The organism is Gordonia sp. UBA7860, assembly GCF_002500165.1.
Taxonomy (GTDB): Bacteria; Actinomycetota; Actinomycetes; order Mycobacteriales; family Mycobacteriaceae; genus Gordonia; species Gordonia sputi.
On the sequence record NZ_DLSO01000025.1, the window covers coordinates 1 to 48,790 of the forward strand.

At 64.6% G+C, this 48,790-nt stretch carries 43 protein-coding genes and 1 tRNA gene; 23 read left to right on the forward strand and 21 right to left on the reverse strand.

Annotated elements, in window-relative coordinates; all coding sequences use genetic code 11:
- From B3T59_RS03420 to B3T59_RS03430, 3 genes are all read left to right on the forward strand, one after another.
- Nucleotides 1–228, forward strand: a 228-nt coding sequence (locus B3T59_RS03420; protein WP_287001482.1) for a DUF1844 domain-containing protein, incomplete at its 5' end; no start/stop codon positions are given.
- Nucleotides 229–386: 158 nt separating this feature from the next.
- Entirely contained in the window at nucleotides 387–686 is a 300-nt protein-coding gene (locus B3T59_RS03425; protein WP_064863471.1) for a DUF1540 domain-containing protein, read from the forward strand.
- A 107-nt stretch (nucleotides 687–793) separates the two neighbouring features.
- Complete coding sequence (locus B3T59_RS03430) at nucleotides 794–1,195, forward strand: hypothetical protein (RefSeq protein ID WP_064863472.1); 402 nt, start codon at nucleotides 794–796, stop codon at nucleotides 1,193–1,195.
- 6 nt (nucleotides 1,196–1,201) lie between these two features.
- On the opposite strand, the gene uvrA is transcribed toward B3T59_RS03430, so the two are convergent.
- The gene (gene uvrA, locus B3T59_RS03435) at nucleotides 1,202–4,084 is read right to left on the reverse strand and encodes an excinuclease ABC subunit UvrA (protein ID WP_064863473.1); all 2,883 of its coding nucleotides are present in this window, start codon (nucleotides 4,082–4,084) and stop codon (nucleotides 1,202–1,204) included.
- Nucleotides 4,085–4,410: 326 nt separating this feature from the next.
- Here uvrA and B3T59_RS03440 point away from each other — a divergent pair, with 326 nt between their 5' ends.
- From B3T59_RS03440 to B3T59_RS03455, 4 genes are all read left to right on the forward strand, one after another.
- Nucleotides 4,411–5,097, forward strand: coding sequence for an MBL fold metallo-hydrolase (locus B3T59_RS03440; RefSeq protein WP_251723668.1), 687 nt, complete (start codon nucleotides 4,411–4,413; stop codon nucleotides 5,095–5,097).
- Nucleotides 5,098–5,329: 232 nt separating this feature from the next.
- The gene (locus tag B3T59_RS03445) at nucleotides 5,330–6,304 is read left to right on the forward strand and encodes a DoxX family membrane protein (protein ID WP_064863475.1); all 975 of its coding nucleotides are present in this window, start codon (nucleotides 5,330–5,332) and stop codon (nucleotides 6,302–6,304) included.
- A 56-nt stretch (nucleotides 6,305–6,360) separates the two neighbouring features.
- Nucleotides 6,361–7,113: a hypothetical protein gene (locus B3T59_RS03450; protein ID WP_064863476.1), complete on the forward strand. Its 753-nt coding sequence runs from the start codon at nucleotides 6,361–6,363 to the stop codon at nucleotides 7,111–7,113.
- The gene (locus B3T59_RS03455) at nucleotides 7,110–9,455 is read left to right on the forward strand and encodes a HelD family protein (RefSeq protein ID WP_287001483.1); all 2,346 of its coding nucleotides are present in this window, start codon (nucleotides 7,110–7,112) and stop codon (nucleotides 9,453–9,455) included. The genes B3T59_RS03450 and B3T59_RS03455 overlap by 4 nt, the downstream gene beginning before the upstream one ends.
- Nucleotides 9,456–9,475: 20 nt before the next feature.
- On the opposite strand, the gene helR is transcribed toward B3T59_RS03455, so the two are convergent.
- The 3 genes from helR to uvrB all read right to left on the reverse strand — a co-directional run bounded on the left by helR (nucleotide 9,476) and on the right by uvrB (nucleotide 14,701).
- Nucleotides 9,476–11,662 carry an RNA polymerase recycling motor ATPase HelR gene (helR, locus tag B3T59_RS03460; protein ID WP_251723666.1) on the reverse strand — a complete coding sequence of 729 codons (2,187 nt, stop codon included), beginning with the start codon at nucleotides 11,660–11,662 and terminating at the stop codon, nucleotides 9,476–9,478.
- A 261-nt stretch (nucleotides 11,663–11,923) separates the two neighbouring features.
- Nucleotides 11,924–12,364, reverse strand: a complete 441-nt coding sequence (locus B3T59_RS03465; RefSeq protein ID WP_005208939.1) for a universal stress protein — start codon at nucleotides 12,362–12,364, stop codon at nucleotides 11,924–11,926.
- A gap of 174 nt (nucleotides 12,365–12,538) precedes the next feature.
- Nucleotides 12,539–14,701 (reverse strand): excinuclease ABC subunit UvrB, encoded by a 2,163-nt coding sequence (uvrB, locus tag B3T59_RS03470; RefSeq protein ID WP_005208941.1) that lies wholly within the window; start codon nucleotides 14,699–14,701, stop codon nucleotides 12,539–12,541.
- Nucleotides 14,702–14,780: 79 nt separating this feature from the next.
- Between uvrB and B3T59_RS03475 the strand changes: the two genes are divergently transcribed.
- Nucleotides 14,781–15,302 (forward strand): DUF402 domain-containing protein, encoded by a 522-nt coding sequence (locus B3T59_RS03475; protein ID WP_064863485.1) that lies wholly within the window; start codon nucleotides 14,781–14,783, stop codon nucleotides 15,300–15,302.
- 5 nt (nucleotides 15,303–15,307) lie between these two features.
- On the opposite strand, the gene coaE is transcribed toward B3T59_RS03475, so the two are convergent.
- The 3 genes from coaE to rpsA form a co-directional block, all read right to left on the reverse strand.
- A complete protein-coding gene (coaE, locus tag B3T59_RS03480) occupies nucleotides 15,308–16,501 on the reverse strand; it encodes a dephospho-CoA kinase (protein ID WP_064863478.1) in 1,194 nt (397 codons plus the stop codon).
- Between the two features lie 54 nt (nucleotides 16,502–16,555).
- A complete protein-coding gene (aztD, locus tag B3T59_RS03485; protein WP_376782627.1) occupies nucleotides 16,556–17,797 on the reverse strand; it encodes a zinc metallochaperone AztD in 1,242 nt (413 codons plus the stop codon).
- 158 nt (nucleotides 17,798–17,955) lie between these two features.
- Nucleotides 17,956–19,425 (reverse strand): 30S ribosomal protein S1, encoded by a 1,470-nt coding sequence (rpsA, locus tag B3T59_RS03490; RefSeq protein ID WP_005208946.1) that lies wholly within the window; start codon nucleotides 19,423–19,425, stop codon nucleotides 17,956–17,958.
- 306 nt (nucleotides 19,426–19,731) lie between these two features.
- Between rpsA and B3T59_RS03495 the strand changes: the two genes are divergently transcribed.
- Both B3T59_RS03495 and B3T59_RS03500 read left to right on the forward strand, forming a co-directional pair.
- Entirely contained in the window at nucleotides 19,732–20,319 is a 588-nt protein-coding gene (locus tag B3T59_RS03495) for a 2'-5' RNA ligase family protein (RefSeq protein WP_251723662.1), read from the forward strand.
- Nucleotides 20,320–20,355: 36 nt separating this feature from the next.
- Nucleotides 20,356–21,195, forward strand: coding sequence for a class I SAM-dependent methyltransferase (locus tag B3T59_RS03500; RefSeq protein WP_251723661.1), 840 nt, complete (start codon nucleotides 20,356–20,358; stop codon nucleotides 21,193–21,195).
- Nucleotides 21,196–21,240: 45 nt separating this feature from the next.
- Here the strand turns inward: B3T59_RS03500 and B3T59_RS03505 are convergent, their stop codons facing one another.
- From B3T59_RS03505 to B3T59_RS03515, 3 genes are read right to left on the reverse strand one after another with little or no spacing between them, the layout of a single operon-like run.
- Nucleotides 21,241–22,026 (reverse strand): amino acid ABC transporter ATP-binding protein, encoded by a 786-nt coding sequence (locus B3T59_RS03505; RefSeq protein WP_285897862.1) that lies wholly within the window; start codon nucleotides 22,024–22,026, stop codon nucleotides 21,241–21,243.
- A complete protein-coding gene (locus tag B3T59_RS03510) occupies nucleotides 22,023–22,982 on the reverse strand; it encodes an amino acid ABC transporter permease (RefSeq protein ID WP_251723660.1) in 960 nt (319 codons plus the stop codon). Before B3T59_RS03510 ends, B3T59_RS03505 begins: the two co-directional genes overlap by 4 nt.
- 3 nt (nucleotides 22,983–22,985) lie before the next feature.
- Complete coding sequence (locus B3T59_RS03515) at nucleotides 22,986–23,921, reverse strand: ABC transporter substrate-binding protein (RefSeq protein WP_197502404.1); 936 nt, start codon at nucleotides 23,919–23,921, stop codon at nucleotides 22,986–22,988.
- A gap of 429 nt (nucleotides 23,922–24,350) precedes the next feature.
- Here B3T59_RS03515 and B3T59_RS03520 point away from each other — a divergent pair, with 429 nt between their 5' ends.
- Nucleotides 24,351–25,511, forward strand: coding sequence for a lipase family protein (locus B3T59_RS03520; protein ID WP_251723675.1), 1,161 nt, complete (start codon nucleotides 24,351–24,353; stop codon nucleotides 25,509–25,511).
- Here B3T59_RS03520 and B3T59_RS03525 read toward each other — a convergent pair whose 3' ends face one another.
- Entirely contained in the window at nucleotides 25,512–26,612 is a 1,101-nt protein-coding gene (locus tag B3T59_RS03525; protein WP_287001484.1) for an isocitrate/isopropylmalate dehydrogenase family protein, read from the reverse strand.
- Between the two features lie 152 nt (nucleotides 26,613–26,764).
- On the opposite strand from B3T59_RS03525, the gene B3T59_RS03530 reads away from it, so the two are divergent.
- From B3T59_RS03530 to B3T59_RS03540, 3 genes are all read left to right on the forward strand, one after another.
- Nucleotides 26,765–28,252, forward strand: coding sequence for an APC family permease (locus B3T59_RS03530; RefSeq protein WP_287001485.1), 1,488 nt, complete (start codon nucleotides 26,765–26,767; stop codon nucleotides 28,250–28,252).
- 78 nt (nucleotides 28,253–28,330) lie between these two features.
- Entirely contained in the window at nucleotides 28,331–29,944 is a 1,614-nt protein-coding gene (locus tag B3T59_RS03535) for an amidohydrolase (protein ID WP_287001486.1), read from the forward strand.
- Nucleotides 29,945–30,006: 62 nt separating this feature from the next.
- Nucleotides 30,007–30,630, forward strand: coding sequence for a TetR/AcrR family transcriptional regulator (locus B3T59_RS03540; RefSeq protein WP_287001487.1), 624 nt, complete (start codon nucleotides 30,007–30,009; stop codon nucleotides 30,628–30,630).
- A 25-nt stretch (nucleotides 30,631–30,655) separates the two neighbouring features.
- Here B3T59_RS03540 and polA read toward each other — a convergent pair whose 3' ends face one another.
- From polA to B3T59_RS03580, 8 genes are all read right to left on the reverse strand, one after another.
- A complete protein-coding gene (gene polA / locus B3T59_RS03545; protein ID WP_287001488.1) occupies nucleotides 30,656–33,469 on the reverse strand; it encodes a DNA polymerase I in 2,814 nt (937 codons plus the stop codon).
- Nucleotides 33,470–33,536: 67 nt separating this feature from the next.
- Nucleotides 33,537–34,112: a GNAT family N-acetyltransferase gene (locus B3T59_RS03550; RefSeq protein WP_287001489.1), complete on the reverse strand. Its 576-nt coding sequence runs from the start codon at nucleotides 34,110–34,112 to the stop codon at nucleotides 33,537–33,539.
- A 4-nt stretch (nucleotides 34,113–34,116) separates the two neighbouring features.
- Entirely contained in the window at nucleotides 34,117–34,887 is a 771-nt protein-coding gene (locus B3T59_RS03555) for an ABC transporter ATP-binding protein (protein WP_005208739.1), read from the reverse strand.
- Nucleotides 34,871–35,902: an ABC transporter ATP-binding protein gene (locus tag B3T59_RS03560; protein WP_039856923.1), complete on the reverse strand. Its 1,032-nt coding sequence runs from the start codon at nucleotides 35,900–35,902 to the stop codon at nucleotides 34,871–34,873. Before B3T59_RS03560 ends, B3T59_RS03555 begins: the two co-directional genes overlap by 17 nt.
- Nucleotides 35,899–37,149 (reverse strand): branched-chain amino acid ABC transporter permease, encoded by a 1,251-nt coding sequence (locus B3T59_RS03565; RefSeq protein ID WP_287001490.1) that lies wholly within the window; start codon nucleotides 37,147–37,149, stop codon nucleotides 35,899–35,901. Before B3T59_RS03565 ends, B3T59_RS03560 begins: the two co-directional genes overlap by 4 nt.
- Nucleotides 37,146–38,192, reverse strand: a complete 1,047-nt coding sequence (locus B3T59_RS03570; RefSeq protein WP_005208745.1) for a branched-chain amino acid ABC transporter permease — start codon at nucleotides 38,190–38,192, stop codon at nucleotides 37,146–37,148. Before B3T59_RS03570 ends, B3T59_RS03565 begins: the two co-directional genes overlap by 4 nt.
- An 86-nt stretch (nucleotides 38,193–38,278) precedes the next feature.
- A complete protein-coding gene (locus B3T59_RS03575; protein WP_005208747.1) occupies nucleotides 38,279–39,505 on the reverse strand; it encodes a branched-chain amino acid ABC transporter substrate-binding protein in 1,227 nt (408 codons plus the stop codon).
- Nucleotides 39,506–39,672: 167 nt separating this feature from the next.
- Nucleotides 39,673–40,296 (reverse strand): ANTAR domain-containing response regulator, encoded by a 624-nt coding sequence (locus B3T59_RS03580; RefSeq protein WP_005208748.1) that lies wholly within the window; start codon nucleotides 40,294–40,296, stop codon nucleotides 39,673–39,675.
- A gap of 153 nt (nucleotides 40,297–40,449) precedes the next feature.
- Here B3T59_RS03580 and B3T59_RS03585 point away from each other — a divergent pair.
- Nucleotides 40,450–40,526 (forward strand) — tRNA-Leu (locus tag B3T59_RS03585).
- Nucleotides 40,527–40,613: 87 nt separating this feature from the next.
- Here the strand turns inward: B3T59_RS03585 and B3T59_RS03590 are convergent.
- Nucleotides 40,614–41,918, reverse strand: a complete 1,305-nt coding sequence (locus tag B3T59_RS03590) for a tyrosine-type recombinase/integrase (RefSeq protein ID WP_287001491.1) — start codon at nucleotides 41,916–41,918, stop codon at nucleotides 40,614–40,616.
- Nucleotides 41,919–42,188: 270 nt separating this feature from the next.
- On the opposite strand from B3T59_RS03590, the gene B3T59_RS03595 reads away from it, so the two are divergent.
- The 8 genes from B3T59_RS03595 to B3T59_RS03630 all read left to right on the forward strand — a co-directional run bounded on the left by B3T59_RS03595 (nucleotide 42,189) and on the right by B3T59_RS03630 (nucleotide 46,768).
- The gene (locus B3T59_RS03595; protein WP_287001492.1) at nucleotides 42,189–42,440 is read left to right on the forward strand and encodes a helix-turn-helix transcriptional regulator; all 252 of its coding nucleotides are present in this window, start codon (nucleotides 42,189–42,191) and stop codon (nucleotides 42,438–42,440) included.
- A 91-nt stretch (nucleotides 42,441–42,531) separates the two neighbouring features.
- The gene (locus tag B3T59_RS03600) at nucleotides 42,532–42,780 is read left to right on the forward strand and encodes a hypothetical protein (protein ID WP_287001493.1); all 249 of its coding nucleotides are present in this window, start codon (nucleotides 42,532–42,534) and stop codon (nucleotides 42,778–42,780) included.
- Nucleotides 42,777–43,022 (forward strand): hypothetical protein, encoded by a 246-nt coding sequence (locus B3T59_RS03605; RefSeq protein WP_287001494.1) that lies wholly within the window; start codon nucleotides 42,777–42,779, stop codon nucleotides 43,020–43,022. The genes B3T59_RS03600 and B3T59_RS03605 overlap by 4 nt, the downstream gene beginning before the upstream one ends.
- On the forward strand, nucleotides 43,019–43,855 hold the full coding sequence (locus tag B3T59_RS03610; protein ID WP_287001495.1) for a hypothetical protein: 837 nt from the start codon (nucleotides 43,019–43,021) through the stop codon (nucleotides 43,853–43,855). The genes B3T59_RS03605 and B3T59_RS03610 overlap by 4 nt, the downstream gene beginning before the upstream one ends.
- Nucleotides 43,852–44,163: a hypothetical protein gene (locus B3T59_RS03615; protein WP_287001496.1), complete on the forward strand. Its 312-nt coding sequence runs from the start codon at nucleotides 43,852–43,854 to the stop codon at nucleotides 44,161–44,163. Before B3T59_RS03610 ends, B3T59_RS03615 begins: the two co-directional genes overlap by 4 nt.
- Nucleotides 44,150–44,446 (forward strand): hypothetical protein, encoded by a 297-nt coding sequence (locus tag B3T59_RS03620; protein ID WP_287001497.1) that lies wholly within the window; start codon nucleotides 44,150–44,152, stop codon nucleotides 44,444–44,446. The genes B3T59_RS03615 and B3T59_RS03620 overlap by 14 nt, the downstream gene beginning before the upstream one ends.
- Nucleotides 44,447–44,573: 127 nt before the next feature.
- The gene (locus B3T59_RS03625; protein WP_287001498.1) at nucleotides 44,574–45,650 is read left to right on the forward strand and encodes a bifunctional DNA primase/polymerase; all 1,077 of its coding nucleotides are present in this window, start codon (nucleotides 44,574–44,576) and stop codon (nucleotides 45,648–45,650) included.
- A gap of 8 nt (nucleotides 45,651–45,658) precedes the next feature.
- Complete coding sequence (locus tag B3T59_RS03630; RefSeq protein WP_287001499.1) at nucleotides 45,659–46,768, forward strand: AAA family ATPase; 1,110 nt, start codon at nucleotides 45,659–45,661, stop codon at nucleotides 46,766–46,768.
- On the opposite strand, the gene B3T59_RS03635 is transcribed toward B3T59_RS03630, so the two are convergent.
- Nucleotides 46,765–47,592 (reverse strand): hypothetical protein, encoded by an 828-nt coding sequence (locus B3T59_RS03635; RefSeq protein WP_287001500.1) that lies wholly within the window; start codon nucleotides 47,590–47,592, stop codon nucleotides 46,765–46,767. The two genes, B3T59_RS03630 and B3T59_RS03635, sit on opposite strands and share 4 nt — an antisense overlap.
- Between the last annotated feature and the right edge of the window lie 1,198 nt (nucleotides 47,593–48,790).

Genomic DNA, 48,790 nt, shown 5'->3' on the forward strand with positions numbered 1-48,790 from the left:
GGGGCGTCCGAAGACGACGCGGATCTCGATGAGGCTCGCAAACTCATCACCGCGCTGGCCGGGCTCGTCGACGCGGCCAAACCAGATCTCGGCGTGCACGCCGCCCCCATACGCGACGGACTCAAGCAACTGCAGCTGGCGTTCCGCGATGCGAGCGCATACCCGGACGAGCCTGGCGAGGGACCCGGCGAGAAGTACACCGGACCGGTTCGCGACCGTCGACGGTGACGTTCGCGCTGGCCGCGAATTTACGGCGACGTAGGTAGCGCTTGCCTAACGTTTCCGCAGTTCAGGTCAGCCTTTGCTTGCTGGAAAGCCGACACGGAGGCACCTAGATTGAGAACAGGGCAATCACCTGCCCGCCAACCTCGATCCAGGAGTTCACGATGGCCACGCTCGAAATGCCACATGTCGCCGAATGCACCGTCAGTGAGTGTTCGTACAACCACGACGGCTGCCACGCGTTCGCGATCAACGTCAGCGGAACCAACGGCACCGCCGACTGCGCGACGTTCATCCCCCTGACAACTCGAGGCGGTCTCGACCGCGTCTCCACACAGGTCGGCGCATGCCAGCGTGTCGACTGCGCGCACAACGCGAATCTCGAATGCACGGCCACTGCGGTCCGTATCGGTGCAGGCGAGAGTTCCGACACCGCCAACTGCCTGACCTACTCCCCTCGCTGACGGCTCAGCGTCACCAGACCACTCTGCAGCCCTCGACGGACGTCGTGCGGGTCATTCTCTGACCGGCGCGGCGTCCGTCGTCTTGTACGCGGGACTAGCCTGAATCCATGACCTCTCAAGGCGCGCCCGATCACGATCCGGCCGATCCGACGCGGACAACCGCCCCGGCCGACGAGACACAGCCTGTAGGAGAGGTTGTCGACGGCGAGCTTCTGGACGCGGATGTCGTCGAAACCCCTTCGCCTACATCCACGTCCCCTGCATCCACATCCCCCGCGTACACGACCATCTCAAGCCCCACACATATCGATCCCGATTACAGCGAGCAGGGTGTGCCGAGTTTCGATTTCGTCCGCGACAAGATCGAGAAGCGCATTTCGACCGCCATCGGCTCCCAGGAACTCGCCGAGGGCACGCCCGAAGGGCAGGGCGTCGACGACATGATGCGCAAGCGCGACGAGGCCGCGAAGAAAAAGCTCGAGGAGATCCGCAAATCGATGGGTTCCTGACGCGCCTCACCCGGCGGTTGCGACCGGCTCCCCCGTCTCGAGCACGTCTGCGAGGAACTTCCCGGTGTGGCTTCCGGGCGTTTCCGCGATGTCTTCGGGAGTTCCCTCAGCGATCACCGTGCCGCCGCCCGTTCCACCTTCTGGCCCCATGTCGATGACCCAGTCGGCCGTCTTGATGACGTCGAGGTTGTGCTCGATCACGATCACGGTGTTGCCCTTGTCGACCAGTCCGTTGATGACGTCGAGGAGCTTCTTGATGTCCTCGAAGTGCAGGCCGGTCGTCGGCTCGTCGAGGATGTAGACGGTGCGGCCCGCCGACCGCTTCTGCAACTCGGCGGCCAGCTTGACGCGCTGGGCCTCGCCGCCCGAGAGTGTCGGGGCGGGTTGACCGAGACGGACGTATCCGAGGCCGACGTCGACGAGCGTCTTGAGGTAGCGGTGGATCGAGGTGACCGGCTCGAAGAAGTCGGCGGCCTCCTCGATCGGCATGTCGAGAACCTCCGAGATGGTCTTGCCCTTGTAGTGCACCTCGAGGGTCTCGCGGTTGTACCGCGCACCGTGACACACCTCGCAGGGAACGTAGACGTCGGGCAGGAAGTTCATCTCGATCTTGATGGTTCCCTCGCCCTGACACGCCTCACAGCGTCCGCCCTTGACGTTGAACGAGAAGCGTCCGGGCTGGTAGCCGCGCACCTTCGCTTCGGTTGTCGCCGCGAACAACGTGCGGATCTTGTCGAAGACACCCGTGTAGGTCGCCGGATTCGAGCGCGGTGTCCGACCGATCGGCGATTGATCGACCTGCACGAGCTTGTCGAGGTTGCCCAGACCGTTCACGCGCGTGTGCCTGCCCGGTACCTGACGCGCACCGTTGAGCTTGTTCGCCAGGACAGTCGCGAGGATGTCGTTGACCAGCGTCGACTTTCCGGATCCGGACACACCGGTGACCGCGGTGAGCACGCCGAGCGGAAACGAGACGTCGATGCCGCGCAGGTTGTGCTCGCGCGCTCCCACCACGGTGAGCTGCCGATTCTTGTTGATCGGCCGACGGATCGGCGGGACCGGAAGCGTCTCGCGGCCGGACAGGTAGTTGCCCGTCAACGACTTCCGGTTCTTCAGCAGATCCTTGTAGCTACCGGAGTGCACCACCTTGCCGCCGTGCTCGCCCGCGCGCGGACCGATGTCGACGATCCAATCCGCTGCGCGGATCGTGTCCTCGTCGTGTTCGACGACGATCAGCGTGTTGCCCAGGTCGCGCAGTCGCGTGAGGGTGTCGATCAGTCGACGGTTGTCGCGCTGGTGCAGTCCGATCGACGGTTCGTCGAGGACGTAGAGCACACCGGCAAGCCCCGAACCGATCTGGGTGGCCAAGCGAATTCGCTGTGCCTCACCACCCGAGAGCGACCCGGCGGCACGGGACAGCGACAGGTAGTCGAGTCCGACGTCGAGGAGGAACGTGATGCGTGCCTGCACCTCTTTGAGGACGCGGCCGGCGATGGCCTGCTGGCGTTTGTCGAGCTTCAATCCGCCGAGGTAACCCGCGGCGTCGGCCACCGAGAGCGCCGACACCTCGGCGATCGATTTCGGTCCGTATTCGGGATGATCGAGCGTCACCGCGAGGATCTCCGGTCGCAGCCGCGCACCCTGACAGACAGGGCACGGAACGTCGCGCATGTAGCCCTCGTACCGCTCCTTCATCTGTTCGGATTCGGTCTGATCCATGCGGCGGTTGAGGAACGCCATGACGCCCTCGAACTCGGTGTAATACGACCGTGTCCGTCCGTACCGGTTGCGGAACTTCACGTGCACCTGATGGTCGCTGCCGTTGAGCAGCGCGTTCCGCGCCTTGGCAGGCAACTTCTTCCACGGGGTGTCGACGTCGAAGCCCATCTGATCGGCCAGACCGGACATGAGCCGCAGGAAGTAGTCGGCGTTGTGTCCGGTCGACCAGGGTGCGATGGCGCCCTCGGAGAGTGAGAGGTCGGGATCGGGCACGACGAGGTCCTCATCGACCTCCTTGCGAATCCCGAGGCCGTCGCATTCGGGACACGCGCCATACGGCGAGTTGAACGAGAACGACCGCGGCTCGAGGTCGTCGATGGCGATCGGGTGCCCGTTCGGGCACGCCATGCGCTCGGAGAATCGTCGTTCGCGGTGGGGATCGGTCTCCTCGACGTCGACGAAGTCGAGGACGACGATGCCGTCGGCAAGCCGCAGGGCCGTCTCGACCGAGTCGGTGAGACGCTGCTTGGCGCTCGGCTTCACGACGAGTCGGTCGACGACGACATCGATGTCGTGCTTTTCCTGCTTCTTGAGCTTGGGCGGATCCGTCAGCGAATGGATCTTGCCGTCGACGCGCGCACGCGAGAAGCCCTGGGTCTGCAGTTCGGCGAACAGATCGACGAACTCACCTTTACGGGTGCGGACGACAGGGGCGAGAACCTGGAAACGGGTGCCCTCGTCCATCGCGAGCACCTGATCGACGATCTGCTGGGGTGTCTGCTTGGCGATCTCGGCACCACAGACCGGACAGTGTGCGACACCAGCGCGCGCGTAGAGCAGGCGCAGGTAGTCGTAGACCTCGGTGATCGTGCCGACCGTCGAGCGAGGATTTCTGTTCGTCGACTTCTGGTCGATCGACACCGCGGGCGAGAGACCTTCGATGAAGTCGACGTCGGGCTTGTCCATCTGGCCCAAGAACTGCCGCGCATACGCGGACAGCGACTCCACGTAGCGTCGCTGTCCCTCGGCGAAGATCGTGTCGAAAGCCAGCGACGACTTCCCCGAACCCGAGAGTCCGGTGAAAACGATGAGGCTGTCGCGGGGCAGATCCACATCGACACCGCGAAGGTTGTGTTCGCGGGCACCACGGACGATCAAACGATCAACCACTACAGTCCTATCCACATATCTCGGCTGGTCCATACTTCTTGGCCAGCCCCTGCGCGGGATCGCCGCGCATCCGGTCGCCGCTGGGCACCGATCGTCGACCGGTGTCTCGTAGGGCGTGTCTGTCTCGTTGGGCGTGTCTGTCTCGTTGGGCGTGTCTGTCTCGTCAGGCGTGTTTGGGGCTCACCATAACGGCAGCCACCGACGAGAATTCTCGACGCCGTGCCGGCGGTCTCCAGGCGGCGTCACAACACTTGTCAACGATACGCGGCCCACCAGGTGTTCCCATCCCCGTCCGCCCCGTCGACCTGCGTGGCTACGCTGAGTTCATGACTTCGTCCGACCTCACCATCACCGACGATTACACCGGCGATCTGTCCGAAACCGGCCCGCAGCGCCGCACGCTGAGCAACGCCTCGATCGTGAAGATCTCGGTCGGGCCCATGGACAACAACGTCTACATCGTCACCAGCGCCGCGACCGGAGACCAACTGATCATCGACGCCGCCAACGATGCGGACACCATCCGCGGTGTGCTCGACGAACTCGACGGCGCTCCGCGCACGATCTTCACCACGCACCAGCACTACGACCATTGGCAGGCACTCGCCGACGTCGCGGCAACGACAGGCGCGCCGACTGCCGCTGGTCGGATCGACGCTCCTGAACTGCCCGTAGCCCCCGACATCCTCCTCGACGACGGCGACGTCCTGACCGTCGGTGACCTGACCTTCGACGCAATCCACCTCGTCGGCCACACGCCCGGATCGATCGCGCTGGCCCTCACCGATCCCGCAAGCGGCGTCGTCCACCTCTTCACCGGCGATTCCCTCTTCCCGGGCGGCGTCGGAAAGACGTGGGCGCCAGGCGACTTCGACACTCTCGTCGACGACGTCGAGACCAAGCTCTTCGAGCGCTATCCCGATTCGACCGTCGTGTACCCCGGCCACGGCAAGGACACGACCCTCGGCACCGAACGTCCGTCGCTGGACGAATGGCGCAAACGCGGCTGGTGAGCATCGGCCTACACGCACATCGCTTGCGCCAGATCATCAACTCCACCGAGCGCCCCTACACCGGACAGGTAGCCTCGAAAGAGCGCCGCCGACCCAGTCCAACGCGTGATCGACCAACGCAGTGACCGAAAGCCGCAGTAAACGAAATGCCGCAGTAAACGAAAAGCCGCAGTGACCGAAACGCACAGTGACCGACTAATGCAGTGACTTCCGAAGGGACCGTGTCAACAAGATGATCCTCCGCCGTATTGCCCGACCGATGCTCGCATCGGTGTTCATCGTCTCCGGCTATGACGCCCTGCGACACCCGCAGAAGCGCGCAGAAATCGCGGAGCCCTTCGTGGAGAGCACCGTCGGTGTGCTGCCGGACGAGGTCACCTCCGTCATCCCCACCGATCCGGTCACGCTGGTCCGGGTGAACGGCGGCATCCAACTCGCGAGCGGCGTCCTGCTGGCGACGGGCAAGTTCCCGCGCTTCGCGTCGGCCGTTCTCGCGGGCTCGCTCGCACCGACGACGTTCGCCGGCCATCCCTTCTGGGAGGAATCCGACCCGGTCGCGCGGAACATGCAGCGCACACATTTCCTGAAGAACCTGAGCCTGATGGGCGGCCTGCTGATCTCGGCGGCCGACACCGAGGGCAAGCCCTCACTCGCGTGGCGTGGTCGACGCAAGGCCGACGCCGCGCTCGCGGCCCTGCCTCTCGGCGCGAAGGCGAGCACCACGGCGTGGGATTCGATCCGCGAGCACGCACAGGAATCCGCGTCGACGCTCGGCGAGAAGTCCAGCGAGGCTGCCGGTCTCCTGAAGCAGGACGCACACAAGTTGGGAGAGCGCTCTGCCGAGGCAGCGGACAAGTTCCGCGACCGCGCACCCGTTGTCGCCGAGAACGCCCGGGAGCGTTCGGCGGAGTTCGCCGACAAGGTCCGCGACCGCGCGCCCGTCGTCGCCGAGAACGCCCGCGAGCGCTCCGCCGAGATCGCCGAAACGGCGCGTGAGCGCTCCGCAGAGTTCGCCGACAAGGTCCGCGACCGCGCCCCCGAGATCGCCGAGGCTGCGCGCGAACGCTCCGCCGAACTCGCCGAAGCCGCACGTGAACGCTCCGCAGAGCTCGCAGAGTCGGCCAAGGAACTGGTGTCGACCGCAGGCGACAAGGCCGACGCCGCTGTCGCCGACGGCAAGAAGCGCTGGCGCAAGGCCCGGTCCTGACCCCTTCGCTCCACGCGCGGACCCCATCGCCTTCGGAACAGACTCCGACCGGGCGCATGGGGTCCGTCGCGTTTCCGCCACACCTCTATCCGTGGGTCTTCGACCCTGCGGGCTTCGTCCCGCTCGAGATTCGACGCGAAGGCCGCACACTCATGGTCGCCGTTGGGTCCAACGCATCCCGCGCGGTACTGACCGCGAAGCTTGCCGATGTGGGCGGCGTCGACATCAGTCCTGCCCGCGTCGTCGTGCACGGTATCGCCGTCGGATACTCCGGCCATGTGTCGGCACGCGGATACATTCCGGCAGCCCCCTTTGCGTCTCCCGACGCCGCCTCGACGCTGACCGCGTTCTGGCTCGACGACGAGCAACTCGCCGCACTCGACCGCACCGAACCCAATTACCATCGATTGACAGTGACCACGACTTCTCATCCCCTGCGTGAACGCCTCGACGACGTCGACTCCGTTCCGGTCCGCTCACCGGTGCCGGTGCGCGAGTTCGCCGTATACGCGTCGAGACACGGAGTCCTCACCGATCGACAGTCGGCCCCGCTCCCCTTCTCCACCCAGGGCGCAGTCCTCGCGCAGCTTGCGGAAGATCTCGACGACCCGTCGTTGACGCAGCCACCCGCGACCGTCTGCGCGCGACTCGGCGACCCCGACGCAGGCAAGGACCTGACAAGGCGCATCCACCAGCGCAGACTGTGCCGTCCGGACGGCCTCACCCGCGTCCCCGCACCCCACCATCCCGACGACCCCGCGCACACCGAATTCGGTGCGTACGCCGAACCCGACGATGAGATCCGATGAGTACCTCGCCGACACACACCGACACCGAACGCACCGATCCCCGCATCGATGAGGAGCAGACCCACCTCGACGCCGTGTACCGACGCCTCGACAGAATGCGTGCCAACACCCGTCGTCGACTCGCCTCGACGCTGCGGGAGTCCGCGGGCACCCCGCAGGCGCTGTCCGAGCGCGAATCCTACGAACGCATGTATGTCGACGACCTCGCGAAATACGATGCCGCCGAACACAATCTGTATTTCGGCCGCCTCGACCTCGACGACGGCGAGATCCGTCGGATCGGACGCATCGGAGTCCTCGACGACGACGAGGGCGACACCACACTCCTCCTCGATTGGCGAGCGCCACTGTCTCGGGCGTTCTATCTCGCCACGCCTGCCGCACCCGAAGAGGTCGCTCGCCGCAGACACATCCGCACCCGAAACCGCGGCGTCCGTGAAGTCAACGACGAGTTCCTCACCGCGGGTGAAGCTTCCATCGACGAGTCAGCACACGGCGACGTCGTGAACGAGTCCGCGCTCGTCGCTGCGCTCAATGCCGCGCGCACCGGCGAGATGACCGACATCGTCGAGACCATCCAGCGCGAGCAGGACCTGATCATCCGGTCGGCGCATCGCGGCGTCACGGTCATTCAGGGTGGGCCGGGCACCGGTAAGACCGCCGTCGCACTACACCGTGCCGCCTACCTTCTGTACACGCACCGAGACATCCTCTCGCGCAGTGGAATTCTCATCATCGGACCCAACAGCGACTTCCTCGACTACATCGGCCAGGTGCTGCCATCGCTCGGTGAGTCCGGCGTACTCCTCGCGACGATCGGCGAGCTCTTCCCCGGTGTCACCGCGACCGGGGACGAACCCCGCCGCACCCGTGAGGTCAAGGGTCGCCTGCAGATGCTCGACGTCCTCAAGCGCACCGTCCGGTCACACGAGTCGCTGCCGACGAAGCCTGTCTCCGTGGATTTCGACGGCTACCGGGTCGAGATCGACAGCGCGCTTGTCAAGGCAGCCCGCGCGGCCGCACGTGGGTCGCGCAGGGCGCACAACCAGGCCCAGCCGGTGTTCCTGCGCTCGGCACTCGACGCGCTCGCCGCCAAGCACTCGGCCGCGATCGGCGCCAGTCTGCTCGACGGGTCGCAGCTGCTCACCCCCGCCGACCTCAAGGACATTCGCGACGACATGGGCCGCGACCCGGATATCCGCCAGGCGGTCCTCACATTCTGGCCGACGTTGACTCCGACGGACGTCCTCCGCGATTTCTACGACGACCCCGCCGCCATCCGCAAAGCCACGCCAGGCTGGCCCGACGACGATCGCGCAGCACTCCACCGCGCACGCCGCACAGCCACAGGCAGTGCGGACAAGGGCAGCGAGAGCGGCGAGTTCACGCCCGCCGACGTTCCGCTACTCGACGAACTCGCCGAACTCGTCGGCTATGGCACCGACGAGGCCGAACGCGCCGAACGCGAGCGCTGGCGTCGACAACTCGCCGACGCGCAGGATGCGCTCGACATCCTGACCGGTTCGGCACCACAGGATCTCGAGGACGAGCTCGACCCGGAGATCTTGATGGCGTACGACCTGATCGACGCCGAGCAACTCGCCGCGCGCCAGACCGACGTGCAACGCGCGACCACCGCAGAGCGCGCATTCAACGACCGCACCTGGACGTTCGGTCACGTCATCGTCGACGAAGCGCAGGAGTTGTCAGGCATGGCGTGGCGCATGGTGATGCGACGAATCCCCAACCGATGGATGACGATCATCGGCGACACCGCACAGACCGGCGACCTCGCGGGTACGACGTCGTGGAGTGAAGTGTTGACACCCTACGTCGCGAACCGTTGGCAGTTGCGCGAGTTGACCGTCAACTACCGCACGCCGAGCGAGATCATGACCTACGCCGCGCGCGTTCTGGCGCATGTCGGCGGTTCGCTCACACCACCGACGTCGTTGCGCAGCAACGGAATCGATCCGTACGCCCGCACCGCGTCGACGGCCGACGTCGTCGCGACCGCGATCGAGGAGGCCACGAGACCGGAGCTGCGCGGCCTGACCGGAATGGTGGTGCCCGACAGCCTTTTCGAGGAAACCTCACGGGCGGTCGCCGACCTCGACCCATCCGCGCTCGGCATTGACGAGCTCCCCCGCGTCCACACCGTGACCACCTGCAAGGGACTCGAGTTCGACACGACTGTCGTCGTCGAACCGAGCGCGCTCATCGCTCAGTCGCCACGCGGATACAGCGACCTCTACGTCGCACTGACCCGCAGTACGCAGCGCCTCGTCGTGGTCAACGCCGACCCGCTACCAGCAGAACTCGACGACATGCCCCGTCGCTGAACGGCTTTCGACGATGCTCTTCACACCGTCGAGCGCTCATTCGGATTGCCCGCACACCCTTCCTCGGGGTGTAGGATGACGAGTTCGCGGGTCGCGCGGGTCATCGATACGTAGCGGTCGACGGCCCCGGTGATCCCGGCTCCGAAGGCCTCCGATTCGACGACCACGACCAGATCGAACTCGAGACCCTTTGCGGTGATCGGATCGAGTGCGCGCACCCGGTCGGTACCGGCGAAGTCCGGGTCACCGATCACACACGCCACGCCCTCGTCGTTGCGTGTGAGCCACTCGGCGAGAATCGCATCTCGGTCGCGGTGCGAGGCATGTCGCGCGGGAAGTCCCGACGCCCTGATCGACGACGGAACGTTGGCGTCGGGTATGGCGGCTCGGATCACGGGTTCAGCCGCCTCCATGATCTCTGCGGGCGTTCGGTAGTTGATCGACAACGACTGGACGCGCACGTCCCGACATCCGACACTGCGGAGTCGCTCCGACCACGTCTCGGCGAACCCCGCGCGCGCCTGCGCCCTGTCGCCGACGATCGTGATGCTCCCGGACGGGTTGCGCCGCAACACCATTCGCCACTGCGCCGGGGTGAGTTCCTGCGCCTCGTCGACGATGATGTGCGCGAAGGGTCCGTCGAGAGCGTCGGCTTCGACGTCGGGCACGGCCGAATCGTCCACGAGAACGTCGCGCAGGTCGTCTTGCCGAAGCATCGACATCAGGCCCTCGCCGTCGTCGTAGGTCGTCGACGCCATGAGGTCGTCGACGACGAAGTCCATACGACGGCGCTCAGCGCGGAGGGCGGCGGACCGGCGGCGGTGACGATCGTCTGCGCTGCGGTCTCCCAATCGGTTGCGCGCGGCGTCGAGAAGCGGGAGGTCGGCGTCGGTCCACGCGTCCGGACGTTCTCGCTGGAGGAGTCGCAGATCATCCGGCGTCAACCACGGGGCACACATTCGGAGGAACGCGGGAACCGACCACAGGTCACCGACGAGATCCGTCGCGTCGAGCATCGGCCACGCGCGCCCCACTGCAGTAGCGAGAGATTCATTGCGCTGCAACGCTTCCTGCACCTCGTCCCGGTCGAGATCGTCGTGACCGATACGTCGTTGCACCGTCTCGGCCAGGTACTGCCAGATCACGCCGCGCGCCTCGTTGTGTGGTGTGCCCGCCTCGGGTGCAGCGAACGCTTCGGCCCAATCCCGCCGCCGCAGAGTCACATCCGCCCACTCGGTCTCGACGAGAAGCGACTCGGTAGGCGGTTCCTCGTACCATCGCACCGCAGTCTCGATCGCGTCGACCATCCCGGCCGTCGACTTCAGCGATGCCACAACGTCGTCGGCTTCTCGCACTGCGGTGTCGCCCCCGGCGACCAGATCTTGCAACGTGCACGTCTGCACGCCTTCTTCACCGAGACTCGGCAAGACGTCGGCGACATACGACAGGTACTGCTCGTGCGGCCCGACGATCAGGAGGCGGCCACGCGTAAGCCTCGCGTCGGAGTAGAGCAGATAGGCGGCACGATGCAGCGCCACCACGGTCTTTCCTGTACCGGGGCCGCCATCGACGACCAGCGCGCCTGCCGAGTCGGCGCGGATGATGGCGTCCTGGTCGGCCTGGATCGTCGACAACACGTCGCGCATGCGTGGCGACCGACTCGCCGAAAGGCCTGCGAACAGCGCCGAATCGCCATCGAGCCATACCCCGTCGTCGACGGCGTCCGCGGTGAACACTTCATCCCAGTAGTCGGTGATCTGCCCGCGCGCCCATCGATAGCGTCTGCGCGAGCGCACCCCCATCGGCTGCGCCGCCGTCGCGTTGAAGAACGGAGCAGCGGCTGGGGTTCGCCAGTCGACGAGCAGTTGACGGCCCGTCGAGTCGGTCAGTCCGACGCGGCCGACATACACCGGCTCCGGCTCGTCGGTCAGCGTCATCCTGCCGATGCACAGGTCGAGCCCGAAGCGACGAAGCGTCCGTAGGCGGCCCGTCAACTGGTGTATCTCGAGGTCGCGATCCGATGCGCGCTGCCCACCACCGCCCTCTGCCTTTCGCGTGGCATCGAGTCTGGTCGAGAGGACGTCGACGGTGCCGGCGAGCGCCGCGGCGGTGTCGGCGAAATAGCGCACATCGCTCTCGATGCGCGTCGAGGCGGATTTCGGTGAACCGGCGGGAAGGTTGAAGACATGGTCAGTCACTGCAGGCACTGGGCGACTCCGAAAAGGGCTGGGCGGGGGCGGAATCACCGATTGTGCACCCGGTTAGGGGCCTTGCGGCAAGGCCCCTACCTCGCGTTATAGTGAAATGGGCAGGGACGTAGCGGCGATCACGGCGGATCAGGCCACGCTCCCCTGAGCACACATCACGACGGCACGCATCACCACGACAGTCATCACAGCCAGCAGCACACGCGCAACAGCCGGGAGACGAATGCGTCTGCCCGGCTGTTGGTCTCGATGAGAACGGAACTAGGTGGTGTGCACGATCAGCACATCGCACGCAGACTTACGCGCGACGTCGGCAGGCACCGAACCCAGCAGACGCCCCGCAATCGAGTTGAGTCCACGATTGCCGACGACGAGTAGATCAGCCTGCACATCGGTGACCAGTTGCAGCAGCGCGTCGACGGGTGCGCCCTTCACCGGGCGCGCGACGATCTGCGTGGCTCCCGACTTCGATGCTCGCTCTTTCGCCCGTCGCAGGATCTCGTCGGTCGGCGCACTTCCGGTCACCTGGTAGGCCTCGTCTTTGAGAACATCTGCGGCCTCGCCGGCGCCGCGGTCGTTCGGAAAGTATGCGCATGCGATCACCAATTTCGAATCGCCCGCGATCGCACCCGCTCGATCGACCGCCTTCAACGACGATTCCGATCCGTCCGTTCCGACGACGATCGTCTGGTAAGCGCCCATCCCTTGACCTCCACACATGTCTGATTCCGCACTTTCGCGGACTTCATCGATCACGACAACTCTAGAGTCACCTGAATCGGCAGGATAGTGTGCCACGCAACATTTGTCCGATGATCACGATGATCGCTACATCCCGAACCCCAGTGGGACGAACGTCCCACTTTCCAGAGACGGTTACTTGATTCCGGCAGCATCCATACCGCGCAGCTCTTTCTTCAGATCTGCGATCTCGTCGCGCAGCCTGCCCGCGAGTTCGAACTGCAGATCGCGAGCCGCGCTCATCATCTGCTCGGTGAGCTGCGCGACCAGATCGGCGAGTTCGGCCCGTGGCATCGACCCGACGTCTCGCTTCTCGATGACTCCTGCGGAACCGCCCTTCGCCTTGGAGACCTCTCCCTGCGCTCGCCGTCCGCGGCTGGCGTTGCGGCCGGAACCTCCGACATCGACGACCGAATCCTCCGCCTCGCGGTACACCTGATCGAGAATGTCGGCGATCTTCTTACGCAACGGTTGTGGATCGATACCGTGCTCTTTGTTGTAGGCGACCTGCTTTTCGCGACGACGCTCGGTCTCTTCGATCGCGTTGCGCATCGACTCGGTGACCGTGTCGGCGTACATGTGCACCTCGCCGGAGACGTTACGGGCGGCACGCCCGACCGTCTGGATCAACGACGTCGTCGACCGCAGGAACCCTTCTTTGTCGGCGTCGAGGATCGCGACGAGCGACACCTCGGGAAGGTCGAGTCCCTCGCGTAGGAGGTTGATACCGACCAGCACGTCGTATTCGCCCGACCGGAGCTGCCGCAGCAACTCGACCCGTCGTAGGGTGTCGACCTCGGAGTGCAGGTACCGCACCCGGATACCGAGTTCGAGGAGGTAGTCGGTGAGGTCTTCGGCCATCTTCTTGGTCAACGTCGTCACCAGCACGCGTTCATCGCGCTCGGTACGGTCGCGGATCTCGTGGACCAGATCGTCGATCTGCCCCTTCGTCGGCTTCACCACGATCTGCGGATCGACCAGCCCGGTCGGGCGGATCACCTGCTCGACGAACTCTCCGTTGGACTGGCCGAGTTCGTATGCGCCAGGCGTCGCGGACAAATAGACCGTCTGCCCGATGCGTCCGACGAACTCGTCCCAGGTGAGCGGACGGTTGTCGACCGCAGAGGGCAACCGGAACCCGAAGTCGACCAGATTGCGCTTGCGCGACATGTCACCCTCGTACATGCCGCCGATCTGCGGAACCGTCACATGCGACTCGTCGATCACGAGCAGGAAGTCATCGGGGAAATAGTCGATCAGCGTTGCGGGGGCGCTGCCCGCAGGCCTGCCGTCGATGTGGCGCGAGTAGTTCTCGATGCCCGAGCAGAACCCGACCTGCCGCATCATCTCGAGGTCGTAGCTGGTCCGCATGCGCAGGCGCTGCGCCTCGAGGAGTTTGCCCTTGCCCTCGAGGTCGGCGAGACGCGCCTCGAGCTCTTCCTCGATGCTCGTCATGGCCTTCTCCATGCGCTCAGGTCCCGCGACATAGTGCGTCGCGGGGAAGATGCGCAGCGTGTCGACCTGTCTCACCACATCGCCGGTCAACGGATGCAGGTAATAGAGCGCCTCTACCTCGTCACCGAAGAACTCGATCCGCACCGCCAACTCTTCGTACGACGGGATGATCTCGACGGTGTCGCCCCGGACACGGAAGCTACCGCGGGTGAACGACATGTCGTTGCGTGTGTACTGCACGTCGACCAGCAACCGGAGCAGTGCGTCGCGGTCGATCTCGTCGCCGACTTCTACCTCGACCGAACGGTCGAGGTAGGACTGCGGCGTGCCGAGACCGTAGATGCACGACACCGAAGCGACGACCACCACGTCTCGTCGTGACAGCAGGCTCGACGTCGCCGAGTGTCGCAGACGCTCGACGTCGTCGTTGATCGACGAGTCCTTCTCGATGTAGGTGTCGGTCTGGGCGATGTACGCCTCGGGTTGGTAGTAGTCGTAGTACGAGACGAAGTACTCGACAGCGTTGTGCGGCAACATCTCTCGAAGCTCGTTGGCGAGCTGCGCAGCAAGCGTCTTGTTGGGCGCCATCACGAGCGTCGGGCGCTGGACCCGCTCGATCAACCACGCGGTGGTCGCGGATTTACCGGTACCGGTGGCGCCGAGAAGGACGATGTCGCGCTCCCCCGCCGCGATGCGACGTTCGAGGTCGTCGATCGCCTTCGGCTGGTCACCTGCGGGCTCATACTCGCTGACCACCTCGAACCGACCCTCGGTACGTTCGACGGCACCGACCGGACGGTGCTCGGAGTGCGCGAGAATCGGGTGTTCGGTAGCAAAAGCCATAGTGCCAGGGTAAACGCGACCTGTGACAATTCTGTTCCGGATTCACGCACACCCCGTGACCTGCGGTTAGGGTGTGACGATGTCCGATCTGCACCCGCCGAAGCGGGAGATCTTCGACGTGCCCGCGATGATCAATACCGACAACAAGGGATTCGTCCGTCCGGTGGAACGCTACGAGGAGGCCTCGTTCGGTCTCTACATGTCGCGCACCGCCGATCACCCCAGATTCAGCCATCTCGAGTCCTGGCTTCTTCCTGCGCTCGGACTTCGCGCCAACATCTTCCACTTCGTCGAAGGACACCGGACCGGGCAGCGCCTCTACCTCGACATCGGGCGTTTCCAGGGCCCCGACACCGACGGCCGCTGGCACGCCGAGGACTGGTATCTCGATCTGGTCGACGTCCCCGGTCGCCCACTGGAACTCATCGACGTCGACGAACTGTTCGAGGCACACATAGCCGGCCTGTTGTCGACCGTCGAATGTGAGGAAGCCGTCCATATCGCCCGACGCGCACTGGTTGGTGCGGCAGAACACGACCACGACATCCAGAAGTGGCTCGACGTCGCGAGCGGTGGGCATGTGTCGTGGCTCGACGGCTGATGGCGCTACATCTCCCGACGATCGGCACGCCAGGCGGCGACTCGCGCATACGCGCTGTCGAACCAGGGTTCCTTCGCCGAGACGTAGGCGTCGCGGTCGCCGTCGGCTGCAGCCAGTGCGGCCCGCTTGACCTCGGCGTACTCGTCACGTGCTGCGGCGTCGGACCGCATCCAATCGCGGAACTCGACGGCGAACCGACCGCCCGGTGAACCCTGCGCCCGCAGATGCACATTGACCGACCGTCCAGGATCGGCCGAACCGTGGAACCTCTTGCCCCAGAGGCCCTCATCGACCGAGCCGGTCTCCGGATCCGGCTTCGGCCGGTCGCTGGTGGTCTTCGGATCACGCGGGAACCCGCCGTCGGCAAGCACGTCGGCCAGAGCATCCGCGACGTCGAGGTCGGCCACGGTGACCTGGATGTCGATGGTCGGCTTCGCGATCAGCCCCGGCACCGCCGTCGAACCGATGTGATCGATCGCCGACGCCTTGTCGCCGACGAGTGCCCACAGTCGATTGACCAGTCGCGCACCTATAGCCGCCCATGCCGGCTCCGGAGCAGCCAGTTCCAACGGTCCGGGGACGATCGTTCGCGAGCGCACATTCTCCTCGTAGGGCACCAACCGCTCGTCCCAGAGCTCGGCGGCAGCCGCCGCGAGATCGTCTGGCGTGCCCGAGTTGTCGAGCCAGACGTCAGCGACGGCCCGTCGCTGTTCGTCGGTGGCCTGGGCGCGGATTCGGGCGCGCGCGTCGTCCTCGGGCATGCCACGCAGCTCGGTCAGGCGTTGGACGCGCAGCTCCTCGTCGGCCCCCACGATCACCACGAGATGGAAGAACGGAGCCATGTTGCCTTCGACGAGCAGCGGGATATCTTGCACCACAATGGCATTCGACGCAGCTTGAGCGAGCAGTTCCTGCGTGCGAGCACCGACCAGCGGATGCGTGATCGAGTTGAGCTTCTGCCGACTCTCGTCGTCGACGAAGGCTTTGGCGGCCAGCGCTGGTCGATCGAGCGTCCCGTCGGCGGCCAGGATGTCGTCGCCGAAAGCCTCGACCAACTGCGTCAGACCGGGCGTGCCCGGTTCGACGACCTCGCGGGCGATCTTGTCGGCGTCGATGTGGTATCCACCCCGCTCCACGAAGGTCTTGGCCACGGTCGATTTGCCGGCTCCGATGCCGCCGGAGAGTCCCACTCGGATCACAGACTCCAGTGTCGCAAACGCCGAGTCATCACGGTCATCCGAGTGGCGACCCGATCAGCCGGTGACGCCGGTGAGCTCGATCGTCTCGTGCGGCAGCGACACCCTACCGACGACCTTCGCCGCGGTGAGGTCGACGGCGTAGAGGGTCTTGGTCGACGGTTCACTCACGTACGCCCGATCGCCCTGGATCAAGAGGTTCGGCATCGGCGACTGCCATTCGTCGGGCTCGGCCCACGCCCGGATCACCGGGATCGACGCGACCTGAGCCGCTGACTGCGGATCGAAGACGTGGAGGGCACCGTCGGTGCCGAGAATCACGGCCTGCCCGTCGGGGCCACGCTCGATGGATCGGAAACTATAACTCGAGTCGATCGGCACGACCCGCAGCGTGGCAGTACGGGTGTCGGTGAGTGTGAACCGATTCGGTCGCTCGAGGTCAGCGTTCTTGTCGGTCTTGTAGTCGCCGAGAACAATCGGCGAGTCGGCAGTACCGGCCTGATTTCCGATGCGGCCGTACGAGTCGGGGCTCGCTACTTTCGTGATCTCGTTTCCTCGCACGATCAGAATGCCGTTTTCGCACCCGAAGGTGAGTACTCCGTTCGCTGCATCTGCCTCTCCGTGGACGCCCGGACACTCATCGCTGCGAGTGATCTCCCTGCGCTGCTTGTCGAGTATCGCGATCCCCGACCGTTCGTTCTCATTGCCGAGAGTCACGACCAGAGAGCCGTCGCCGCGTGACACGGCGACTCCGTGATGCGGTTCGGGTGCCGTGTACGTCGTCGACGCGGCCTTTCCCTGCGCCAGCGCGACCGGCTCCACGATCGTGACCTCACCCGTGCCGTCGGAGAACAACGTCAACCGGTCCTCGAACGACACGGCATGTCCCGGCTCCGCACCGCCGAAGGTGATGTCGGTCATGCGAGGTGACGATGAATAGTGGTGGCCGTGATCCCCGTGTCGGCGGGTCCATACACCCATGTCGAGGACGTGGAATCCATCCGATTCGCTGATCAGGACGTCGCGCCCGTTGTCGGCGCTGTTGAGGCGGACGAATCCGTCGACTTTGATGTCGTCGACCTGTGTCAATGAGTCGGCGTCATAGACCAGCACGCCGCCGTCGTAGCTCAACGCCAGCCGACCGACCGCGTGCTGCTCTTCAGTCGGGCCCGCCGTGGCGGACGACGCGGCGTTCTGCGCGGCGAAGTCGGTGTCAGGGGCACCGCACCCTGCCGCAAGGTATGCTGCGACGGTTGCGAGGGCGGTCCAGGTAGTCAGTTTTGTCCGATGTGAATGCACGCGGACGAGTGAACACGTTAATGAAAATTATTGTCAACAGCTTATTTCTCCGCCCTGCTGGTCACGCCGACGTCACCGGTAGGGCCGTGCCACGAACAAGAGCGCCTTCCGGACGAATCCGGAAGGCGCTCTTGGCGTTTACGTGCGAGACGCGACTATCAGGCGTTGCCCGACAGCTTCTCGCGCAGTGCGGCGAGCTGCTCGTCGCTGGCCAGCGAGCCACCCGTCGATGCGGGAGCGCTGCTCGACGAAGCGCTGCGGCTCTCCGACGATGCCGACGAGTAGTCCTGCGGGGCCTTCTCGGCCTCGGCTGCGGCAGCAGCGAACTTCTCGATCTGCGCGGTGTGCATCTTGTGGCGACGCTCGGCCTCGGCGTAGCGGTTCTCCCACTCTTCACGCTGCTTCTCGTAGCCGTCGAGCCATTCGTTGGTCTCGGCGTCGAAGCCCTCGGGGAAGATGTAGTTGCCCTGCTCGTCGTAGCTGTCGGCCATGCCGTACTTCGACGGGTCGAACTCCTCGGTGTAGTCCTCGTTGGCCTGCTTGAGGCTCAGCGAGATACGACGACGCTCGAGGTCGATGTCGATGACCTTGACCATCGCGTCGTCGCCGACGGCGACAACCTGGTCCGGGACCTCGACGTGGCGCTCGGCCAGCTCGGAGATGTGCACGAGGCCCTCGATGCCGTCGTCGACGCGGACGAACGCACCGAACGGAACCAGCTTGGTGACCTTGCCCGGCACGATCTGACCGATCGCGTGGGTGCGGGCGAACTGACGCCACGGGTCTTCCTGAGTTGCCTTGAGCGACAACGACACACGCTCGCGGTCGAGATCGACGTCGAGAACCTCGACGGTGACCTCGTCACCAACGGTGACGACCTCGGACGGATGATCGATGTGCTTCCAGGAGAGCTCGGAAACGTGGACCAGACCGTCGACGCCGCCGAGATCGACGAACGCACCGAAGTTGACGATCGAGGACACGACGCCCTTGCGGACCTGGCCCTTCTGGAGCTGGTGCAGGAACTCGCTGCGGACCTCGGACTGGGTCTGCTCGAGCCATGCACGACGCGACAGCACCACGTTGTTGCGGTTCTTGTCGAGCTCGATGATCTTGGCTTCGATCTCCTTGCCGATGTACGGCTGCAGATCGCGCACACGACGCATCTCCACGAGCGATGCCGGGAGGAAGCCGCGCAGGCCGATGTCCAGGATCAGGCCGCCCTTGACGACCTCGATGACGGTGCCCTTGACGGCCTCGTCCTTTTCCTTGAGCTCCTCGATGGTGCCCCAGGCACGCTCGTACTGCGCGCGCTTCTTGGACAGGATGAGGCGGCCTTCTTTGTCCTCCTTGGTGAGAACCAGGGCCTCGACCTCGTCACCGACGTTGACGACCTCAGAGGGGTCGACGTCGTGCTTGATCGACAGTTCGCGAGAAGGGATCACGCCTTCGGTCTTGTAACCGATGTCGAGCAGAACCTCGTCACGATCGACCTTGACGATGGTCCCTTCGACGATGTCGCCATCGTTGAAGTACTTGATCGTGGAGTCGATGGCTGCGAGGAAGTCCTCAGCCGAGCCGATGTCATTGACGGCTACTTGCGGCGAGGTGATCGTGGGGGACGACATATGTTGAGTTGCTCCGGACAGGTATGTAGTAGGTACAGTTCACATTGTTTGAACAGCGATGTCAGGCGACGCGCATCTCGATCACAGTGCGACCGATCAGCGTTCTCCCAGGTCATCACACGAGGGTGACGTCCAGGTGACGACAAGCTGAACTGCGCGAAAGATGCCTCCACGCGCTTTGTCCACCTTACTCTAGCGGCGTTGTGCTGGGCAAATACCACTTCTGAGTGCATCCCGCCACCGCGCACACGACACAGCAGGCATACGACACAGCTGGGGATACGACGACACGCGAGAGGTGCAACGTTGGCGCATTCGGTCGAATTCCTCTTCGACGACGAGTCGGAACGTCGCCTGCGCGCGCTGTGGGATGCGCTCGCGGCGTCGAACCTGCCCAACGCAGGCAGAAACCCGTCGCCCACCAACCGCCCGCACGTCACGGCCGCCGCGACGCATCGGATCGACGCAGCCGCCGACCACGCGATACATCAGTGCACCGAAACCCTTCCGATTCCGGTCACCATCGGGGCACCGCTGGTCTTCGGCCGTGACGACCGCCTCGTCGTCGCACTGCTGGTGGTGCCGACGGCTCGCTTGCTGGCCACCCATGTGCGGGTGGTCGAGGCGCTGTCCGGCCATGCGTTCACCGCCGACGACGAGCCGGGCGTTTTCTCCCACTCGCTGCCCGGATCGTGGACTCCACACGTCACGATGGCGCGCCGCGTGCACTCGGACACTCTCGGCGACGTCGTGGCCGCGCTCGATCTGTCCTCTCACAGCGGTCGCCCTGACGGCGCTCTCGCGACCATCACCGCGATCCGACGTTGGGACGGCGATAGTCGGACAGATGTCGTCCTCGGCAAGCGTCACGAGAGTTCGGACTCGGGCGAATGACTCCCAGGGGTTGGCGGCCGCGACGGATCTAGACTCATGCAGGTGATCGGCGACGACGAGACTCCGCACGCGCCGCGACTGCTCGGACGAATCGATTCGTCGACGAGCGAGGCCGCGAGCCGCACCTGGTGGGACGCAGAGGCACAGGACTATCACCGCGAACACGGCGGTTTCCTCGGCTCCGACTCCCGTGGCGGCGAGTTCGTGTGGGGGCCAGAACGATTGCGAGAGGGAGACGTTCACCTACTCGGCGATGTCGCCGGCCGCGACATCCTCGAGATCGGGTGCGGTTCCGCGCCGTGTTCACGGTGGCTCGTCGCCCGTGGTGCGCGCGCCGTCGGACTCGATCTGTCGCAGAAGATGCTCGATCACGGACTCGCCACCATGAAGCGATTCGACGAACCGCGGGTACCGCTCGTTCAGGCGACCGCAGAGTCGCTGCCCTTTGCGGACGAGAGCTTCGACATCGCCTTCTCGTCTTTCGGCGCAGTGCCTTTCGTCGCCGAACCCGGCCGGGTGATGGCGGAGGCCGCGCGCGTCCTACGGCCGGGCGGCCGCTGGGTGTTCTCGGTGAATCACCCGATGCGCTGGATGTTTCCCGACGACCCAGGGCCTGCCGGGCTGACCGTCACGATGCCGTACTTCAGCAGGACGCCCTATTCCGAGGTCGACGCCGACGGCACGGTCACCTACGTCGAACATCACCGCACCATCGGCGATCGGGTCCGTGACATCCGCGCTGCCGGACTCATCCTCGACGACATCGTCGAGCCGGAATGGCCGGACGACCTCGAGGACGAGTGGGGTCAGTGGAGTCCGCTTCGGGGACAGTACTTTCCGGGCACCGCGGTGTTCTGTTGCGTCAAACCCGGCTGAGCACAACGCAACCGATCACAGCTGAACCGATCACAGCGGGGCCGATCACAACAGCTTCGAGAGGAACGCCTTGGTCCGCTCGTGCTGCGGGTTCGCGAGCACCTCTCGCGGATCGCCCTGTTCGACGACGACGCCGCCGTCCATGAACACCAGCTGGTCGGCAACCTCGCGGGCGAATCCCATCTCGTGCGTGACCACGAGCATGGTCATGCCTGTCGAGGCGAGTTCCCGCATCACACCGAGCACATCACCGACCAGCTCGGGGTCGAGCGCCGACGTCGGCTCGTCGAAGAGCATCAGTTTCGGCTCCATCGCCAGCGCTCTGGCGATCGCGACGCGCTGCTGCTGCCCGCCGGAGAGTTGCGACGGATACGACTGCGCCTTGTCTGCGAGTCCGACGCGCTCCAGCAGGTACTCGGCGCGAGAAGTGGCCTCGGCCTTGTTCTTTCGTTTGACCTGCGTCGGCGCCTCGATCACGTTCTCGAGCACCGTCCGATGCGGGAACAGATTGAAGTGCTGGAACACCATGCCGATGTCGCGGCGCTGCTTGGCCGCGTCCTTCGGACTCATCTCATAGAGCTTGCCACCGCGTTCGCGATAACCGATGAGGTCGCCGTCGACGTAGAGCCGTCCCGCATTGACCTCCTCGAGATGGTTGACGCATCGCAGGAACGTCGACTTGCCAGAGCCCGACGGACCGATGATGCACAGGACCTCACCGCGCTCGACCTCCAGCGAAATACCTTTGAGCACCTGCGTCGTACCGAAGCTCTTACACACTCGATCGGCAAGCACCATCGGTGTCGCCGACGTCTCTTCGACCGTCGTCATACTCCCCCACCCCCGTGTTGTGGATCGGTCACCTCGGCCTCTGCGGCGAGGGCCTTGCGTTGCTTACCAGTCAGCGCACGTGTCGCGCCCCGCGCGTAATAGCGCTCCAGGTAGTACTGGCCGACCATCAGGATGCTCGTCACCACGAGGTACCAGGTCGACGCGACCATCAGCAGCGGAATCGGCTGGAAGATCACGCCCGAGATGTCACGCGCACGTCCATAGAGTTCGAGGCTGAACGGCACCGCGGCCACGAGGCTGGTCGTCTTGAGCATGCTGATGACTTCGTTGCCTGTCGGCGGGATGATCACTCGCATCGCCTGCGGGAGCACCGTTCTGCGCATGGTCTGCGACCACGTCATACCCAGCGCCACCGACGCCTCGGTCTGCCCCTCACCCACAGATGACACACCTGCGCGCACGATCTCCGCCATGTAGGCGGCCTCGTTCAGAGCCAGGCCGATGACCGCGAACAGAAATGCCGCGTTCAGCGACTGGATGTCGAAGTGTGCAAACTGCACCGTGAACGGGATACCGAGGTCGATCCGCTTGTAGATCGACGGGAACAGGCCCCAGAACACCAGCTGCACATAGACCGGGGTACCGCGGAAGATCCACAGGTAGACCCACGACGTCGCACGGAGAACCGGATTCGGCGACAGGCGCATGATCGCCAACACCACACCCAGCACGATTGCGATCACCATCGACAGGACCGTCAGCGCGAGTGTGTAGCCGACGCCCGACATGATGCGGGTGTCGAACAGGTACTTGGCGTAGGTGTCCCACGCATACGCCTTGTTGGTGGCCGCGCCGTAGATGAACAGCGCGACGAGGATGAGCACGATCGCCGCGGCGATCCACTGACCGGGATGTTTGAGTGGTACGGCCTTGATCGGGGTCGGCTCCACTTTCGCGGAGTCGACCCCGACTCGGCCGTCAGACGGCGTCGACACAGGTCAGCTGACCGCGCCGTTGATCACAGATTTCTGGATGGCGCCGGCCTCGACGCCCCAGTTCTCGGCGATCTGCTTGTACTGACCGTTGTCGATGAGGTGCTGCACGGCCTGCTGCAGAGCCTGCGTCAACGACGACCCCTTCTGCACCGGGTAGCCGTAGGGCGCCGAGTCGAACACTCCACCGGCAGCCTCGAGCTTGCCGTTCGAGCGCTTGATCGCGTACGCGGTCACGGGCGAATCCGCCGACATCGCGTCGACCTTGCCGAGCACGAGCGCGTTGGTTGCTTCGTCCTGGCTGTCGAACTTCACCTTCTCGATCGCAGGCTTGCCCGCATCGGTGCATGCCTTGCTCTTGGCAGGAACCTCGTCGGTGTCCTCGACGGTGGTCGACTGCACGGCAACCCGCTTACCGCAGGCGTTGTTCGGGTCGATGTTGCCGCCCTTCTGCTGGGCCCACTGCACACCGGCGTTGTAGTAGGTGACGAAGTCGACCTGCTGCTCGCGCTCCTTGCTGTCGGTGAACGACGACATACCCACGTTGTAGGTGCCCTGCTGGATCGCCGGGATGATCTTGTCGAAGTCGGCTTCCTTGTACACCGGCTTGAGACCCAGGACGCCGGAGACGGCGTTCATGAGATCCACGTCGTAGCCGACGATGTTGCCGGAGGGATCCTTGAACTCGTTGGGCGAGTAGGGAACGTTGACACCGACGATCAGCTGGCCCGACTGTCGGATCGGCGCGGGTACCAGCGCGGCGATGGAATCGACCTTGGCGACCTCCACTGCCTTCGACGAGCTGGCTGCCGCCTCGCCACCGCCCTCGTCGGATTCATTGTTGGTACATCCGGCGAGTACCAGTGTCAGAACGGCCACAAGCGCGGTGAACAGACCGCCGAATCGCCATCGTCGCGAACGTGTCGAATGCTGAAGTCGCATCGAAATCCTTCCCCCGGCGCCCCCATGAGCGCCTCGAGACCACACACCGACACACCGTCGGCACTTCGCAGTAACTTACTGGCTTCCGGTGCAATCCACCCGGTAGTTACGAAGGATTAACCGTGCTTCGACCCGACGACGCGCCCGAGCACCGGGGCGGCCGGGCGCGTGGTTGTACCCACCCCAATCCAATATCGATGACCAAGAAAGCACGTACGTTTCGGAAACTTACCTCCGCAAACATTTCCGATAAAACGTGAATTGATGGATTCAAGATATAGTTTGCGTAGAGCCTTTCTTCGAATTAGCATTTCGAGCGTGATACGCCCCACTCGACCATTCTGGGTCGCATTGTCCGGATTTGTTGCGGCGCTGTTGGCAGCGACGCTCACTGGTTTCCTCGTGCCCGCAACAGCGTCCGCGAGTCCATTGAAGCCTCCGTCTCACGACCCCTTCTACGGCACGCAGCGAAGTCTCGACCACGTCGCGCCCGGTACCCCACTGAAGACTCGCGTCGTCCAATTGTCCTACGGCGACAAGAGGTTTCCGGCATTTGCGACGCAGATCCTGTTCCGTACCACGGATCAGTTCGGCATGCCGACGGCAGCAGTCACCTCCATCATCGAGCCGTTGACATCCGGACCGCGAAAATTGATCTCGTATCACTCCCCCTATGACGCACTCGGGTCACAATGTGATCCCTCGTACGCTCTCCGCGGTGGCAATACCGGCCGTGGACCAGAATTCGACGACATCATCATCGGTTCATTTCTTGCGCAGGGATACACCGTCGTAGTCCCCGACTATGAAGGCTTGAAGATGCGCTGGACGATGGGGCGCGAGTCCGCGCAGACCGCTCTCGACAGCATCCGTACCGCGCAGCGACACCTGCGCCTGCCCTCGTCGACGCCGGTCGGGCTCTTCGGCTACTCGGGCGGATCGGTGCCCACCGGCTTCGGCGCCGACCTCGCCGCGAACTACGCTCCCGAACTCCACATCGTCGGCGCCGCCGCGGGTGGAGTCCTCGTCCAGCCGTCGCACAACCTGCCCTATGTCAACGGCAGCAAGCAGTGGGCCGGCGTGATACCCGCGCTCATGAACGTCTACAACGCGACCTTCGACCTCAACATCGGCCAGTACCTGTCCCCCAAGGGAACCCAAACACTCGCGCAGACCCAGGGACAGTGCCTGATCAACTTCGCGACCAAATATCCAGGACTGACCGACACACAATTGCTGCTACCGCAGTATCCGGGGCTGTTGACCGTCCCGGGGATCCCGCAAGCCTTCAACCAGAACATCATGGGTTGGGTCGGCAAGCCGAGAAATCCGATGTTCCTCGGTGTGGGCAACGTCGACGGAACCGGCGACGGGATCATGATCGACGGTGACGTGCAGGGATTGGCAACGAAGTACTGCCGGGAAGGAGTACCTACGCAGTACAGGACCTATCCCAAGCTCAGTCACTTCGATGCGTTCCTGCCCTGGGCACCCGATGCGGAGAAGTTCCTCGCCGACCGTTTCGCCGGGCGCCCCGCGACCTACTGCTCGGGAATTCCGACGGGCAACACCCTGGGCCCCATCAGCTAGTCAGGACCCGTCAGGCCGTTCGGTGCCGCGGTCGATCGCTTCGACGACCGCGGCACCGAACTCTGTCGTGGTCGAGGCCCCGCCGAGATCGGCCGTGCGAATCCCCGTGGCCAGCGTGACGTCGATGGCGTCGTCGATTCTCGCGGCGCAGCGGGTGAGCGCTTCGTCGGCTCGCTGATCGCCCCACCATCGGAACATCATCGCCGTCGAGGCGAGAATGCCGACGGGATCGGCGATTCCGCGTCCGGCGATGTCGGGGGCCGCACCGTGGCTGGCTTGCGCCATGGCCTTGGTCGACGAGCAGTTCACCGAACCTGCCATTCCCAGCGATCCCGCCAACTCGCCTGCGAGATCGGAGAGGATGTCGCCGAAGAGGTTTTCGGTGACCAGCACGTCGAAATCCGCGGGCCTGCGAACCAGCAGTGCTGCCATCGCGTCGACATGCTGCTCGTCGACGTCGACGTCAGGGAAGCCCACCGCCACCTCGCGGCACGCATCGCGGAAGAGGCCGGTCGTGAGTCGTAGAACGTTGGCCTTGTGCACGATGGTGACATGCCGTGAGCGTTGCCTCGCGAGTCGGAATGCCTCTCGAGCGATTCGACGACTCGCCTCACGGGTGACGACTCCGACCGCGAGCGCAACATCGGGCGTCGGCATGAATTCACCACTCCCGACGGCCATGTTCCGGTCGGCGTACAGCCCCTCGGAGTTCTCCCTCGCGATCACCACGTCGATGTCGGGAGCGGTTGCGGCCACACCGCGATAGGCCCGACACGGCCGGATATTCGCATACAGCCCGAACCGCTTACGGATCACCGCACCAGGCGTCAGCATCCCACGGAACTCCTCGGGATATCCGGCCGAGTCGTGTGGGCCGAGAATCCACACGTCGAGTTCGTCGAGACCCTCGAGCGCCGATTGCGGTGTCGGCGTGCCGTACTCGGCTATTGCGTCACGACCGAGAGGCAAAGTCACCCAATCGAATTCGATGTCTTCGCGCGCACCTGCCGCAACCGCCACGTCGACGGCGATCGGCACGATCTCCGGCCCGATTCCGTCGCCGTCGAGTACACCGATCGCCAGTCGACTGTCCCTGCTCATCTCGCAAATATTGCCAGAACGCTTGACAACTCTGCCGAGCCACCTCAGCATAGCTAGAAACCGAATGTCATTCGGTTTGGCCCTCAACGCCGCAGGCCAGCCGCCATTCTCTTCGACGACACTCTCGTAGCGTCGCTCTCGAAAGGCTCCCCATGAGCACTGCAGATCCATCCCGAGTCGCAACTCCACCTGCCGCTGTCGATTCGCCACCACCCGCAGGCATCGATCTCAAGCAGGACGCACTCGGCGCGCCGTCGATTGCTTTCATGGTGATCGCGGCGGCGGCCCCGCTGACCGTGATGGCGGGCGTAGCGCACCTCGCCCTGGCCATCGGCGGTGTCGGCGCGCCGGTCGCCTATCTCGCCGCTGGAATCAGCTTCGCGGTGTTCGCGGTGGCGTTCATGGCCATGACCAGGGCCACCGGCGGCAAAGGCGCCTTCTACTCCTACATCACGCTTGGCCTCGGTCGGGTCGCGGGACTCGCATCAGGCTTCCTCGCAGTCGTCTCGTACAACGCACTCCAGATCGGCGTGTACGGCCTCCTCGCCGTTCAGACGCACGACGCCATCTCGCGGGTGCTCGGCGTCGACATCCCCTGGCCCGTACTCGCACTCGTCGCAATCGCGATCGTATGGTTCGTCGGCCGTCGCGGAATCGACGTCGGGGCGCGATTCCTCGGAGTCCTCCTCGCCCTCGAAACCGGCATCCTGCTGGTTCTCGCCGTCGCGATCCTCGTCAAGGGCGGAGCGCACGGTATCGAGTTCTCCACCTTCACTCCCAAGGCGATCTTCGCTCCGGGAATGGCAGGCGTGCTGGCCTTTGCGTTCGCGGCGTTCATGGGATTCGAGTCGACAGCGCTCTATCGCTCCGAGGCTCGCGACCCCGACCGCTCCATCCCCCGCGCCACGTACTGGGCAGTCGGCTTCATGGCCATCTTCTACTGCTTCATCGTCCAGGCATTCGGCGCCGCTCAGGTGCAGCAGGCCGCGGGCGACGACGTCGCCGACCTCTTCTTCTCCGCCATGACGACGTATGTGGGCACCTGGGCGACCGACGTGATGTCACTGCTCATCGTCACAAGCGCTCTGGCGTCGCAGATCGCGTTCCACAACGCCATCAACCGCTACACGTATGCACTCGCACGCGACGGCGCGCTGCCCCGCATCCTCGATCGCACTCACCCTGTGTACAAATCCCCTTCTCGCGCAGGCAATCTGCAGACCATCCTCGCCGCCGTCGTCATCGCGGCGTTCGGCCTGGCCGGTGCAGATCCCTACTATCAACTCCTACTGGTCCTCAACACCCCGGGAATCGTGGGAATCATTGCGCTGCAGGTGATCACATCGCTCGCGGTGGTCGCGTACTTCGTGCGCAAGCACTACGTCAGGGCCGAGCGGGTCGGGCTGATCGCGGGAGTCCTGAGCACCATCCTTCTCGGCCTCGCATTGCTACTACTCGTGGCAAACATCAAGCTGCTGACCAACATGGGCACCGCGGCCAACGCGGCACTTGTCGGCAGCGTGGGAGTCGTGTTCCTCCTCGGAATCGTTGCGGCACTCTATTTCCGCGCCCGGGTGCCACGCACCTATGCCCGCATCGGCGGCCTCTACGACGACCCGCACGCCAGCACCGAACGCTGACACCAGGGGATCCGAAGACGCAGTGGCACAACTCAATCACGTACCAGACCGCACTCAACGACATACGCAGGGACGAACATGACACATCGAGCCGACACGGTGATTTTCGCCAAGACCATCCACACACTGACAGGGGAACAGGGCCACAGCGCCGTCGCCATCTCCGACGGGCGGGTCTGCGCACTCGGCGACGCGGATTCGCTGACAACCTATATTTCTGCGTCAACTCAGATCGTCGACCTGGGAGACGCGACACTCACCCCCGGCCTCATCGACGGACACATCCATCCTGTTCTCGGACTGGACATTTCGGCCGGCGTCGACCTCTCGGGCGTCGACAACCTCGATCAACTCGTCGAGGCTCTGCGAACCGCCCCGGTCGTCGACGGCTGGGTGCGGGGCTGGGGCCTCGACCCCAACGCGTTCGGTGGCCGACCCGTCACATCCGACGTGGTGGTGACGGCGGTGGGACCCGACCTGCCCGCCCTGCTCTACCTCTTCGACGGTCATTCAGCACTCGCCACACCGGCGGCACTGCGCGTCGCGGGCGTCGATGGCCCGCGGACATTCAGCGGCAACGCCGAGATCGTCTGCCAGGACGGCATTCCCACGGGCCACCTGCTGGAGCTGGAAGCGGTCAGCGTCGTTTCCGCGGTCGTACCGCCCGAGTCGGCGCACCAGCGTCGACGACGCCTCAGCGAACTGCTCGGCTCCATGGCTGCGGCCGGACTGACATCAGCGAACGCCATGGATTTCGAAGGCGACAGCGGCGAGCTCGTCACCGCACTCGAAGCCGACATCGAACTTCCCATGCGGCTCCGCTTCGCTCCGTTCTGTATGCCCGGCACTGACACCGAGCAACTCGATCACATCGTCGAACTGCAGCGTCGCGGTGGCAGGCGGTGGAGTGTCGACGGCGTCAAGTTCATGGTCGACGGGACCATCGACGGTGGCACTGCGTGGCTCGAGACTCCCGACTCCCATGGCGAATCAACCGCGCCACTGTGGCCGGACCCAGCGGAGTACCGACACGCGCTGCGCTACTTGGCACAGCGAGGTGTTCCCACGGTGACCCACGCGATCGGCGACGCAGGAATCCGTTATGCACTCGACAGTCTCGCCGATCTACCCGAGCTCCCATCGGGCGCACGACATCGGATAGAACACATCGAGACACTCCCCGACGACCTCGTCGACCGTTTCGCGCGGCAGGGCGTGGTCGCGAGCATGCAGCCGACCCATTGCACCCACTACACGCGCGCCGACCACTCCGACAACTGGTCGGAGAGACTCGGCACCGAACGCGCCGACCGCGCATTCCGCACGCGCGACATCCGTGACGCGGGAGCGATCCTCGCGTTGGGGTCGGACTGGCCGATCGCACCCTTCGATGCCCGTTCGATCATGGCCGACGCCCAGCTCCGACGCCGCGCGGGACATCTCGACGATGCTCCGATCCTTCCCGGACAGGCACTCACCGCACGCATGGCACTCGAAGGCTATACGAGCCACGCCGCACGGGCGCAGGGCGCGAGCGACGCGGGTGCCATCGCGGTGGGCTGTCGCGCTGATCTCACCGCCTTTGCCGTCGATCCGCTCCGGTGCCCGCCCGACGAACTCGCCGACGCCCCAATCGTGCTCACCATGGTCGGAGGCGACGTGGTGCACCGCGCCGACCACGTCGACGCCTGACCCGCCCGAGCGTCGAGGCAACGGCGAGCATCAGGCATACGGCGAGTCACTAGGCTTACGGAATGCCCCGCCCGCGCACACCGATCCTCGATCCGAACACGATTGCCCGAGCGGCACTCGACGCGCTCGACTCCGACGGCTCGTTCACCATGCCCGGGGTTGCGAAGCGCCTCAACGTCGCGGTGTCGTCGCTGTATCACCATGTGGCGAGCCGCGAGCAACTCCTCGAGCTCATCCGCGGGGTGATCGCCGAGGAACTCTCGGTGTCGATCGAATGGCCGGAGGACTGGCGCGAGGTGGTTCGAGAGTGGCTGATCGGCTACCGCGCGGGCTTCGGTGCCCACCCCGAACTGGTGCGGGCACTCACGGCGCAAACGGTCCGCGCACCCGAGGTGCTGCACGGCTACGACCGATTGGCGCAGAAGCTCGTCGACGCCGGGTTCCCGATCGATCGGGTGTTGCACGTCATCACGTTTCTCGACACCATCGCGCTCGGGTCGGCGCTTGACGTCGGCGCACCCGAAGAGGTGTGGTCGGCCGACGGCGTCGCGGCTGACAGCGCCCTCGGGCGTGCGCTGTCGGCAGCACCGACGGGACGCGTGCGCGCTGACGAAGCGTTCGAGCTGACCGTCGATTTGGCCGTCATCGGCCTCGAGACCGAACTGGCCCGCGTGTCGCAGAACTGACAGCTCTCGCGCAGGACTGCGTTTCTCAGTGCGCGGCGTCGTCCCACGAGCGACCGAAGCCGACCGAAACCTCCAGTGGCACAGACAGATCGATAGCATTGCCCATCTCTTCGCGAACCACCTTCTCGGCTTGTTCGCGCTCACCCTCAGCCACTTCGACGACGAGTTCGTCGTGGACCTGGAGCAACATGCGTGAGGCAAGCTTCTCGGCGACGAGTCGCTTGTGCACGTTGATCATGGCGACCTTGATGATGTCGGCAGCCGTGCCCTGGATCGGGGCGTTGAGCGCCATACGCTCTGCCGCCTGACGCCGTTGCCAGTTGTCGCTGTTGAGGTCGGGTAGATAGCGGCGTCGACCGAAAAGCGTTGCGGTGTACTCGTTTCGGCGTGCCTCGACGACGACGTCATGAAGGTAGTCCCGCACGCCACCGAAACGGTCGAAGTACGCCTCCATCTGCTCCTTGGCCTCGTCGCGACTGATCCGCAGCTGCGCCGCGAGCCCGAACGCCGAGAGTCCGTATGCGAGACCGTACGACATCGCTTTGACACGATGCCGCATATCTGTGGTCACCGCGTCGATCGGCACTCCGAAAGCTCGTGACCCGACAAAGTTGTGGAGGTCTTCTCCGGTGTTGAACGCCTCGATGAGGCCCGCGTCGCCAGAGAGGTGAGCCATGATGCGCATTTCGATCTGGCTGTAGTCAGCCGTCATGAGGGTCTCGTATGGCTTGCCGGTGCCACCGGGTCCGTTGTCGGAGCCGACGACGAATCCGTGGCGGATCTCCCGCCCTGCCTCGGTACGAACCGGAATGTTCTGCAGGTTGGGTTCGGTCGATGACAAACGACCCGTCGCCGCGACGGTTTGGTTGAACGTCGTGTGGATTCGGCCGTCGTCGGCCACCGACTTGAGTAGACCGTCGACGGTCACCTTGAGTCGGGTGGCATCTCGGTGTTCGAGCAGATACGCCAGGAACGGATGCTCGGTCTTCTCATAGAGGGTCTGCAAAGCGTCGGCGTCGGTCGTGTAACCGGTCTTGGTCTTCTTGGTCTTGGGCATGTCCAGCTTGTCGAACAGCACCGTCTGCAATTGCTTGGGCGAGCCGAGGTTGATCTGCTCGCCGATCACCTCGTAGGCGGCCTCTGCGGCCGTCCGGATGCGCTCTGAGAATGTCTCTTCGAGCTGACCGAAGTGCTCGACGTCGACCGCGATGCCCGCTGCCTCGAGGTCGGCGAGCACGAACAGCAGTGGCAGCTCCATCTCGGTCAGCAGCGGCTTGGAGTCGATGCGGTCCAGCTCGGTGTCGAGGGTGTCGGCGAGTTCTGCGACAGCCCGCGCCTCCAGCATCGCCTGCTCGGCGATCTTGCCCGCGCCCCCGTCGTCGTCGAGGAGCGAGAGCTGCCCGGAGTCGGCACCATCGTCGGCACGCAGTTCGCGTCGCAGGTAGCGCAGCGCGAGATCGTCGAGGTTGAAGGTTCGTTGGCCGGGCCGCACGAGGTACGCGGCGAGGGCGGTGTCGCTGGTGACACCGGCGAGCGTCCACCCACGAGACCGCAGCGCGTGGATGGCCCACTTCGTCTCATGGAGGGCCTTGTCGATGGTCGAGTCGGCAAACCATTCGCCGAGCGCCTTCTCGTCGTCGGGGCCGAGCACCGTGACGTCGACGTAACCCGACGTACCGTCGGCCGCGGCGATCGCGACGCCCGTCACGTCTGCGCCGACGACCTGGTGCGGCGCGGTCACGGTGAGCCCGCTGCGACCGGTACGGGCGTGCGCGTCGAGCCAGTCGCGAACCTCACCTTCGCCGAGGACCGACCCGTCGAGTTCAAACCCTGATTCGGCCTCCGGTTCGACGGAACTGAGCGTCGAGAACAGACGATCGCGCAGGACACGGAACTCGAGATCGTCGAAGAGTTGGTGGATGCGGTCGCGGTCCCAGCCGACCATCGCCAGTTCGTCGGGCGTGGCAGGCAATTGCATGTCGCGGACGAGCTCGGTGAGCTGGCGGTTCGTCTGCACCGAGGCCAGGTGCGCGCGCAATGCGTCGCCAACCTTTCCCTTGACCTCGTCGACATGATCGATGAGTGAGGCGAGAGAGCCGTACTCGCGAATCCACTTCGACGCCGTCTTCTCCCCCACACCCGGGATGCCGGGCAGGTTGTCGCTCGGGTCGCCGCGCAGCGCCGCGTAGTCGGGATACTGCGTGGGTGTGAGTCCGTACTTCTTCTCGACCTCATCAGGGGTGAAGCGGGTCAGCTCCGACACGCCTTTGCGCGGGTACAACACCGTCACCGAGTCGTCGACGAGCTGCAGCGAGTCCCGGTCGCCGGTGACGACGAGAACCTTGTAGCCCTCCGCTTCGGCCTGCGTTGCCAGCGTCGCGATGATGTCGTCGGCCTCGTAGCCCTCGATCGCCATGACGGGGATTCCGAGCGCGTCGAGCACCTCTTTGGTCAGATCGACCTGACCGTTGAACTCGTCGGGCGACTTGGATCGCTGTGCCTTGTACTCGGGAAACATCTCCGAGCGGAAGGTCTTGCGCGAGACGTCGAACGCCGCTGCGACGTGTGTGGGTTCCTCGTCGCGGAGCAGGTTGATCAACATGGAGGTGAAGCCGTACACCGCGTTGGTCGTCTGTCCGGTCGCGGTTTTGAAGTTCTCGGCAGGAAGCGCGAAGAACGCCCGGTAGGCCAGCGAGTGCCCGTCGAGCAGCATCAACGTCGGTTGACGCTTACCCTTGCCACCCTTCTGACTCGATCGCAACGACGTCGACGGCGCGGCCTTGCCGTCAGCGGGTGTGCCGTCGGAACTCTTCACGGGTGCACTTTGCGCAGGACTCACACCGCCGAGTCTAGTGACGCCTCCCGACACGCCTCATCCCAGCAACCCCGCGGACCCTCGCAAATCCTCAGCCAGGCGCGCGGCGGTACATCGGCCACACCGTAGGTCCGTTCTCCGGCAACGTCACCTCGGCGGTCACCGTGAAACCGAATCGCTCGTAGAGCGGAATATTTGCCTCGTTGGAGCTCTCCAGATACGCCGGTCCGTCGACCAACTCCATCCCGGCGCGCAGCAACGTACTTCCGACGCCGCGCCCGTGCACTGTGGCGCCGACGAATGCCAGATACCAGTGCGGTTCGCGCGGACGGTATCCCGCGAACATCTCCTCGATCTGTTGGCCGCGACGGTACCGACCGCCCAGTGCCGACAGGAACCGCGGCACCGCCAACAGTTGGCGGCCGCTCGAGGGGTGAAATCCCGGCGGGTCCCACACCGCGGCGCCGACGGCCCGGTCATTCTCGACGCACACGTCTATACGTCCCCGTGACCCGTGACCCGCGGTCAACAATGCGCGATACAGGGCCGCGTACCGGGTGGTGTCGGGTTGCAACCACCGCATCACCGGGTCGTCGGCAAACGCCTCTCCGAGTATCTCGCTGACGAGCTTGTTGTCCGTTGAGCCCTCGATGGCGTAGGCGGTCACCGCGTCAGGCTACGCCGAGATACGCCTCACGCACCGCATCGTCGACGAGTAGCTCTTTGCCCGGCCCCTCTTTCAGGATCGTGCCGGTCTCAAGGATGTAACCCCGATCGGAGCGGCTCAAGGCCTGCTGCGCATTCTGCTCGACGAGCAGGATCGTGGTTCCCTCCGCGTTGATCTGCGCGATGATCGAGAAGATCTGTTGGATCACCATGGGCGCCAAGCCCATTGACGGTTCGTCGAGCAACAGCAGATTGGGACGCGCCATCAGCCCTCGACCGATCGCGAGCATCTGCTGCTCGCCGCCGGACATGGTTCCGCCGTATTGCTTGCGCCGTTCCGCCAACCGCGGGAACAACTCGAAGACCTGGTCGAGGGCCTGACTGTAGGCAGCCTTGGACTCGAATTTCCTTCCATAGCAACCCATGTCAAGATTTTCGAGCACCGTCATTCCCGGGAAGATGTGTCTGCCCTCGGGAACCTGGATGATTCCCCGTGACACTCGCTCGTGCGGGGCAAGCTTGGTGATCGACTCACCATTGAACTTGATGTCGCCCTGACTGAGTTTGAGCAGACCGGAGATCCCGCGCATGGTGGTCGATTTTCCCGCGCCGTTGGCTCCGAGGAGAGTCACCAGCTCGCCCTCGTCGACGTGTAGCGAGATGCCGTGCAGCGCTTGGATTCGGCCGTAGTGAATGACGACGTCGGTCATTTCCAGCACCGGCGTCTTGATGGTCGTCGCGGCCGAATCCTTGCTGAGGTCAGGCGATTTGGTCATCGGGAACTCCCAGGTAGGCGGCGACGACCGCGGGATTCTCGCGAACCTCGCGCGGTGAGCCGTCAGCGATCTTGCGGCCGAATTCGAGGACGACGATGCGATCGGTCACGCCCATGACCAAGCGCATGTCGTGCTCGATGAGCAGCACGGTGTAGCCGTCCTCGCGGATCTTCTGGATCAACTCCATCAGCGCGGACTTCTCGCTCGGATTGAAGCCGGCCGCAGGCTCGTCGAGGCACAGCAGCTTGGGTTCGGTGGCCAATGCCCGAGCGATCTCGAGACGACGCTGGTCTCCGTACGGGAGATTCGACGCCTTCTCCGCCGCGCGGGCACCGATACCGACGAACTCGAGCAGCGCCATCCCGCGGTCGACGGCGTCGTGTTCTTCTCGGTACAGCCGCGGCGTGCGCATGATTGCTCCGAAGACCGACGTCTTGTGCCGGGCATCGGTGCCGACGGAGACGTTCTCCAGCGCGGTCATCTCACCCCAGAGCCGCACGTTCTGGAAGGTACGCGCGATCCCCTTGCGAGTGATCTTGTGCTGCGACATCTTGCCGAGCGGCGCACCGTCGAAGACCACCGTTCCACGCGTCGGACGATAGACGCCCGTAATCGCGTTGAAGCACGTGGTCTTGCCTGCGCCATTGGGTCCGATGAGGCCGAGAATCTCGCCGCGCTTGATGTCGAACGTGACGTCGTCAAGTGCCGCCAGCCCACCGAATTCGACGGTCAAACCGGTGACCTTCAGTAGCGGTTCACCCTCGGCAGTTTCGATGTTCCGTTGCGGCGCAACAGCTTCGGCGACAGCTTCTGGATCGGCGAGTTGCGGGTCGACCGCTGCCGGGTCGACGACAGCCGTCGACTCGGGGTCGGCGAGCACCTCCTCGACCTGTTCGACGTTGTCTGGGACCTGTTCGACGCTGTCCGGCCCGGTCTGCGCCTTGCTGATGTCGACACGCGGAGTGGTGTCGTCGGCGCGATCGTCCGCGGCGTCGTCAGGTGTCCTGTGCGTCATGCGTGCGCCTCCTCGCTTCCCGACGGTAGCGGGTTGGGGTTACGACGGACAGCGGCATAAACCTTGCGACCGAAGGTCAACAGTCGCGCTCGTGCCGGGAACAGGCCTTGCGGCCGGAAGATCATCAGCACCACGAGGGCGATGCCGAAGAACAGGTACTTGAACTCGCTGAGCGACTGACCGCCCACCTCGATGCCCTGCACCCGCGCAGGCAGGTAGACGATGATGAACGCGCCGGCGATCACGCCGAGCTTGTTGCCCTGTCCGCCGAGCACGACGGCACAGAGGAAAAGCATCGAGTTGATGACCGTGAACGCCTTGGGATCGACGTACTGCACCTGGCCCGCGTAGACGGCGCCCGACAGCCCGCCGATACCCGCGCCGATCACAAACGCCCACAGCTTGTACTTGAACGTGGGCACACCCATGATCTCGGCGGCGTCCTCGTCTTCACGAATCGCCACCCACGAGCGTCCGACGCGGCTGCGTTCCAGATTGCCGATGACGATCAACACGAGGATCACCGCGACGATGCCCAGCCAATACCACCAGACCCCGTAGTTGGCGGTCGGGCTGTTGTTGCCGACGGAGAACACACCGTCGGGATGCTTGTCCGACCGCCCGAGCTCGGGGAACAGGACACCCTGCAGGCCCGACGCGCCGTTGGTGATGTCTGTGAGGTTGTCGGCGAGCAGACGCACGATCTCGCCGAATCCGAGTGTGACGATCGCCAGGTAGTCGCCTCGCACGTTCAAGGTCGGGGTACCGAGGACCAACCCTGTGAGTCCGGTGATGATGATCGCGAGTGGAACGCATGCGAGCCACGCCCACGGCCCCGAGAAGAAGCCGTGATCTTCGCTGTTCCACAACGGACTCGCCGGACTCGTCAGCAATGCGACGACGTAGGCGCCCACCGCGTAGAAGCCGACGTAGCCGAGGTCGAGGAGACCCGTCTGGCCGACCACGACGTTGAGTCCGATGGCGATCAATGCCGTCATGGCGAACGTCGCCATGACCACACCGAAGTTGGTTGCCGTCGTCGTGATCAGTGGCGGTTTGATGACCGGAAGCAGCGCGAGAAGAATGATGAGGGGGACGCCGAGTAGCCACTGCTGTACGCGAGGCAGGCTGTCCCACCAGGTGCGAATACGGTCGCCGAGACCGCGCGGCGGCGGCGTGGTCAATTGCGTCGACGACACTTTCGCTGACGCCACGCTGTCTGACGCCTCATTGTCTGATGTCGTCATACCCGCGCCTTCCCCAGCTTCTCACCGAGTATTCCGGTTGGACGGAACATCAATACGAGGATCAGGAGAACGAACGCGACCACGTCCTTCCACTGATTTCCGAAGAGCACGGAACCGTAGTTCTCCATCACACCGAGCAGCAAGCCTCCCAAGAGCGCGCCACGAACGTTGCCGATTCCGCCGAGGACCGCGGCGCAGAACGCCTTGATCCCGAGGATGAAGCCGCCGTTGTAGACGATGTTGGTGGGTACACGCAGCGTGTAGAGCAGCGCCGCAGCGCCTGCCAGCAGACCACCGATGAGGAAGGTCACCAGGATGATGCGATCACGGGAGACACCCATCAGCAGCGCGGCATCGGGATCCTGTGCCACCGAACGGATCCCACGTCCCAGACGGGTCTTGTTGATCATGAAATCGACGCCGAGCGCCAGCACCAACGCCGAGCCGATGATCACCATCGTCATGTTGAACACCGGGGCGCCGAAGATCGTGAACTCCTTCACGGGCTCCACGAGGCGAATCGTCGGTTGTGCCGTGGAGCCGCCGAGTGGCGGGTCGACCGGGAACTTCGGCAGCACGTAATGCACGAATTCCTGCAGTACGAACGACATTCCGATCGCGGTGATGAGAAACGCGAGCGGCTTCGCGCCGCGTCGACGTAGGGGCCGATACGCGACGAACTCCAGTCCGACCGCCGCTCCGCCCGCCACGATCATGCCGCACAGCCCCGCGAGCACGAGATAGACGACCGTCATCACCGTTCCCTCGGAGTACGTGTTGCCCGAGGGCGTGAAGCCCAACAACAGCAGTCCGATGTAGGTGCCGAACATGCCGAGCATGAAGACCTCGGAATGAGCGAAGTTGATCAGTCGGAGCACGCCATAGACGAGTGTGTAACCCACCGCGACAAGCGCGTACACCGATCCGTAGGTCAGCCCCTCGATGGTCAGGCCCCAGAAGCCGTCGAACAGCGCGTGATAGTCGAATCCGATGGTGGATGCCACTGCGGTCGACGTCTGTGCCACCAGAAGTGTGGTGGTCATACGATCCCCTCAATCGTCGAAAAGTCGCAGACACGAACCGCGCCCGGCCGCCGTGATCGACGGCCGGGCGCGATTGGTTGTCGTACTTACTTGACCTCGTATACCCAGATTAGCGATGTGGTGAGTTCACCCTTCGGTGTCCACGAGTACTTGCGGGCAAGACCTGTGCCGTTGTACTTGCTGATGTACTCGAGCAACTTGGGACGGGTGTTGTTGCCCTCTTCGATGCCCTTCATCATGATCGCCGCGATGTCGTACGCCTCGACCGAGTACACGCCCGGCGGCTGGTTGAACGCTGCCTTGTAGTCCGAAGCGAACTTGTCGGGAGCGGGACCACACGGGCACGAGAGCAGCGCGCCCTTGGCAGAATCGCCGGCCTGCGCGGTGAACTGCGGATCGTTCGCACCATCACCCGAGACGAACAGAACATTCGAGTCAGCCGACTTGAGCTGCTGCGCGAGCGGCGCGGCCTCCGCGTAGTAGCCCGCGTAGAAGACCGCATCCGGCTGTGCCGCAGTGACTTTCGAGATGATGGCGGAGAAGTCGCGCTCACCCTTCTTGACGTCACCCGAGCAGTCGGCGTCCGCGGCGGAGCCGAGTGCGCCGGTAACGGCCTTCGCCAAGCCCGCGCCGTAGTCTGTGTCGTCCTTGATGACGCAGACCTTCTTCTTGCCCTTTGCCCCGGTCAGGTACTTCGCGACGGCGGGGCCCTGAATGTCGTCGTTGGCGAGGCCGCGGTAGAAGGTCTTCCAACCATTGTCGGTGAGTGTCGGGTTGGTGGCCGAAGCGGTCACCGAGACGAGTCCTGCCTGGTTGAAGATGCCGCCGGTCGCCTTGGTCTCACCGGAGAACGCGGGACCGATCAATCCGATGATCGAGTCGTCGTTGGTGATGGTCGGTGCAACCTGTGTTGCCTTCTGCGGGTCACCTTCGGTGTCGAAACGCTTGAGGGTGATCTTGCAGTCGGGGTTGGCCTTGTTGTGCTGGTCGACGGCGAGCTGCGCACCGTCGACGATGTTGATACCGAGCGCCGCGTCAGCCCCGGTCAGTGCACCCGCCATTGCGATGGTCGCCGGGTCGCATTTCTGTCCACTCGGCGATGCCGGATCGAGAGCTTCCGCATCCGACGCCTTCGGCTGTTCCTTGCCCTCCGTATCGATCTGGGCGAGAGCCGAAATGGTGAGCCCCGACCCCGCTGATGCCGACCCACTCGATGACGAATCCGAGTCGGTGGACTTACTGCTACATGCCGAAACGGCGAGCACAGCGGCCAGCGTCGCCCCTAGCGCTGCGGTCGTCACGCGACGATGCATCTTTACTACCTCTCGTCCAGCCACCCGACCCCCTGTGGCCGGGAGGTCTACTGAGGAGACCTTGAGAAAACATAGACCGAGATACGAGATCGCGTGCGGCAATGAAAGAGAAATCCGCTAGTCACCGTCGACGCGTTTTCACAGATTTAACGCGGCCGACTTGAGGGTCAGTCTGTGGGTCCCAACGTTTCGACGACGACCTGCGCGACGGCCTTCATCGTGGTACGGCGATCCATCGCCGCGCGCTGAATCCACTTGAACGCCTCTGGTTCTGACAATGACTGCTTCTCCATGAGCAAACCCTTCGCGCGCTCGACCAGTTTTCGCGTTTCGAGTCGGTCCTGCATTGTCGCAACTTCTTTTTCGAGCATCTTCAGTTCGTGATAGCGACTTACAGCAACCTCCATGGCTGGAACAAGATCGGCTTTGGAGAACGGTTTCACCAAGTACGCCATCGCGCCGGCATCCCGAGCTCTCTCGATGAAGTCGCGCTGACTGAAGGCCGTCAACATCACCACGGGCGCCAACCGCTTCTGTGCGATCTCGGTGGCGGCGTCGATCCCGTCGCGCACCGGCATCTTGATATCCATGATGACGAGATCAGGCGAGAGCTTCTCGGTGAGATCGACAGCCGCCTGCCCGTTGGGCGCCTCGCCCACCACGTCGTAGCCCTCCTCGCGCAGCATCTCGATGAGGTCCATCCGGATCAGCGAGTCGTCCTCGGCGACGAGCACCTTGTGTGCAGTCTGCTTGTCCTCGGCCTGGGCCGGAACATTCTCAACCACAGTCACCAATCCCTCCTCCACGTCGAGTTGACCAGAGCGGTCACAACCGGCCGCATCCACACGCTCACGGCCAGCACCAATGCTCCGAAGAGTACCGGCTCACGCGGCTTCCGGCCGATCATCTACAGTTGTCTGTTGCAGCCGCTCGCGGCGGCAGATGCCCTCGTAGCCCAATTGGCAGAGGCAACGGATTCAAAACCCGTCCAGTGTGAGTTCGAGTCTCACCGAGGGCACCAGAAAGACCAGTTCAAGGCAGGTTTTCGACCACATACCCGCTAGGGGTAGCGCCTCAACTGCTCGCAACTGCTCGCAGTAGCGCCCGCTTAGGTGCTCGCGAGCAGGTCCGAAAGCCTCGATATTTGGTCCGCTGAGAGGTCGAGCATCGCCACAATCTGCCCAATGTCGGGGGTCGATTCGGCAGGCTTCAGCGCAGCCGTGCGAGCGTCGTTCAGCGCGGTCGCCAAGGCGTCGAGTTCGTCGCTGAAGAGATGCCCGTATCGGTCGAGGGTGAGCGTCGCCGACTTGTGCCCGAGCATCCGTTGCACAACCTTCACGTTGGCGCCGGAGCGGATCGCCAACGAGGCCGCGGTGTGCCTGAGTTCGTGTGGCGTGAGGCCCTCGACACCGGCAGCGGTCGCGGCCGGATCGAACCGCCACCGGAACTCGCCGGGTGTCATCCACCCATCACGACCACCGAACACCAACGTGCCGGTTGCCTTCGGCAGGGTGTCCAGGTGATCGCGGAGAAGCTCGACGAGGAACGCAGGCACCGGCACCGAGCGCGACTCATGGCCCTTGGTTGTGCCCTCGACGGCGCCTTGCTCTCTGACCCACGTCACCGACCTCGCGACGTCGAGTCGGCCGTCGGTGAGATTCACGTCGACCCGGCGCAGCGCGACCGCTTCGCCGTAGCGCAGACCGGCATACGCGAGCACGTAGACCATGATCCGGTCGGCGGGTGACGGCATCGCGTCGGCGAGCGCCTCGACTTGGGCGTGGTCGAGGAACCGCTTCGAGGCTTCGGTCTTGCGCGGCAACTCGACGCCGTCGGCCGGGTTCGATGGGAGTAGCTGAAGGCGCACGGCGTCACCGAGGACCTGACGGAGGACCTGATGCGCTTGGATCACGCGCGACGCCGAGAGCGCCCGACGGCGGGCACCTTCGGGCACCGCGTGCTCACCCGCTTGCATCGCCAGCACCCACGCCCGGACACCGGCGAAGTCGACACCAGCCAGCGGAGTATCGCGCCACGTCGGGAGAACGCATGTGTCGAGTAGGGACCGGTACCCCGCGACCGTCTTCGGTTTGCGCGCGGCCTTCGCGTCGATCCACTGCTCGGCGACCTCGCCGACGGTGCGCTCCCCCGCTGCCTTGCGCACGAACTTGCCGGTGACCAGATCGGCCGTGTTCTGGTCGACCCACTGTTGCGCATCGTCTTTCAGCGCAAAGGTTTTCATGTGTTCGTGGCCGTCAGCGTCGACGAACCGACCTTGCCACCGGTTGCCCTTCCCGTACTTGGTTGATCGCATTCGGCGCCCGGTGACCGGGTCGCGCTTCGCGATCGTCCATCGGTCCTCAACACCTGCGCGGCGCCCGCGCTTCTGTGCCGGTTTGTCCGTTGTCGTCATGCTCTGCACTGTACGGGTTAGCGATCAATTGCGAGCAGAACCGTACACGCCTATGTGACGCACCTCACACTTCGGATTAGTTGTCACGGTTGGCGATCACGGCAATTTTCATTGCCGCAGGTAGCGCTATTTTCGGCAAAATTAGGGTGCCCTATAGTTGTCACGGTTGACGAACATATATGCTGGTCAGAGCGATATTGACATTTGACGATCTCATTTTGCTTGGTCATTGTTTGGGGTGTCAGAAACACCGACGAAACCGGAGACAAAATGACCACTACGAACGTCGAGATTCGACGATTCACCCTAGACGAAGTCGCGAACATCATCGGAACCTCGCCCGCAGGTGTCCGCGAGATGCACAAGTACGGGCGAGGTCCCGTCATGTACATTCTCGGCAAACGTCTGGTGTGCGACGAACCGGACCTCGCCCGGTGGGTCGAGAGCCAGAAGGCCAAGAGCGCCCGCGGAGAACTCGCCGACCAGTTCCGCGACCCGGCCGAGTTCGGGGCCAGCGCATGACCGACGCCGAGCGCCAGGCGATCCACGAGCAGCGCACCACCATTCGACTCGCCTTCGCGAGCCGCCCCACCACACAGGAGAACAACTAGTCATGTCTGACACCAACACCGCAGCCGCCCGCGTCGACGTCGTCGGCGACATCACGACGATCACCACCGAGGCAGGCGCCCGACTCGACCTCACCGCTACCGACCTGCTCACCCTCGCCCCCGCGCTCTATGGCCTCGCCCGTTTCTGCTTGGTCGCGTCGCCCCTCGACGAGGCCGAGACCGCCGAGCGCCTTCAGGCCCTCGACGCGGCCGTGCAGGCCAGCGAAATCGAGTGGGGCGCGCTCCGATGACCGCCGACACTATCCCCGAACCGTTCACGATCCCGGAGCGCGTCGAGGTCGGCGAGATCGGCCGTCAGTTCGGGATGCGATGGCCGACCGGCACCGTCCCGCCGAAGCGATCCCTTGTCGTCCGGCTCGCGAATCGCATTGTGCGGATGCGCGATTCGGGCAAACAGCCCTACTATTCCGACCTCTCGCAGACCTTCCGCTGGGGCGTCCGTTTCAACTATCAGGAGGACACGAACCGATGACTGTCGAAGACATCACCACGACCCCGCCCGCCGCTCTCGCGTCCCGCGCGTCCAGCGCCGCGCAGAGAGCATCCGACGAACGCCTACGCATCGCGACCGAGAGCACGTCGTCGGCCATCGCCAGCGCGCACCGCAACGACGACCGACCACGCACGTCGCTGCGCCCTGTCCTTTCGGGCCGTCCTGTAGAACTCTGGGAGCCGACCGAGAAGCGCACCTTGCGCGGCCATTCCCGCGCACTCGGCGCGCTCACGGTCCCGGAGACCGCAGACCCCACTCCCCGCATCGTCGAGGCGATGCGCGCCAGCGGCGCAGCGGGTGAACCGGTCGACCCGGACGGCGAGCACGTGGCCGCGCTGGTCGAGTTCCATCGGGCACGCAACGACGCCGACGCCCTCGCCGCAGCCCGTATCGAGGTCCTGCGCCAGACCGCCCGTGCACTCACCGAGGACATCGCCGGGATGCGCCGGGAGCTGATGTCGGCGGTCGCCGCCGACCTTCGCGACATCGCCACCGAAGCCGAGAAGATTGCACCCGCCCTCGACGGGGTCACCACGGCCGACGAGGCGATCACCAAAGGTGTCGTGTCGGCATGGAAGTCGAGGGCCGACATCGCGGCCCGGACGCTCGACATCGCGAATTGCCTGCATTGGGTCCGGCGCCGCGCCGACCGTGGGTTCGCGGTCGACGCGACCGGCCGACCCGATGCGTGGCCCGTCGGCAACGACCACCGCCACACGTCGGCCGAGACGTGGGCCGTCGTCGACGACATCCTCGACCGGCTCGAAGTCACCGACGCTGCGCGTCGCCTGATGACCGGGGTCGACCAGTGAGCGCCGGTCGCGGGTTCGGCGGATACCTGCCGAGCAAAGAGCAGATCGAAGCCAACCGCCGACTACACCCGAGCTACCGTCGCGGGTTCGGGCAGCACATCGACGGCAGCAGGGACGCCGCCAACGTCAAGCGGTCACAGCTCGCCCGGCAACGGCGCCAGCGGATCGCCGAGGCCCAGCGGGCGAAGACCGCCGAGTTCGGCCGCGACGGCAAGCCGCTAGACCCGCTGCGCGACGACCCGGCCGCGATCGAGTTGGAATGGAAGACCGAGTTCGGGCCGAAGGATGACGGCGATGATGCCGCGTAGCGCGCGCAAGGATGCGCGGTTCTTCGGCCCGGACGGCGCCGACATGCCGGTGTGCCGGACGTGTTGGAAGGTGTCGGCGGTGCTTCGGCGTGGCGAAATCCACGTCGAGCGCCGTCGCACCGGCGGGGCCATCGCCCATCAGAACCGGCGGTGCCGGTCGATTGTGCCGGGGTCGGATGTGCAGCGCGACGTGTTCCTCGCCTACGTCGAACCGTCACCGATTGACGTCAACCGATACCGAAACCGATTGCCCGACAACCAGATTCGGCGCGCCGCTGGCTGATCGGCAGGTATATTAGACGCCGTAGCGGGTAGCGCCGCAACGACGAGAACAGGGATACACACACCGGGTCGAGCTACGGCGGAACCGGGGAGACGGTGTGTGTTCCCGATTATCTGAACGGAATACAATGTCGCACAACGAAAAACGCCCCCGCGATGCGAGGGCGAGTTCCGAGCGTGTTACCGACGAGAAGGCGGAATACGCCTCCGAGTCTAGCACGCTCCTCACGGCCGCAGCCGAACTGATCGCCTCCGGTCTCGGCACCCCCCTGCCCCTCCCCGCGGGGCAGAAGTATCCGCCCCCGAAGGACACCACCGGCGGCAGGAATCCCCGGCCTACCGACGACGAAGCCCTCGCTCGGTTCGACGACCTCGTCGGCAACGTGTGCCTGCGCGTTGCCGACGGCGTGATCGGCATCGACGTCGACATCTACGGCGACAAGCACGGTGACCAGACCATGCGCGCGAAAGTGGAGCAGTGGGGACCGCTGCCAGACACGTACATGAGCACCAGCCGCGACCCCGAGACCGGCAGCGGCATCTACTACTTTCGGGTGCCCGCCGGAACCAAGCTGCGCGGGGAGATTCGCCCCGCGGTCGAGATCATCCAGGCACATCACCGTTACGCCGTCGTGTGGCCGTCGGTCGTCGAGGGACGCGCCTACCGCTGGTTCGGTCCCGACCTCGAACCGTGCGACGTGCCGAACGTCGACGATCTCCCCGAGTTGCCCCCGAAGTGGGTCGACGGCCTGAAGGTCACCGAGCGCCGTTCGCGCCGGGCCGCGGTGCCCGAAGAGTGGTCGGCGTTCGTGTTCTCCGGTGAGGACGTCGGTCCGCGTGAGTGGCGACGGTTGGTTGCGACGCTCCCCGGCGCGAAGTCTGCGCCGTGCGAGCACATGGCCGACATCGGCGACCCGGTATCGCTTCACTTCGCCATGCGCGGCAACGCCTACCCCACGATGAACAGCCTCATTTGGAAGGCTGTCCGGTTCGGTACCGGCCGCGCCGAGGACGGTTGCCGCGGTGGGTGCCCCGGTGTCTACCGGGCCGTCATGCGGATCGTCGAGGCCTACCTCACCGAGGTCACCCCCGCGGGTCGTCGCGCACGTGAGGCCGGTGGTCGTATCCCCGCGAGCAGCGAGGCCACGGGCGAAGTCACCCGGTCGCTGACCGGCGCCGTCCGGGGTGCGGTGGTCGCGCGATGAGCCGACGAATGGGAGACGTGATCAAGTTGGCCGCAGTGCCCACCGAAGACCAGGACGACACCGCCGACCAGTGGGTCGAGGAAATTGCCGCCGAGCGCGCCGCTCAACGCGCCGAGAACGTCGAGGCCTACAGCGAGCGGTTGGTCGATGGCGCGGCGTTCATCCTCGACCAACCGGCAACGCCGCCCGCAGTGTGGGGTGTCGGAAATCGCGTCCTATGGGCCGAAGGTGAGTCCTTGGTCATCGCGGGTACCCCCGGCGTGGGCAAGTCGACCATTGCCGCGCAATTAGTTTCGGCATCAGTCGGCCTCCGATCCGACGTTCTCGGTTACCCCGTCACCGAGTGCGCAAAGGTATTAGTTCTCGCGATGGACCGCCCCCGGCAGATCGCCCGCAACTACGCGCGGTTCTTCAGCGCCGCTAATCGCGACGTGCTCGCAGGCCGGTTGGTATTTCTGAAGGGTCCGCCCTTGGCCGACTTCGCCGTCGACGAGCGCCAGTTCCTCGACCTATGCACCGCGGCCGGACTTGGGCCCGGCGATCGCGTCGTCGTCGACTCGATCAAAGACGCCGCCGTCGGTCTATCTGAGGATCGAGTCGGAGCCGCGTATAACCGAGCGCGTCAGTTGGTCCTCGCAGAAGGTATCGACGTTGTCGAGTTGCACCACATGAAGAAGAACGGCAGTGGCGACGGTCCGCCGAAGGCTCTCGGCGACGTCTACGGGTCGACGTGGATCACGTCGGGTGCGGGGTCCGTCGTGTTGATTCACGGCGTTGCCGGTGACCCCGTGGTCACGTTGCTGCACCTGAAGCAACCTATGGACGACGTCGGCCCGTTGGTCGTCACTCACACCGAGACCGGCGACAGCACCGTCGACACCAAGTCCACCGACGTCGTCGAGATCGTCCGCAATTGCGGTCCGAGGGGTGCGAGCACCGAAGATGTGGCCGTTGTGTTGTGCGAGGCCTCACGCCCCACCAAGGGGCAGATCGAACGGGCCCGGCGACGCCTCGCCGCAGCGGCCCAACGCGGGGCACTGATCAAACGCGACGGGATCGAACGAGGCGCCAACCAGCAACCCGGTCGGTGGTTTCTCTCGCGATCAGACGGCAACTAGTCGTCGTCCCTCTGTTTCAGCATCAGATCGACCGCACCAAGGCACGTTCCGGCGGCTTCGACAACTACCGACCACAGCCCCAGGTCGTCAGCGACGAGTTCGGTGACGAGTGTTGTGACATAGGGAATCCGGACGAGACTTCCGGTCTTTTCGACGACGACCTCTACCCGGTTACTGACTCGTTCCTCGCCCGATGGGGCTCGCAGACTCACAGTTGCCTCATAGCTACCGGGCCCCATCCGACCGGCCTCGAAGACACAGAGCAACGGAACGGTGACTGAGGTCGGAATCTCGGCTACTGAGTAGTTCTGCCATACCCCTTCGATCACATGAACGAGGCCGTGCCTGTGCGAGACGTAATTAGCGAACGTGAGCGCCGACAGGCGCAACGCATCAGCACCACGGGCACCGCTCGGAATGGTCGCGTCGTCATCGACAGTCCGAGCATGGCCGCTCCCCTCAGCGATGCGAGACGATCGCTCAAGTATCGCGCTCCACGGGTCGAACATCACACCGCCGCCGCCGGGGGCGCCGCCAGGCCATTGGCCGTGTTGTCCGTTGAGAATGATCTTTGCCGGAGCCTTACCGCCGAGACCACCGAACCCCCCGCCGATGACGCCTCCGCCACCACCTGCACCACCCAACGTCCCGCCCATGCCGCCGACATAGATCGTGTCCGCAGCGATGTTCACGGTGGTGTGGTCCGACTTCTCGACCACTTCGACGGCCTCAGCATCGCTCAGGCGCCAACCATGAGACCCCTCAGCGGCCGCGCGGTCATACTGGGCGATCTGATCAGCCTTCCAATGCTGAAGTTTCGTCACCGGATAGTTCTGAACTTGTTCGGCTTTGTCCACAACGTCCGCGTGAAATAGGCAAAGGATCAACAAGTTGGCGGGGCTCTGATTCTCCGCAGGCGTCATCGACGGGTCCCAGCGCGGACCGTTCTCTGAGCGCGCACAAATGTGAGAAATCCGAGAGTTCAACACACGAGCACCGCCGGGGACCGAGCGATACAGCGGTTCGGAGCAGTCCTCGGCAGCACAGGTAACCGCATTCGCGTACAGCGCCTTGGCGGTGCCAGGAGTCACATCGGGATGCTGAGCAGGCATACAAACAAGGATGTCGCGCTGCGTCACGAATGGCGTATTCGACACGCGGTTGACCGTCAATCATGACAGGTGATCCGAGGTAGGGGTCTCATATGGTCGCTATGCAACAGTGGGAACTATCAAGTGCAAGGAAGCGGTCACGCACCGGCCACGCTTTCGGCCTCGAATCGACAAAAACGCAGGTCAAGCGGTCACGCACCCAACCGGCCACAAAAGCGGTCACGCACCGGTCACAAGCGATCACGCTGAACTCAAACCCGCAGGTCAAGCGGTCACGGCAGGTGCGTGACCGGTACCGGTCACGGTTTCCCTCATCCCTTAGGGATGACGGGGAAACCCCCGTCGAGACTTCTTCGTCTCGACGTTTCACGCGACCCCAGATCGTCGGTGTGGTGTCGGGTCGTCGAGGGTCGCCAACGGACGTCGAGCGCCGCAAAGGCGTCAGCGAGGACGTGGGGCCGGTGTAGGGCATCGTCGAGGCAGGGGGTGGGGACCCCTCCCCGGTGCGATCAGCCAGGGACCCGCCCCGTACTGTCGGAATCCACGACCAGGCATACACCGTACCCCCTAGGGGTGCCCGAAAACATGCCTTGACCAGCGGGTTTAGGCCCTGAGAGCCCCGGAGCCGCCCCGCCACCGCGGGGAGCACAACCGCGCCCCCACCAGCACAAACGCACGAGAAGCGTTGCCGCGCAAGCGCTTTTGGGCCCATGACCGAGATCGCCACGCCCTCGCCGCCGAGCGCCCACCAAGCCGTCGCCCTCGCGGGGTCACCACCCGACGCCCTCGCGGCCCGCAGAGCCCCGCAGATACCCCGGGGACCCCCCACCACCACGCCCCAACGGGCAGATCGGCCGTAAGCGGGCGAATGAGGCCATGAAACGCGCCACGCCGCGCCGAGTTCGACGCC

What these genes read in the sequence shown, in the direction of transcription:
- B3T59_RS03425 (WP_064863471.1), top strand. Translation starts at nt 387, where the DNA reads ATGGCCACGCTCGAAATGCCACATGTCGCCGAATGCACCGTCAGTGAG.
- B3T59_RS03430 (WP_064863472.1), top strand. Translation starts at nt 794, where the DNA reads ATGACCTCTCAAGGCGCGCCCGATCACGATCCGGCCGATCCGACGCGG.
- B3T59_RS03440 (WP_251723668.1), top strand. Translation starts at nt 4,411, where the DNA reads ATGACTTCGTCCGACCTCACCATCACCGACGATTACACCGGCGATCTG.
- B3T59_RS03445 (WP_064863475.1), top strand. Translation starts at nt 5,330, where the DNA reads ATGATCCTCCGCCGTATTGCCCGACCGATGCTCGCATCGGTGTTCATC.
- B3T59_RS03450 (WP_064863476.1), top strand. Translation starts at nt 6,361, where the DNA reads ATGGGGTCCGTCGCGTTTCCGCCACACCTCTATCCGTGGGTCTTCGAC.
- B3T59_RS03455 (WP_287001483.1), top strand. Translation starts at nt 7,110, where the DNA reads ATGAGTACCTCGCCGACACACACCGACACCGAACGCACCGATCCCCGC.
- B3T59_RS03465 (WP_005208939.1), bottom strand. Translation starts at nt 12,364, where the DNA reads ATGGGCGCTTACCAGACGATCGTCGTCGGAACGGACGGATCGGAATCG.
- uvrB (WP_005208941.1), bottom strand. Translation starts at nt 14,701, where the DNA reads ATGGCTTTTGCTACCGAACACCCGATTCTCGCGCACTCCGAGCACCGT.
- B3T59_RS03475 (WP_064863485.1), top strand. Translation starts at nt 14,781, where the DNA reads ATGTCCGATCTGCACCCGCCGAAGCGGGAGATCTTCGACGTGCCCGCG.
- rpsA (WP_005208946.1), bottom strand. Translation starts at nt 19,425, where the DNA reads ATGTCGTCCCCCACGATCACCTCGCCGCAAGTAGCCGTCAATGACATC.
- B3T59_RS03500 (WP_251723661.1), top strand. Translation starts at nt 20,356, where the DNA reads ATGCAGGTGATCGGCGACGACGAGACTCCGCACGCGCCGCGACTGCTC.
- B3T59_RS03505 (WP_285897862.1), bottom strand. Translation starts at nt 22,026, where the DNA reads ATGACGACGGTCGAAGAGACGTCGGCGACACCGATGGTGCTTGCCGAT.
- B3T59_RS03515 (WP_197502404.1), bottom strand. Translation starts at nt 23,921, where the DNA reads ATGCGACTTCAGCATTCGACACGTTCGCGACGATGGCGATTCGGCGGT.
- B3T59_RS03525 (WP_287001484.1), bottom strand. Translation starts at nt 26,612, where the DNA reads ATGAGCAGGGACAGTCGACTGGCGATCGGTGTACTCGACGGCGACGGA.
- B3T59_RS03530 (WP_287001485.1), top strand. Translation starts at nt 26,765, where the DNA reads ATGAGCACTGCAGATCCATCCCGAGTCGCAACTCCACCTGCCGCTGTC.
- B3T59_RS03535 (WP_287001486.1), top strand. Translation starts at nt 28,331, where the DNA reads ATGACACATCGAGCCGACACGGTGATTTTCGCCAAGACCATCCACACA.
- B3T59_RS03540 (WP_287001487.1), top strand. Translation starts at nt 30,007, where the DNA reads ATGCCCCGCCCGCGCACACCGATCCTCGATCCGAACACGATTGCCCGA.
- B3T59_RS03555 (WP_005208739.1), bottom strand. Translation starts at nt 34,887, where the DNA reads ATGACCAAATCGCCTGACCTCAGCAAGGATTCGGCCGCGACGACCATC.
- B3T59_RS03560 (WP_039856923.1), bottom strand. Translation starts at nt 35,902, where the DNA reads ATGACGCACAGGACACCTGACGACGCCGCGGACGATCGCGCCGACGAC.
- B3T59_RS03565 (WP_287001490.1), bottom strand. Translation starts at nt 37,149, where the DNA reads ATGACGACATCAGACAATGAGGCGTCAGACAGCGTGGCGTCAGCGAAA.
- B3T59_RS03570 (WP_005208745.1), bottom strand. Translation starts at nt 38,192, where the DNA reads ATGACCACCACACTTCTGGTGGCACAGACGTCGACCGCAGTGGCATCC.
- B3T59_RS03575 (WP_005208747.1), bottom strand. Translation starts at nt 39,505, where the DNA reads ATGCATCGTCGCGTGACGACCGCAGCGCTAGGGGCGACGCTGGCCGCT.
- B3T59_RS03590 (WP_287001491.1), bottom strand. Translation starts at nt 41,918, where the DNA reads ATGACGACAACGGACAAACCGGCACAGAAGCGCGGGCGCCGCGCAGGT.
- B3T59_RS03595 (WP_287001492.1), top strand. Translation starts at nt 42,189, where the DNA reads ATGACCACTACGAACGTCGAGATTCGACGATTCACCCTAGACGAAGTC.
- B3T59_RS03600 (WP_287001493.1), top strand. Translation starts at nt 42,532, where the DNA reads ATGTCTGACACCAACACCGCAGCCGCCCGCGTCGACGTCGTCGGCGAC.
- B3T59_RS03605 (WP_287001494.1), top strand. Translation starts at nt 42,777, where the DNA reads ATGACCGCCGACACTATCCCCGAACCGTTCACGATCCCGGAGCGCGTC.
- B3T59_RS03610 (WP_287001495.1), top strand. Translation starts at nt 43,019, where the DNA reads ATGACTGTCGAAGACATCACCACGACCCCGCCCGCCGCTCTCGCGTCC.
- B3T59_RS03620 (WP_287001497.1), top strand. Translation starts at nt 44,150, where the DNA reads ATGATGCCGCGTAGCGCGCGCAAGGATGCGCGGTTCTTCGGCCCGGAC.
- B3T59_RS03625 (WP_287001498.1), top strand. Translation starts at nt 44,574, where the DNA reads ATGTCGCACAACGAAAAACGCCCCCGCGATGCGAGGGCGAGTTCCGAG.
- B3T59_RS03630 (WP_287001499.1), top strand. Translation starts at nt 45,659, where the DNA reads ATGGGAGACGTGATCAAGTTGGCCGCAGTGCCCACCGAAGACCAGGAC.